Source organism: Escherichia sp. WS3063, assembly GCF_046486595.1.
In the GTDB taxonomy this organism is placed as follows: Bacteria; Pseudomonadota; Gammaproteobacteria; order Enterobacterales; family Enterobacteriaceae; genus Escherichia; species Escherichia coli.
On record NZ_JBJQKY010000015.1, the window covers coordinates 57048 to 114718 of the forward strand.

The 57671-nt window shown below is 51.1% G+C and carries 53 protein-coding genes, 1 other RNA gene and 1 pseudogene (1 of these 55 only partly in view); 27 read left to right on the plus strand and 28 right to left on the minus strand.

The genetic code is table 11. The annotated features are described in order from the left end of the window. Positions 1–101: 101 nt before the first annotated feature. Both mscK and acrR read right to left on the minus strand, forming a co-directional pair. Positions 102–3464 carry a mechanosensitive channel MscK gene (gene mscK / locus ACJHYW_RS15415; protein WP_000177750.1) on the minus strand — a complete coding sequence of 1121 codons (3363 nt, stop codon included), beginning with the start codon at positions 3462–3464 and terminating at the stop codon, positions 102–104. A gap of 127 nt (positions 3465–3591) precedes the next feature. Further along, positions 3592–4239: a multidrug efflux transporter transcriptional repressor AcrR gene (gene acrR, locus ACJHYW_RS15420; protein WP_000101737.1), complete on the minus strand. Its 648-nt coding sequence runs from the start codon at positions 4237–4239 to the stop codon at positions 3592–3594. Positions 4240–4380: 141 nt separating this feature from the next. On the opposite strand from acrR, the gene acrA reads away from it, so the two are divergent. The 7 genes from acrA to pdeB all read left to right on the plus strand — a co-directional run bounded on the left by acrA (position 4381) and on the right by pdeB (position 12933). Beyond that, positions 4381–5574, plus strand: a complete 1194-nt coding sequence (gene acrA, locus ACJHYW_RS15425) for a multidrug efflux RND transporter periplasmic adaptor subunit AcrA (protein ID WP_001295833.1) — start codon at positions 4381–4383, stop codon at positions 5572–5574. Positions 5575–5596: 22 nt separating this feature from the next. Further along, positions 5597–8746 carry an efflux RND transporter permease AcrB gene (gene acrB / locus ACJHYW_RS15430; protein ID WP_001132469.1) on the plus strand — a complete coding sequence of 1050 codons (3150 nt, stop codon included), beginning with the start codon at positions 5597–5599 and terminating at the stop codon, positions 8744–8746. A 545-nt stretch (positions 8747–9291) separates the two neighbouring features. Continuing rightward, positions 9292–9666 carry an Hha toxicity modulator TomB gene (gene tomB / locus ACJHYW_RS15435; RefSeq protein WP_000344800.1) on the plus strand — a complete coding sequence of 125 codons (375 nt, stop codon included), beginning with the start codon at positions 9292–9294 and terminating at the stop codon, positions 9664–9666. A 25-nt stretch (positions 9667–9691) separates the two neighbouring features. Next, positions 9692–9910: an HHA domain-containing protein gene (locus ACJHYW_RS15440; protein WP_001291435.1), complete on the plus strand. Its 219-nt coding sequence runs from the start codon at positions 9692–9694 to the stop codon at positions 9908–9910. 171 nt (positions 9911–10081) lie between these two features. Next, the gene (maa, locus tag ACJHYW_RS15445; protein ID WP_000102574.1) at positions 10082–10633 is read left to right on the plus strand and encodes a maltose O-acetyltransferase; all 552 of its coding nucleotides are present in this window, start codon (positions 10082–10084) and stop codon (positions 10631–10633) included. 115 nt (positions 10634–10748) lie between these two features. Further along, complete coding sequence (locus ACJHYW_RS15450) at positions 10749–11219, plus strand: YlaC family protein (protein ID WP_000136192.1); 471 nt, start codon at positions 10749–10751, stop codon at positions 11217–11219. Between the two features lie 163 nt (positions 11220–11382). Continuing rightward, positions 11383–12933 (plus strand): cyclic-guanylate-specific phosphodiesterase PdeB, encoded by a 1551-nt coding sequence (gene pdeB / locus ACJHYW_RS15455; RefSeq protein ID WP_001361689.1) that lies wholly within the window; start codon positions 11383–11385, stop codon positions 12931–12933. Positions 12934–12974: 41 nt separating this feature from the next. Here the strand turns inward: pdeB and ACJHYW_RS15460 are convergent, their stop codons facing one another. Together ACJHYW_RS15460 and ffs are read right to left on the minus strand one after the other, a co-directional pair. Then, complete coding sequence (locus ACJHYW_RS15460) at positions 12975–13328, minus strand: DUF1428 domain-containing protein (RefSeq protein ID WP_000878140.1); 354 nt, start codon at positions 13326–13328, stop codon at positions 12975–12977. Positions 13329–13447: 119 nt separating this feature from the next. Next, an RNA gene (gene ffs, locus ACJHYW_RS15465) (signal recognition particle sRNA small type) lies at positions 13448–13544 on the minus strand. A 162-nt stretch (positions 13545–13706) separates the two neighbouring features. Between ffs and ACJHYW_RS15470 the strand changes: the two genes are divergently transcribed. Then, positions 13707–14018 (plus strand): MGMT family protein, encoded by a 312-nt coding sequence (locus ACJHYW_RS15470; protein WP_000409911.1) that lies wholly within the window; start codon positions 13707–13709, stop codon positions 14016–14018. A 30-nt stretch (positions 14019–14048) separates the two neighbouring features. On the opposite strand, the gene ACJHYW_RS15475 is transcribed toward ACJHYW_RS15470, so the two are convergent. Next, positions 14049–14621 carry a YbaY family lipoprotein gene (locus ACJHYW_RS15475; RefSeq protein ID WP_000779831.1) on the minus strand — a complete coding sequence of 191 codons (573 nt, stop codon included), beginning with the start codon at positions 14619–14621 and terminating at the stop codon, positions 14049–14051. Positions 14622–14838: 217 nt separating this feature from the next. Here ACJHYW_RS15475 and tesB point away from each other — a divergent pair, with 217 nt between their 5' ends. Beyond that, positions 14839–15699 carry an acyl-CoA thioesterase II gene (gene tesB, locus ACJHYW_RS15480; RefSeq protein ID WP_000075876.1) on the plus strand — a complete coding sequence of 287 codons (861 nt, stop codon included), beginning with the start codon at positions 14839–14841 and terminating at the stop codon, positions 15697–15699. Positions 15700–15747: 48 nt separating this feature from the next. On the opposite strand, the gene amtB is transcribed toward tesB, so the two are convergent. The 6 genes from amtB to cof form a co-directional block, all read right to left on the minus strand. Then, on the minus strand, positions 15748–17034 hold the full coding sequence (gene amtB / locus ACJHYW_RS15485; RefSeq protein WP_000685029.1) for an ammonium transporter AmtB: 1287 nt from the start codon (positions 17032–17034) through the stop codon (positions 15748–15750). A 29-nt stretch (positions 17035–17063) separates the two neighbouring features. After that, positions 17064–17402: a P-II family nitrogen regulator gene (gene glnK, locus ACJHYW_RS15490; RefSeq protein ID WP_000780338.1), complete on the minus strand. Its 339-nt coding sequence runs from the start codon at positions 17400–17402 to the stop codon at positions 17064–17066. Between the two features lie 180 nt (positions 17403–17582). Then, a complete protein-coding gene (locus ACJHYW_RS15495; protein ID WP_001256219.1) occupies positions 17583–19364 on the minus strand; it encodes a SmdB family multidrug efflux ABC transporter permease/ATP-binding protein in 1782 nt (593 codons plus the stop codon). Next, entirely contained in the window at positions 19357–21129 is a 1773-nt protein-coding gene (locus ACJHYW_RS15500) for a SmdA family multidrug ABC transporter permease/ATP-binding protein (RefSeq protein ID WP_061092783.1), read from the minus strand. Before ACJHYW_RS15500 ends, ACJHYW_RS15495 begins: the two co-directional genes overlap by 8 nt. A gap of 29 nt (positions 21130–21158) precedes the next feature. Beyond that, on the minus strand, positions 21159–21617 hold the full coding sequence (decR, locus tag ACJHYW_RS15505; RefSeq protein WP_000884589.1) for a DNA-binding transcriptional regulator DecR: 459 nt from the start codon (positions 21615–21617) through the stop codon (positions 21159–21161). Between the two features lie 152 nt (positions 21618–21769). Next, positions 21770–22588, minus strand: coding sequence for an HMP-PP phosphatase (cof, locus tag ACJHYW_RS15510; RefSeq protein WP_000113027.1), 819 nt, complete (start codon positions 22586–22588; stop codon positions 21770–21772). Positions 22589–22687: 99 nt separating this feature from the next. On the opposite strand from cof, the gene ACJHYW_RS15515 reads away from it, so the two are divergent. Then, a complete protein-coding gene (locus ACJHYW_RS15515; RefSeq protein ID WP_001238237.1) occupies positions 22688–24388 on the plus strand; it encodes an SgrR family transcriptional regulator in 1701 nt (566 codons plus the stop codon). A gap of 64 nt (positions 24389–24452) precedes the next feature. Beyond that, complete coding sequence (gene queC / locus ACJHYW_RS15520) at positions 24453–25148, plus strand: 7-cyano-7-deazaguanine synthase QueC (protein ID WP_000817228.1); 696 nt, start codon at positions 24453–24455, stop codon at positions 25146–25148. Between the two features lie 51 nt (positions 25149–25199). Here the strand turns inward: queC and fadM are convergent, their stop codons facing one another. The 9 genes from fadM to bolA all read right to left on the minus strand — a co-directional run bounded on the left by fadM (position 25200) and on the right by bolA (position 35540). Continuing rightward, entirely contained in the window at positions 25200–25598 is a 399-nt protein-coding gene (gene fadM / locus ACJHYW_RS15525) for a long-chain acyl-CoA thioesterase FadM (RefSeq protein WP_001194534.1), read from the minus strand. A gap of 105 nt (positions 25599–25703) precedes the next feature. Next, positions 25704–26075 (minus strand): helix-hairpin-helix domain-containing protein, encoded by a 372-nt coding sequence (locus ACJHYW_RS15530; RefSeq protein ID WP_000680294.1) that lies wholly within the window; start codon positions 26073–26075, stop codon positions 25704–25706. Between the two features lie 150 nt (positions 26076–26225). Continuing rightward, positions 26226–28097 carry a peptidylprolyl isomerase gene (ppiD, locus tag ACJHYW_RS15535; RefSeq protein WP_000969382.1) on the minus strand — a complete coding sequence of 624 codons (1872 nt, stop codon included), beginning with the start codon at positions 28095–28097 and terminating at the stop codon, positions 26226–26228. 191 nt (positions 28098–28288) lie between these two features. Continuing rightward, entirely contained in the window at positions 28289–28579 is a 291-nt protein-coding gene (gene hupB / locus ACJHYW_RS15540) for a nucleoid-associated protein HU-beta (protein WP_254892905.1), read from the minus strand. Positions 28580–28769: 190 nt separating this feature from the next. After that, entirely contained in the window at positions 28770–31124 is a 2355-nt protein-coding gene (lon, locus tag ACJHYW_RS15545; RefSeq protein WP_001295325.1) for an endopeptidase La, read from the minus strand. A 187-nt stretch (positions 31125–31311) separates the two neighbouring features. Next, positions 31312–32586 (minus strand): ATP-dependent protease ATP-binding subunit ClpX, encoded by a 1275-nt coding sequence (clpX, locus tag ACJHYW_RS15550; protein ID WP_000130305.1) that lies wholly within the window; start codon positions 32584–32586, stop codon positions 31312–31314. 125 nt (positions 32587–32711) lie between these two features. Beyond that, positions 32712–33335 (minus strand): ATP-dependent Clp endopeptidase proteolytic subunit ClpP, encoded by a 624-nt coding sequence (clpP, locus tag ACJHYW_RS15555; protein ID WP_000122253.1) that lies wholly within the window; start codon positions 33333–33335, stop codon positions 32712–32714. 245 nt (positions 33336–33580) lie between these two features. Next, entirely contained in the window at positions 33581–34879 is a 1299-nt protein-coding gene (gene tig / locus ACJHYW_RS15560) for a trigger factor (protein WP_001198386.1), read from the minus strand. A gap of 343 nt (positions 34880–35222) precedes the next feature. Continuing rightward, positions 35223–35540, minus strand: a complete 318-nt coding sequence (bolA, locus tag ACJHYW_RS15565) for a transcriptional regulator BolA (protein ID WP_000973448.1) — start codon at positions 35538–35540, stop codon at positions 35223–35225. A 304-nt stretch (positions 35541–35844) separates the two neighbouring features. Between bolA and ACJHYW_RS15570 the strand changes: the two genes are divergently transcribed. The 9 genes from ACJHYW_RS15570 to ACJHYW_RS15610 all read left to right on the plus strand — a co-directional run bounded on the left by ACJHYW_RS15570 (position 35845) and on the right by ACJHYW_RS15610 (position 44219). Further along, positions 35845–36423: a lipoprotein gene (locus ACJHYW_RS15570; RefSeq protein WP_001295326.1), complete on the plus strand. Its 579-nt coding sequence runs from the start codon at positions 35845–35847 to the stop codon at positions 36421–36423. Positions 36424–36466: 43 nt separating this feature from the next. Beyond that, the gene (gene ampG, locus ACJHYW_RS15575) at positions 36467–37942 is read left to right on the plus strand and encodes a muropeptide MFS transporter AmpG (protein ID WP_000098423.1); all 1476 of its coding nucleotides are present in this window, start codon (positions 36467–36469) and stop codon (positions 37940–37942) included. Between the two features lie 459 nt (positions 37943–38401). Then, complete coding sequence (gene cyoA, locus ACJHYW_RS15580; RefSeq protein WP_001239437.1) at positions 38402–39349, plus strand: cytochrome o ubiquinol oxidase subunit II; 948 nt, start codon at positions 38402–38404, stop codon at positions 39347–39349. Between the two features lie 21 nt (positions 39350–39370). Further along, a complete protein-coding gene (cyoB, locus tag ACJHYW_RS15585; protein ID WP_000467180.1) occupies positions 39371–41362 on the plus strand; it encodes a cytochrome o ubiquinol oxidase subunit I in 1992 nt (663 codons plus the stop codon). Next, positions 41352–41966, plus strand: a complete 615-nt coding sequence (locus tag ACJHYW_RS15590; protein ID WP_000179819.1) for a cytochrome o ubiquinol oxidase subunit III — start codon at positions 41352–41354, stop codon at positions 41964–41966. The genes cyoB and ACJHYW_RS15590 overlap by 11 nt, the downstream gene beginning before the upstream one ends. Next, on the plus strand, positions 41966–42295 hold the full coding sequence (locus ACJHYW_RS15595; RefSeq protein ID WP_000019869.1) for a cytochrome o ubiquinol oxidase subunit IV: 330 nt from the start codon (positions 41966–41968) through the stop codon (positions 42293–42295). The genes ACJHYW_RS15590 and ACJHYW_RS15595 overlap by 1 nt, the downstream gene beginning before the upstream one ends. Positions 42296–42306: 11 nt before the next feature. After that, on the plus strand, positions 42307–43197 hold the full coding sequence (gene cyoE / locus ACJHYW_RS15600; RefSeq protein ID WP_000971327.1) for a heme o synthase: 891 nt from the start codon (positions 42307–42309) through the stop codon (positions 43195–43197). A gap of 184 nt (positions 43198–43381) precedes the next feature. Further along, on the plus strand, positions 43382–43693 hold the full coding sequence (locus ACJHYW_RS15605; protein ID WP_001353405.1) for a DUF1778 domain-containing protein: 312 nt from the start codon (positions 43382–43384) through the stop codon (positions 43691–43693). Continuing rightward, entirely contained in the window at positions 43677–44219 is a 543-nt protein-coding gene (locus tag ACJHYW_RS15610) for a GNAT family N-acetyltransferase (RefSeq protein ID WP_000227782.1), read from the plus strand. Before ACJHYW_RS15605 ends, ACJHYW_RS15610 begins: the two co-directional genes overlap by 17 nt. Before the next feature lie 55 nt (positions 44220–44274). On the opposite strand, the pseudogene ACJHYW_RS15615 reads toward ACJHYW_RS15610, so the two are convergent. Beyond that, positions 44275–45119: pseudogene (locus ACJHYW_RS15615) on the minus strand (tetratricopeptide repeat protein). A 406-nt stretch (positions 45120–45525) separates the two neighbouring features. Here ACJHYW_RS15615 and ACJHYW_RS15620 point away from each other — a divergent pair. After that, on the plus strand, positions 45526–46890 hold the full coding sequence (locus ACJHYW_RS15620) for an MFS transporter (protein ID WP_001000978.1): 1365 nt from the start codon (positions 45526–45528) through the stop codon (positions 46888–46890). Between the two features lie 127 nt (positions 46891–47017). Here the strand turns inward: ACJHYW_RS15620 and yajQ are convergent, their stop codons facing one another. Next, positions 47018–47509, minus strand: coding sequence for a nucleotide binding protein YajQ (gene yajQ, locus ACJHYW_RS15625; RefSeq protein WP_001138904.1), 492 nt, complete (start codon positions 47507–47509; stop codon positions 47018–47020). 167 nt (positions 47510–47676) lie between these two features. On the opposite strand from yajQ, the gene panE reads away from it, so the two are divergent. Together panE and yajL are read left to right on the plus strand one after the other, a co-directional pair. Continuing rightward, entirely contained in the window at positions 47677–48588 is a 912-nt protein-coding gene (gene panE / locus ACJHYW_RS15630; protein WP_000705841.1) for a 2-dehydropantoate 2-reductase, read from the plus strand. Next, the gene (gene yajL, locus ACJHYW_RS15635; protein WP_001276320.1) at positions 48551–49141 is read left to right on the plus strand and encodes a protein deglycase YajL; all 591 of its coding nucleotides are present in this window, start codon (positions 48551–48553) and stop codon (positions 49139–49141) included. Before panE ends, yajL begins: the two co-directional genes overlap by 38 nt. A gap of 53 nt (positions 49142–49194) precedes the next feature. On the opposite strand, the gene thiI is transcribed toward yajL, so the two are convergent. Beyond that, positions 49195–50643, minus strand: a complete 1449-nt coding sequence (gene thiI, locus ACJHYW_RS15640) for a tRNA uracil 4-sulfurtransferase ThiI (protein WP_000668665.1) — start codon at positions 50641–50643, stop codon at positions 49195–49197. 205 nt (positions 50644–50848) lie between these two features. Here thiI and xseB point away from each other — a divergent pair, with 205 nt between their 5' ends. The 4 genes from xseB to yajO are packed head-to-tail and all read left to right on the plus strand — an operon-like array spanning position 50849 to position 54906. Further along, positions 50849–51091 (plus strand): exodeoxyribonuclease VII small subunit, encoded by a 243-nt coding sequence (gene xseB, locus ACJHYW_RS15645; RefSeq protein ID WP_001124935.1) that lies wholly within the window; start codon positions 50849–50851, stop codon positions 51089–51091. Beyond that, positions 51091–51990, plus strand: a complete 900-nt coding sequence (gene ispA, locus ACJHYW_RS15650) for a (2E,6E)-farnesyl diphosphate synthase (RefSeq protein ID WP_000347223.1) — start codon at positions 51091–51093, stop codon at positions 51988–51990. The genes xseB and ispA overlap by 1 nt, the downstream gene beginning before the upstream one ends. 24 nt (positions 51991–52014) lie before the next feature. After that, positions 52015–53877, plus strand: a complete 1863-nt coding sequence (dxs, locus tag ACJHYW_RS15655; RefSeq protein WP_000006810.1) for a 1-deoxy-D-xylulose-5-phosphate synthase — start codon at positions 52015–52017, stop codon at positions 53875–53877. Between the two features lie 54 nt (positions 53878–53931). Further along, positions 53932–54906 (plus strand): 1-deoxyxylulose-5-phosphate synthase YajO, encoded by a 975-nt coding sequence (gene yajO / locus ACJHYW_RS15660; RefSeq protein WP_001199804.1) that lies wholly within the window; start codon positions 53932–53934, stop codon positions 54904–54906. A 53-nt stretch (positions 54907–54959) separates the two neighbouring features. Here yajO and pgpA read toward each other — a convergent pair whose 3' ends face one another. The 5 genes from pgpA to ribD form a co-directional block, all read right to left on the minus strand. Continuing rightward, on the minus strand, positions 54960–55478 hold the full coding sequence (gene pgpA / locus ACJHYW_RS15665; protein ID WP_000154044.1) for a phosphatidylglycerophosphatase A: 519 nt from the start codon (positions 55476–55478) through the stop codon (positions 54960–54962). Beyond that, positions 55456–56433, minus strand: coding sequence for a thiamine-phosphate kinase (gene thiL / locus ACJHYW_RS15670; protein WP_000742096.1), 978 nt, complete (start codon positions 56431–56433; stop codon positions 55456–55458). Before thiL ends, pgpA begins: the two co-directional genes overlap by 23 nt. 77 nt (positions 56434–56510) lie before the next feature. Continuing rightward, positions 56511–56930 carry a transcription antitermination factor NusB gene (gene nusB / locus ACJHYW_RS15675; protein ID WP_000801125.1) on the minus strand — a complete coding sequence of 140 codons (420 nt, stop codon included), beginning with the start codon at positions 56928–56930 and terminating at the stop codon, positions 56511–56513. Between the two features lie 19 nt (positions 56931–56949). Continuing rightward, positions 56950–57420 carry a 6,7-dimethyl-8-ribityllumazine synthase gene (ribE, locus tag ACJHYW_RS15680; RefSeq protein ID WP_001021161.1) on the minus strand — a complete coding sequence of 157 codons (471 nt, stop codon included), beginning with the start codon at positions 57418–57420 and terminating at the stop codon, positions 56950–56952. Between the two features lie 88 nt (positions 57421–57508). Then, positions 57509–57671, minus strand: partial view of a bifunctional diaminohydroxyphosphoribosylaminopyrimidine deaminase/5-amino-6-(5-phosphoribosylamino)uracil reductase RibD gene (gene ribD / locus ACJHYW_RS15685; RefSeq protein WP_001150488.1) — the 3' end only. It continues 941 nt past the right edge of the window; the window shows 163 of its 1104 coding nt (coding positions 942–1104); the start codon falls outside the window, past its right edge; it ends in the stop codon at positions 57509–57511.

Consider the following 57671-nt stretch of genomic DNA (forward strand, 5'->3'; position numbering starts at 1 on the left):
CGGTTTCGTAGGCCGGATAAGGCGGTCACGCCGCATCCGGCATGAACAACGCGCACTTTGTCAGTAATCTCGGGGCAACTAAATGTCGCCCCCTTTGGTTATTACCCTACCGCTGGCGTCGGGTCATCGCCTTTGTAGTCGCGTTTGACTTCCGTCACCTCATCGCCCTTCTCGTTGTGCAGATGCACTTCAAGCTGGTTAAAGGCAATGTTGATGTCGTTTTCACGGCACAGCTGATCGATAGTACGGTTCAGCTCATCGACAGTACGACTACGGTCACGCAGTTCACGCACATACAGACGCAGCTCATGATCCAACGTGCTGGCACCAAATGCCGTAAAGAAGACTTCCGGCATTGGTTCGTGCATCACCCTTGGGTGCTCAGTCGCCGCCTTCAGTAACACTTTACGCACTTTTTCCAGATCGGAGCCATAGGCCACGCCGAGACGGATCACCAGACGCGTAGTAGTGTCAGTCAACGACCAGTTGATCAGACGCTCGGTAACAAACGCTTTGTTCGGGATGATCACTTCTTTGCGATCGAAATCGGTAATCGTTGTCGCACGAATACGGATCTTACTTACCGTCCCCGAGAAGCTACCAATGGTTACCGTATCACCAATACGCACCGGACGTTCGAACAGGATGATCAAACCAGAGACAAAGTTACCGAAGATCTCCTGTAAGCCAAAACCAAGACCTACGGATAATGCTGCCGCCAGCCACTGGAGTTTATCCCACGAGACGCCCAGCGATCCGAACACCGTCATCGCACCAACGGCAATAATGATGTAGTTAAGGATGGTAGTAATGGCATACGACGCGCCCTGACGCATATTCAGTCGCGAGAGCACCAGCACTTCCAGTAAACCAGGCAGGTTGCGAATCAACGCCCAGGCCACCATTGAGGCGATAATCGCAAACAACAGACTGCCCATGGTGACGTTTTTCACCACCGCAGCGCCAGCTTCAGTGCCGTTGTAATGCCAGAGCGTGATGCTGTCGAGATAGCTGAACACGGTGATCAAATCGGACCAAATTGCCCAGAACATGACACCGAACAGCGCAAACATCAGCAACATGGTAATACGCAGCGTCTGCTGGTTAACCTGTTCCAGTGCAATGGTGGGTTCTTCCGGCGGTTCGGCACCTTCTGCGCCCTCTTTCACCAGATTCTGCCGACGCGCCAGCGCACGACGCCAGGCGATACGCCGCGCCGCTACGCTTAAGCCGCGCAATACCGTCTGGTACAGCAGGTTCCAGATGATCACCAAATAAACGGTTTCAATCCAACGCCCGGAGAGGCGCAGCGTGGTGTAGAAATAACCCGTGGCGGTCAGCACCATCAACGCAATCGGGATAATCGACAGTACGGTAATGGTGACCAGTCGCATGGTGTGCGACTCTTTATCACGCCAGCTTTCGCGGCACATCGGCCACACCAGGAAGGCAATCAGCAGCAAGTTGAAGAAAATCATCGCCTGCCCCAGCACATCATCCATCAGATGCAGCGGGGAAAGTTCTGCCACCACAGACCAGAAATGGATAGGCAGCAACGCGAGACTGATGCGGACAATTTGCCGACGCCAGTGGCTGGTCTGCTGTTCCGGCATGCCGAAGTGACGCACGGCAACGCCGTTTTTCTCCAGTACCTTCCAGCACAGGCCAAACACCAGCCAGAAAATCGCCAGTTTTTTGCTGAACGACCATAGCAGTTCGCTGATGTTGAGCTGCATGGTCAACAGAATCAGGCCAACCGCGAGAATAATCAGGCACACCGGCAGCGCACGGATCAGGTCGATAAGGATCGCTTTTGGTGTGTTGAGCTGGCTGTCGTTACGCAGGGAACCCACAGCGGAAGCCAGTTTTTGTTGATACGCTTTCAGCCAGCCCAGACGCCAGTGGATCAGCCCGGCAATCAACAGCAGCGGCAAACCAGCGAGGAAAGCGATAAAAACGGCAGGCCAGGCTTTTTCCCAGTTCACCGTGATTTTCATCGACTTAAATTCATCTCTCAGGCTTTGCGGGAACGCTTTGATCCAGTCCCAGTCCATTGGACGGTTACTGTTCACCCAAAAGATTTGCTGAGTCAGGATGGATTTCAGGTTTTTCGACACACTCATTAACTGCTGCTGGTTGATTTGCAGGTTAATGGCCATCATCAATTGGTTACCCAACTGTTTGTTAAGCTGATCCAGCAATTCGCGACGCATATCAACTACTTGCAATAACGCATCGTGAACTTCGCTGTTAACTTCGTTGGCATGACCTTCCTCCAGCTTGTTAACGAATGCATCGCTCTGGAAGAGTGCGTCACGCTGCTGGTTGACTTCAAACTGTTCGAGACGCAAATCCGCGATACGGTTGGTCATGTTTTCCAGTTCATCCGCCGAGGGCAGCGTTTGTTGTTGCTGGTAAAGGATACGAGACAACAGCAGGCTGCCTTTCAGGACAGAAATCTGCTCTTTGATATTACGTTCCGATTGCAGCGCCCGCTCAAGCCAGTTTTTAACTTTGATGTTTTGCTGCATCAGCTGATTACCGTTTTCGGTAGCGGTAATCAAACGCTGACTCAACTGCTGGTTTATTTCCAGCTCCTGCTTCACCAGCGGATTAGCCTGAATACGCGCGGCTTCATCCGGGGAGACGGCTTCCTGCGCCGTTTTTTCGGTTAAAGTCAGACGCTTGCTGTTTACTGCTTCTTGCAACAGCTGCAACTGGTGCTCCAGACGGGCGCTGTTCGCCGTCACGTAATCCCGTTGCTTTTGCAAGGTATCCTGCAAGACGGTGTTCCCTTCCAGGCTTTTACGCTGCTGGTCAATCTCGGCATTCAGCAAAGCCTGCTGAGCCTGCATTAACACTTTCTGGCTGGGACGTAAGGCAGTCTCGCCGACATCAGTCCCGTCCAGACGACTGCGAATTTGTTGCAGCTGCTGCGAAGCGTTATACATCGCATTTTGCACACGTTCGGGCTGCGTCTGTAACGAAACCAGCTGGCTGTTATAAGACGCCAGATCGTTTTGTGCGTTTTGCAAATCGTCCAGCGCCTGGGCAACGCGAGTTTCCAGCTGGCGCAACGAAAGCGTGCTCAGAATTTTGCGCGTTTCTTCGTCGTTATCGACATCGCTAAGTGCTGTTAACGCCGCGGTCGCCTGGCGCATTTTTTCCGGCGCTTCAGCGACTTTTTGCCGTAGCTGAACTGTCTCTTCTTTTACGCGATCGATTTTATCGAGGGTGGCTAATGTATCTGTCAGATCCTGCTGCACCAGTTTGTCCTGAGCAGAAAGATCTTTTTGTTTATTCAGTGAGTCAAGTTGTGCCTGCAGGTCCGCTTTTGTCGGCAGATCACCATTCGATGACGCCCGCGCAAACGCCGTGTTCTGGCATAACAAGACAAAAACAAAAGCAATAAATGCTGAAAAAACAAAATGCCGTGATCGTTTGTAATACTGGAACATAGTCATGATGAATGAAGGTTTCTGAACCTGAAGAACGACCTGAAAAAGTCAAACCGCAAGAATATCACGACGCAGTGAACCAGAATAGCAACGACGAAAATGTCCAGGAAAAATCCTGGAGTTAGATTCAGGGTTATTCGTTAGTGGCAGGATTACGAAGCGTGGGGCACAGGAGATACATCTCCAGTAAGATGGCGACGTAATCGCGGGCTTCTTTTTTAAGATCAAAAGATTGCGGGGCAAAGAGCCAGTTTTCCATCAGGCCGGAAATATAGCCGCGCATAATAATTGCTGCGCGACGCGTCATTAAATCCGCAGGCAACATTTTCGCTTCAATACAATGTTTTAACGTTTGTTCTATACGGTCATAACTTTCCAGACAGAGATTACGTTGTGCCTGTTGCACAACAGCCATTTCTCCGACAAATTCGCATTTGTGGAATATAATCTCCATCAATAATCGACGCCGTTCTTCTGTCACCGTGGATTCAAGAACATGAATTAATATCTCTCTTAATACTGAGAGTGGATCGCCAGGGAATTTTGCCTGATACTCAAGCTCTAGTTCACCAATATTGGATTCTGACAGTTCCCAGATCTCACTGAACAAATCCGACTTGTCTTTAAAATGCCAGTAGATTGCACCGCGCGTAACGCCAGCTGCTTTTGCAATCTCACCCAGCGAGGTGGATGATACCCCCTGCTGTGAGAAAAGACGTAGAGCCACATCGAGGATGTGTTGGCGCGTTTCTTGCGCTTCTTGTTTGGTTTTTCGTGCCATATGTTCGTGAATTTACAGGCGTTAGATTTACATACATTTGTGAATGTATGTACCATAGCACGACGATAATATAAACGCAGCAATGGGTTTATTAACTTTTGACCATTGACCAATTTGAAATCGGACACTCGAGGTTTACATATGAACAAAAACAGAGGGTTTACGCCTCTGGCGGTCGTTCTGATGCTCTCAGGCAGCTTAGCCCTAACAGGATGTGACGACAAACAGGCCCAACAAGGTGGCCAGCAGATGCCCGCCGTTGGCGTAGTAACAGTCAAAACTGAACCTCTGCAGATCACAACCGAGCTTCCGGGTCGCACCAGTGCCTACCGGATCGCAGAAGTTCGTCCTCAAGTTAGCGGGATTATCCTGAAGCGTAATTTCAAAGAAGGTAGCGACATCGAAGCAGGTGTCTCTCTCTATCAGATTGATCCTGCGACCTATCAGGCGGCATACGACAGTGCGAAAGGTGATCTGGCGAAAGCCCAGGCTGCAGCCAATATCGCGCAATTGACGGTGAATCGTTATCAGAAATTGCTCGGTACTCAGTACATCAGTAAGCAAGAGTACGATCAGGCTCTGGCTGATGCGCAACAGGCGAATGCTGCGGTCACTGCGGCGAAAGCTGCCGTTGAAACTGCGCGGATCAATCTGGCTTACACCAAAGTCACCTCTCCGATTAGCGGTCGCATTGGTAAGTCGAACGTGACAGAAGGCGCATTGGTACAGAACGGTCAGGCGACTGCGCTGGCAACCGTGCAGCAACTTGATCCGATCTACGTTGATGTGACCCAGTCCAGCAACGACTTCCTGCGCCTGAAACAGGAACTGGCAAATGGCACGCTGAAACAAGAGAACGGCAAAGCCAAAGTGTCGCTGATCACCAGTGACGGCATTAAGTTCCCGCAGGACGGTACGCTGGAATTCTCTGACGTTACCGTTGATCAGACCACCGGGTCTATCACCCTACGCGCTATCTTCCCGAACCCGGATCACACTCTGCTGCCGGGTATGTTCGTACGTGCACGTCTGGAAGAAGGGCTTAATCCAAACGCTATTTTAGTCCCGCAACAGGGCGTAACCCGTACGCCGCGTGGCGATGCCACCGTACTGGTGGTTGGCGCGGATGACAAAGTGGAAACCCGTCCGATCGTTGCAAGCCAGGCTATCGGCGATAAGTGGCTGGTGACAGAAGGTCTGAAAGCAGGCGATCGCGTAGTAATAAGTGGGCTGCAGAAAGTGCGTCCTGGTGTCCAGGTAAAAGCACAAGAAGTTACCGCTGATAATAACCAGCAAGCCGCAAGCGGTGCTCAGCCTGAACAGTCCAAGTCTTAACTTAAACAGGAGCCGTTAAGACATGCCTAATTTCTTTATCGATCGCCCGATTTTTGCGTGGGTGATCGCCATTATCATCATGTTGGCAGGGGGGCTGGCGATCCTCAAACTGCCGGTGGCGCAATATCCTACGATTGCACCGCCGGCAGTAACGATCTCCGCCTCCTACCCTGGCGCTGATGCGAAAACAGTGCAGGACACGGTGACACAGGTTATCGAACAGAATATGAACGGTATCGATAACCTGATGTACATGTCCTCTAACAGTGACTCCACGGGTACCGTGCAGATCACCCTGACCTTTGAGTCTGGTACTGATGCGGATATCGCGCAGGTTCAGGTGCAGAACAAACTGCAGCTGGCGATGCCGTTGCTGCCGCAAGAAGTTCAGCAGCAAGGGGTGAGCGTTGAGAAATCATCCAGCAGCTTCCTGATGGTTGTCGGCGTTATCAACACCGATGGCACCATGACGCAGGAGGATATCTCCGACTACGTGGCGGCGAATATGAAAGATGCCATCAGCCGTACGTCGGGCGTGGGTGACGTTCAGTTGTTCGGTTCACAGTACGCGATGCGTATCTGGATGAACCCGAATGAACTGAACAAATTCCAGCTAACGCCGGTTGATGTCATTACCGCCATCAAAGCACAGAACGCCCAGGTTGCAGCTGGTCAGCTCGGTGGTACGCCGCCGGTGAAAGGCCAACAGCTTAACGCCTCTATTATTGCTCAGACGCGTCTGACCTCTACTGAAGAGTTCGGCAAAATCCTGCTGAAAGTGAATCAGGATGGTTCCCGCGTGCTGCTGCGTGATGTGGCGAAAATTGAGCTGGGTGGTGAGAACTACGACATCATCGCAGAGTTTAACGGCCAACCGGCTTCCGGTCTGGGGATCAAGCTGGCGACCGGTGCAAACGCGCTGGATACCGCTGCGGCAATCCGTGCTGAACTGGCGAAGATGGAACCGTTCTTCCCGTCGGGTCTGAAAATTGTTTACCCGTACGACACCACGCCGTTCGTGAAAATCTCTATTCACGAAGTGGTTAAAACGCTGGTCGAAGCGATCATCCTCGTGTTCCTGGTTATGTATCTGTTCCTGCAGAACTTCCGCGCGACGTTGATTCCGACCATTGCCGTACCGGTGGTATTGCTGGGGACCTTTGCCGTCCTTGCCGCCTTTGGCTTCTCGATAAACACGCTAACAATGTTCGGGATGGTGCTCGCCATCGGCCTGTTGGTGGATGACGCCATCGTTGTGGTAGAAAACGTTGAGCGTGTTATGGCGGAAGAAGGTTTGCCGCCAAAAGAAGCTACCCGTAAGTCGATGGGGCAGATTCAGGGCGCTCTGGTCGGTATCGCGATGGTACTGTCGGCGGTATTCGTACCGATGGCCTTCTTTGGCGGTTCTACCGGTGCTATTTATCGTCAGTTCTCTATTACCATTGTTTCAGCAATGGCGCTGTCAGTACTGGTGGCGTTGATCCTGACTCCGGCTCTTTGTGCCACCATGCTGAAACCGATTGCCAAAGGCGATCACGGGGAAGGTAAAAAAGGCTTCTTCGGCTGGTTTAACCGCATGTTCGAAAAGAGCACGCACCACTACACCGACAGCGTAGGCGGTATTCTGCGCAGTACAGGGCGTTACCTGGTGCTGTATCTGATCATCGTGGTCGGCATGGCCTATCTGTTCGTGCGTCTGCCAAGCTCCTTCTTGCCAGATGAAGACCAGGGCGTATTTATGACCATGGTTCAGCTGCCAGCAGGTGCAACGCAGGAACGTACGCAGAAAGTGCTCAATGAGGTAACGCATTACTATCTGACCAAAGAAAAGAACAACGTTGAGTCGGTGTTCGCCGTTAACGGCTTCGGCTTTGCGGGACGTGGTCAGAATACCGGTATTGCGTTCGTTTCCTTGAAGGACTGGGCCGATCGTCCGGGCGAAGAAAACAAAGTTGAAGCGATTACCATGCGTGCAACACGTGCTTTCTCGCAAATCAAAGATGCGATGGTTTTCGCCTTTAACCTGCCCGCAATCGTGGAACTGGGTACCGCAACCGGCTTTGACTTTGAGCTGATTGACCAGGCTGGCCTTGGTCACGAAAAACTGACTCAGGCGCGTAACCAGCTGCTTGCAGAAGCAGCGAAGCACCCTGATATGTTGACCAGCGTACGTCCAAACGGTCTGGAAGATACCCCGCAGTTTAAGATTGATATCGACCAGGAAAAAGCGCAGGCGCTGGGTGTTTCTATCAACGACATTAACACCACTCTGGGCGCTGCATGGGGCGGTAGCTATGTGAACGACTTTATCGACCGCGGTCGTGTGAAGAAAGTTTACGTCATGTCAGAAGCGAAATACCGTATGCTGCCGGATGATATCGGCGACTGGTATGTTCGTGCTGCTGATGGTCAGATGGTGCCGTTCTCGGCGTTCTCCTCTTCTCGTTGGGAGTACGGTTCGCCGCGTCTGGAACGTTACAACGGCCTGCCATCCATGGAAATCTTAGGCCAGGCGGCACCGGGTAAAAGTACCGGTGAAGCAATGGAGCTGATGGAACAACTGGCGAGCAAACTGCCTACCGGTGTTGGCTATGACTGGACGGGGATGTCCTATCAGGAACGTCTCTCCGGCAACCAGGCACCTTCACTGTACGCGATTTCGTTGATTGTCGTGTTCCTGTGTCTGGCGGCGCTGTACGAGAGCTGGTCGATTCCGTTCTCCGTTATGCTGGTCGTTCCGCTGGGGGTTATCGGTGCGTTGCTGGCTGCCACCTTCCGTGGCCTGACCAATGACGTTTACTTCCAGGTAGGCCTGCTCACAACCATTGGGTTGTCGGCGAAGAACGCGATACTTATCGTCGAATTCGCCAAAGACTTGATGGATAAAGAAGGTAAAGGTCTGATTGAAGCGACGCTTGATGCGGTGCGGATGCGTTTACGCCCAATCCTGATGACCTCGCTGGCGTTTATCCTCGGCGTTATGCCGCTGGTTATCAGTACTGGTGCTGGTTCCGGCGCGCAGAACGCAGTAGGTACCGGTGTAATGGGCGGGATGGTGACCGCAACGGTACTGGCAATCTTCTTCGTTCCGGTATTCTTTGTGGTGGTTCGCCGCCGCTTTAGCCGCAAGAATGAAGATATCGAGCACAGCCATACTGTCGATCATCATTGATACAACGTGTAATCACTAAGGCCGCGCAAGCGGCCTTTTTTATGCATAACCTACGAACATTAAGGAGTCATTGAACCACCAACTCAGGATCTCATACGAAAACCAGTATTAAACACGTATAAAATTCATAAAAAATACTGATTGTTAGTTAATTTATATTAAGTAGCGCTAATAGATTTAATAATCCATAATCATTTAGAGGCTATTCTTAATTATTTGCGGTAATTCTTTATTCATTCCTCGGTTATTACGTCATATTCAGAGCAATCCTGGTATTAGTGTTACCAATTTCATCTGGCGATAATCCTGAAATGTTATGAACAGTTCGAGCAAACTGCTTTTACCTGCTGCGGGTTAGTGCTAGTATGAAAAAGTAAGTCCTGTCCCGCTTCCTTCCTAATTGTAATTTTTCGTAATAATGCGATGAAAACCTGCAAAGAGTGGCTTATAGTTAAGCTAACAAACGAGAGGGCAAGTCCAGGTCAGTAAGTTTTTTCCATCCCGAAAGGTGTCCGTTAGTTCAACCGCTAAGAAGGGGACGCGTTATGGATGAATACTCACCCAAAAGACATGATATCGCACAGCTTAAGTTTCTCTGTGAAACCCTGTATCATGACTGTCTTGCAAACCTTGAAGAAAGCAATCATGGCTGGGTTAACGACCCAACCTCGGCGATCAACCTCCAGTTGAATGAACTGATTGAGCATATTGCGACCTTCGCACTTAATTACAAAATTAAGTATAATGAAGACAATAAGCTCATTGAGCAGATCGACGAATATCTGGATGACACCTTTATGTTGTTCAGCAGTTATGGTATTAATATGCAGGATCTTCAGAAATGGCGGAAGTCAGGTAATCGACTATTCCGTTGTTTTGTCAATGCGACGAAAGAGAATCCTGCGAGTTTATCTTGTTAGAATTATTACAACCATGGGTAGAAGTATGTCCGAAAAACCTTTAACGAAAACCGATTATTTAATGCGTTTACGTCGTTGCCAGACAATTGACACGCTGGAGCGTGTTATCGAGAAAAATAAATACGAATTATCAGATAATGAACTGGCGGTATTTTACTCAGCCGCAGATCACCGCCTCGCCGAATTGACTATGAATAAACTGTACGACAAGATCCCTTCCTCAGTATGGAAATTTATTCGCTAATAAATAATTCGCTTTCGGAGCTATAACCAGCTGTTTATTAAGAATTTTATACTTTATCGCCATGAAGGCATACCCTATGTGATCTTCATCACACAGACGTAATGGGAACGTTCTCTTCACTGACTTTTCGTCTTACTGTGTTGCCGCATTTTCAGCAACCGGAGGTCAGTAATGAGCACAGAAAAAGAAAAGATGATTGCTGGTGAGTTGTATCGCTCGGCAGATGAGACGTTATCTCGCGATCGCCTGCGCGCTCGTCAGCTTATTCACCGATACAATCATTCCCTGGCGGAAGAGCACACATTACGCCAGCAAATTCTCGCTGAATTATTCGGTCAGGTGACAGAGGCTTATATTGAGCCAACGTTTCGCTGTGACTATGGCTATAACATTTTTCTCGGCAATAATTTTTTCGCCAACTTCGATTGCGTGATGCTTGATGTCTGCCCTATTCGCATCGGTGATAACTGTATGTTGGCACCAGGCGTTCATATCTACACGGCAACACATCCCATCGACCCTGTAGCACGTAATAGCGGTGCTGAACTGGGGAAACCCGTCACCATCGGTAATAACGTCTGGATTGGCGGACGCGCGATCATTAACCCTGGTGTGACCATTGGTGATAACGTCGTGGTAGCCTCAGGTGCAGTTGTCACAAAAGATGTCCCGGACAACGTTGTCGTGGGCGGTAATCCAGCCAGAATCATTAAAAAATTGTAACCTGTTTTTCGCAACTGTTATGCAAAATCGTGGCAAATCTGTTACTTTCCCTCTACTATTCCCACGTTAAAATAGGGTGTTCCCTGGAAAGTTGCAGATACCACGAAGGCAAACGATGACCGAAATACAACGCCTGCTGACCGAAACGATTGAGTCTCTGAATACCCGCGAAAAACGCGACAACAAACCCCGCTTTAGTATCAGTTTTATCCGTAAACATCCGGGGCTGTTTATCGGTATGTATGTTGCTTTTTTTGCCACCCTGGCGGTGATGTTGCAGTCCGAAACGCTTTCAGGCTCTGTCTGGCTACTGGTTGTATTATTTATCCTGCTTAATGGTTTCTTCTTTTTCGATGTCTACCCACGCTACCGCTATGAAGATATCGACGTGCTGGATTTCCGCGTTTGCTATAACGGCGAATGGTACAACACGCGCTTTGTACCTGCCGCGCTGGTTGAAGCCATCTTGAACTCTCCGCGTGTCGCGGATGTTCATAAAGAACAACTGCAAAAAATGATCGTCCGTAAAGGTGAACTGTCTTTTTACGATATTTTTACCCTCGCTCGCGCCGAATCAACATCTTAAGTTAGGGTTACATACCAGGCGTAAAGCTCTGCGCCTGGTCAAATGACAACGTTCGTTTCCACCCATCCCTTCATGAAATCCCGGCTCTACCTCCTTATCTCCTGCCAGCCTTTTTCCACAATCAGATATACTTTCCCTACACTGTGTTAATAAGGATATGCTGGTGAGAACACGACATCTGGTCGGCCTTATTTCGGGAGTACTGATTCTTTCAGTATTGCTGCCTGTCGGCTTAAGCATCTGGCTGGCCCATCAGCAGGTAGAAACATCATTTATTGAAGAGCTGAATACCTATTCCTCCCGCGTCGCTATTCGGGCCAATAAGGTGGCGACACAAGGGAAAGATGCGCTGCAAGAGCTGGAAAGATGGCAAGGCGCTGCCTGTAGCGAAGCCCATCTCATGGAAATGCGTCGGGTATCTTACAGTTATCGCTATATTCAGGAAGTGGTTTATATCGATAACAACGTTCCCCTGTGTTCGTCTCTGGAGCATGAAAGCCCACCCGATGCCTTCCCCGAGCCAGGTAAAATTTCGAAAGATGGTTATCGTGTCTGGTTAACATCGCATAACGATTTAGGCATTATCCGTTACATGGTCGCCATGGGAACGGCACATTATGTCGTCATGATCGACCCCGCTTCCTTTATTGATGTCATTCCCTATAGCTCATGGCAAATTGATGCCGCCATTATTGGCAATGCCCATAACGTTGTGATAACCAGCAGCGATGAAATTGCTCAGGGAATTATTACCAGACTACAAAAAACACCCGGTGAGCATATCGAAAATAATGGAATCATTTACGATATCCTGCCCTTACCGGAGATGAATATTTCGATCATCACCTGGGCTTCAACGAAAATGTTGCAGAAAGGCTGGCATCGGCAAGTCTTTATTTGGTTACCGCTCGGGTTGGTGATTGGCCTGCTGGCAGCGATGTTTGTGCTGCGTATTTTGCGCCGTATCCAGTCACCGCATCATCGGCTGCAGGATGCTATCGAAAATCGTGATATTTGCGTGCACTATCAGCCGATTGTCTCCTTAGCCAATGGCAAAATTGTCGGTGCTGAGGCACTGGCGCGCTGGCCGCAGACAGACGGTAGTTGGTTGTCACCAGATAGTTTTATTCCGCTGGCACAGCAAACGGGCCTTTCTGAGCCATTGACGCTACTGATTATAAGAAGCGTCTTTGAAGATATGGGCGACTGGCTGCGTCAGCATCCTCAGCAGCATATTTCGATCAATCTTGAATCCACCGTGCTCACCTCGGAAAAAATCCCGCAATTGCTGCGTGAAATGATCAATCACTATCAGGTTAATCCCAGACAGATCGCGCTTGAACTCACTGAACGCGAGTTTGCCGATCCGAAAACCAGCGCCCCGATAATTTCTCGCTACCGGGAGGCGGGCCATGAAATTTATCTCGATGATTTTGGTACGGGGTATTCAAGTTTAAGCTATTTACAGGATCTGGATGTCGACATTCTGAAGATCGATAAATCTTTCGTTGATGCGCTGGAATATAAAAATGTCACGCCACATATCATCGAAATGGCAAAAACACTGAAACTGAAAATGGTAGCGGAGGGAATCGAAACCAGTAAACAAGAAGAGTGGCTACGCCAGCATGGCGTGCACTACGGCCAGGGCTGGCTCTACAGCAAGGCATTACCGAAAGAGGATTTCTTACGCTGGGCCGAGCAACATTTGTGAATTTTTGGGCTGACGGCACGCCGCACAGCCCGTCACGCTACCTATTCGTCGATGATTGACTCGAATCCGCCATAGATCATTCGCTTACCATCAAACGGCATGGACTCGCCGAACTCTTTCATCCGTGGGTCCGACATCATCTTTTGATTAGCAGCGTCGCGGACCTCTTTTGAAGGGTATTCAATCCAGCTAAAGACAACCTCTTCATTCTCTTCAGCTTTTACCGCCATACGAAAATCGGTCACTTTGCCATCCGGTACATCGCTGGCCCAGCATTCGACAATACGAAGCGCGCCAAACTCTTTAAACAATGGCGCGGCCTTAGCGGCCATTTCCCGATAGGCATCCTTTTTATCGGCAGGAACGGCAACCACAAAACCATCAACATACTTCATCAGACATACCTCCGAAGCGTACTGCGCAGCCAGACAATTCTTGCGACGTCAGTTGTGGTTAAAGTTTAGCCATGTTGGGATTTTTTGACGAAACGGTGGGAGGTAGAAATGGGTGGGGGCCCTGCCAGCTACATCCCGGCACACGCGTCATCTGCCTTGGCTGCTTCCTTCCGGACCTGACCTGGTAAACAGAGTAGCGTTGCGGGAGAACCAACAGAGCCCCCATTGAGAGCGTTGAGAACCAACGCGCAGGCGCATTATCACTGCTGCCCCGGCTAATTGCAACCCATTGCGTGCCGGATGCTGGTTTCTTGCGCAATGCGACTTCACTCGGGCGTTTTTCCAGATTATGCTGAAAAATTACCTCAGGAAGAAAAGATGGAAAAAGAAGATTCATTTCCCCAACGCGTCTGGCAAATCGTCGCCGCTATTCCCGAAGGCTATGTCACCACTTACGGTGATGTGGCGAAACTGGCAGGATCGCCCCGCGCCGCGCGCCAGGTGGGCGGTGTGTTAAAGCGTCTCCCTGAAGGCAGCACCTTGCCCTGGCACCGGGTGGTTAATCGCCACGGCACAATTTCGCTAACCGGACCGGATTTACAGCGTCAACGACAGGCATTACTGGCAGAAGGTGTGATGGTATCGGGAAGCGGGCAAATCGACTTGCAGCGTTATCGCTGGAACTACTAACCCTCTCCGGGCGGAGAGGGTTAACTGCGCTTAATATTGCGTAGGAGCTGGAACTGCCGAAGACGGATTCACCTGAGTTGGTGAAGTCGAAGGTACGGTAGTCGTTGCGCCACCGCTGGCCTGAACCGGCACGGCGGTTTGCTGCACCGGCACCAATGTCAGGTCGGCTTTAGTTCCGCCCTGGTTGATCACCGGCTGAACGGTATCGGTAATAAATACCAGTTTGTCATTCACGGTAATCGCCGCACTCAACAGAATACGCGCATTCGGCTGAACATCTGCCGGGTTAAATGGCAGAACAAAGCTGAATGGTGACTGTTTACCTTCGGTACGCACCGCTTTCTGCGCCAGCACTTTCGACGGCGCATCGGCTAAAGACGCGTCAGAAAGTGTCACGGTCAGCACGGCATCAGGCGGCAGTGCGACTTTCTGACGGATCCAAACGGTACCGGAGACATTCGGTTGCTGGATAGCAGGTTGTTGTGTTGCTGAAATAGACGTATTTGCAGCCGGTGCTGGCGTCTGAATATCCGCGCTTTTATCTGCGCAAGCCGCCAACGCAATCGCAACCGCTAAACCACTGGCCATGTGCACGAGTTTCATTCACTTCTCCTTATTATCAATGCACCAGCGGGCTAACTTTCCTCGCCGGAAGAGTGGTTAACAAAATAGTAACGTCAACAAGTGTGGCACACATCACGCATTTCTGCCTGTAATTAGCCCGTAATTCAGACTATTGCACCCATCGGACCAGTGGCAAATTTGCGTTATACTCAACTCACTTTGGCTTGCTGCGGCAGCTTTGTTACTGGAGAGTTATATGAGTCAGGCGCTAAAAAATTTACTGACATTGTTAAATCTGGAAAAAATTGAGGAAGGACTCTTTCGCGGCCAGAGTGAAGATTTAGGTTTACGCCAGGTGTTTGGCGGCCAGGTCGTGGGTCAGGCCTTGTATGCTGCAAAAGAGACCGTCCCTGAAGAGCGGCTGGTACATTCGTTTCACAGCTACTTTCTTCGCCCAGGTGATAGTAAGAAGCCGATTATTTATGATGTCGAAACGCTGCGTGACGGTAACAGCTTCAGCGCCCGCCGGGTTGCTGCTATTCAAAACGGCAAACCGATTTTTTATATGACTGCCTCTTTCCAGGCACCAGAAGCGGGTTTCGAACATCAAAAAACAATGCCGTCCGCGCCAGCGCCTGATGGCCTGCCTTCGGAAACGCAAATCGCCCAATCGCTGGCGCACCTGCTGCCGCCAGTGCTGAAAGATAAATTCATCTGCGATCGTCCGCTTGAAGTCCGTCCGGTGGAGTTTCATAACCCACTGAAAGGGCACGTCGCAGAACCGCATCGTCAGGTGTGGATCCGCGCAAATGGTAGCGTGCCGGATGATCTGCGCGTTCATCAGTATCTGCTCGGTTACGCTTCTGATCTTAACTTCCTGCCGGTAGCTCTACAGCCGCACGGCATCGGTTTTCTCGAACCAGGAATTCAGATAGCGACCATCGACCATTCCATGTGGTTCCATCGCCCGTTTAATTTGAATGAATGGCTGCTGTATAGCGTGGAGAGCACCTCGGCGTCCAGCGCACGCGGCTTTGTGCGCGGTGAGTTTTATACTCAGGACGGCGTGCTGGTTGCCTCGACCGTTCAGGAAGGGGTAATGCGTAATCACAATTAAAAAAATAGCCGGAGGTGAAAACCGTCCGGCTGTTTTTTGCAGTGCTTGTTACGCGTTATAGGCATTCTCGCCGTGGCTGTTGACGTCCAGCCCTTCTCGCTCCTGTTCTTCCGGTACACGCAGACCAACCGTCAGATCCGCCAGTTTGTAGCCAATAAACGCCACCACACCGGACCAGACGATCGTAATGGCGATGCTTTCCAGCTGTACCAGCAACTGATGGCCCATCGTCACACCTTCAGCGAAGCCCACGCCGCCCAGCGAGCTGGCGGCAAAAATCCCGGTCATGATACAGCCGACAATGCCACAAACGCCGTGCACACCGAAAACATCGCAGGGATCATCCACCCGCAGCAAACGTTTGAGCATGGTAACGCCCCACAAGCCCGCCAGACCAGCTACCACGCCGATAATCAACGCGCCGCCAACCCCAATGTAGCCACAGGCTGGCGTCACGCCGACCAGACCGGCAATCGCGCCAGAACACGCTCCCAGCAGTGAAGGCTTACCGCGCAGCGCCCATTCACCGAAGATCCAGCCAAGAATTGCTGCCGCCGTTGCGACCACAGTATTCACAAATGCCAGTGCTGCGATTTCATTCGCCGTGCCCGCTGACCCGGCGTTAAAGCCAAACCAACCGATATAGAGAATGGCAGTCCCGGTGAAGACCATCGGCAGGTTGTGCGGTTTAAACGCCTCTTTGCCGAAGCCCACGCGTTTGCCTATCAGATACGCGCCCACCAGACCGGCGATTGCGGCGTTAATGTGCACCACCGTGCCACCCGCGAAATCCAGTGCACCGTGAGAAGCCAGCAAACCGCCGCCCCAGACCATATGCGCAATCGGAATGTAGGAGAGCGTCAGCCATACCACCACGAAAATCAACACAGCTGAGAAGCGGATTCGTTCCGCCAGTGCTCCAACTATCAAGCCTACGGTAATGCAGGCAAACGATCCCTGAAACGCTACGTGGATATACTGATAAATGCTGCCCATCACCGCCGTCAGTTCGATGTTTTTCAGCATCAACCAGTTAATGTTGCCGAAGAAGTTGTTTCCCTCACCAAACGCCAGCGAGTAACCGTAAACCACCCAGAGAATACAGACCAGTGCAAACGTCACCGTCACCTGCGTCAGCATCGACAGCACGTTTTTGCCGCGAATCAACCCACCGTAAAACAGGGCAATCCCCGGAATAGTCATAAACAGCACCAGCGCAGTACAAATCATCATAAACGCATTGTCGGCTTTATCGGCCACCGCAGGTGCAGCCATTACCAGTCCCGGCAGCATCGCCAGTGAAGCAAGCCCAGTTTTTATCGTCGCTATCTTCATTTTTCGTTCCTGTTGCTGTGTGCCAGAGATTACAGCGCCGCTTCGTCGGCTTCGCCGGTACGAATACGAATGACGCGTTGCAATTCAGCGACGAAGATTTTGCCGTCGCCAATTTTTCCGGTGTAAGCCGCCTTACTGACGATATCAATCACTTCATCGAGTTGGTCATCAGCAATCGCCACATCAATTTTTACTTTTGGCAGGAAGTTGACGCTGTATTCCGCCCCCCGGTACAGCTCGGCATGCCCTTTCTGACGCCCGAAACCTTTCACTTCGGTGACGGTCAGGCCCTGAATACCAATGGAAGATAACGCTTCACGAACGTCTTCCAGCTTGAATGGTTTGATTATCACGGTCACCAGCTTCATAGATCCCCTCCGGTCAGAATTCGGTAATGGTTCTGCTACACGAAGAAGGTATTGCAAGCGGTGTGCCAGAAATGAAAAACGAGAAAGAGAGCAGGAAGTTAAGAAGATTGAAAATGAAAACGCACTATGACAGTGCACAGTGCGTTACATTTTTGCACCAACGATCAAATATTGCGCTATTCAGGCGCTCAATGATTCCTCTTCACGCACGCTGGCTGCCAGCTCTTCGCCCGCAAGTTGCAGTTGATACATCTGCCAGTAGCGTCCCTGGGCCGCCAGCAGTTGCTGGTGAGTGCCCTGCTCCACAGCTTGCCCACGATGAAGCACCAGAATGGTGTCGGCATCAACAATAGTTGATAAGCGGTGAGCAATCACCACCAGCGTGGTATGTTCACGCACCGCCGCCAGAGCATGTTGAATCGCCTGTTCAGTACCGGAGTCAATGCTGGCTGTTGCCTCATCAAGGATCAGGATTTGCGGCGTCTCCACCAACACGCGTGCCAGTGCCAGCAGTTGCTTTTGCCCGACTGAGAGATTATTCCCCTGCTCGCCAAGCGGCGTGTAAATACCGTCGCTCATGCTACGCGCCAGCTCCGCCAGTTGCACGGTTTCCAGCGCCTGCCAGACGCGTTCTTCGGAGATATCACGCCCCAGCGTCACGTTGGCGAGGAAGGTATCCGCCAGCACCACCGGATCTTGCTGCACCATTGCCACGCCCTGGCGCAGCGCGCTGTGACTTAGCGAACTTAATGGACGACCATCAAGGCGAATCTCACCTTCCGTTAGCGGGTAATAGCCCATCAATAAACTGGCGAGGGTACTTTTACCACTGCCGGTATGCCCGACCAGCGCCACAAAATTGCGCGAAGGCACAGAGAGATTAATGTTCTTTAGCACCATATTGTCATCGCGATAAGCAAATGACACGTTATCGACTTCAATGGTGCCGCTCTGCAACGGGCGATCATCATTGCCATATTGCTGGCGCGGTCCGTCCATCAGCTCAAACACGCGCTCACCAGCAACAACAGCCTGTTGCAGCATCGCCTGTTGCGTGGTCAGTTCGATTAAGGGTTCGTTAAGCCGCCCAAGATAGCTGATAAACGCATACAGTACGCCCACTTCAATGGTGCCGCTGACAGAGAAGCCAAACAGCATCAACAATCCACAAAGAATGAGCGATGAAAACAGACTCAGCAGCGGACGCAGCAGAAAACCGTCGAGGCGCAGGGTTTGCATCCTCGCCATATAGTGTGAACGACTGGCCTCACCCATACGTTCGCCAAATCGCGCCTGCTGACGGAACTGCTGGATAACGCTCATGCCATTGATGATTTCGTTAAAGCCGTCGTTGATATCCGCCAGATAGGCGCGCACACGACGGACAATCGGCGTGCTGTAACGCTGGTATATCACCATTACCACCAGCACCACCGGGAAAATCATTATCGCCACCAGCGCCATTCGCCAGTCGAGGCTGAACATCGCCACCAGCATCGCGCCCACCAGTGCGGCGCTACGCAGGACAGTTGCCACCACGGTAACGTAGAGATCGCGGATCACTTCAGTGTCATTGGTGACGCGGGAAATCACCTGCCCGACGGGTTGGGTATCAAACTCGCTTAATGGCTGGCGTAACGCAGCATCCATCACGTCGGTACGCAACTGTTGCACTACGCCTACTGCCGCCCGATTAAACAGCAGCGACTGCGCGTAATGTAGCCCGGCGGCAAACAGTTGCAGCCCAACATACGCCGCAGCCAGCCCTGCAACCACTTTCAACGGCAGGTTATTTTTCGCTACCATATTGTCGATAAAATAGCTGATAAGCAGCGGCCCACTGACTTCTGCCGCAGCCGCAACCCACATCATCAGGACCGCAATCCCCAACGGTTTACGCCACGGCGAACCGTACGCTAACAGACGCTTGAGAGTCGGCCACAGTTGGCTAAAACTACGCATCGACGGCCTCCTCGCGATTTTCCGGAGCGTCGTCGAGCGCCGCCTCCAGTTGTTGATAGCGATACATATCGCGATACCAGCCGCTTTGTTGTGCCAGCACATCATGATTGCCACGCTGGGCGATATGTCCGTGCTGCATCACAATAATTTCACTGGCTTCCGTCAGTGCAGAAAGGCGATGGGCACTGATGATTACCGTTCTTCCCTGCCCCCACTGACGCAGGTTATGCAGGATCTGGTGCTCTGTGCGTCCGTCTACTGCCGAAAGCGCATCATCAAGGATGAGGATTTCCGCGTTGACTAATAACGCACGAGCAATGGAGATACGCTGTTTTTGCCCACCGGAAAGCATCACGCCGCGCTCGCCCACTTCTGTATCGTAACCTTGCGGTAAACGCAAAATATCGTCATGCACGCTGGCTAACCGCGCGACATGCTCAATCTCTTGCTGGGTGGCATTCGGGCAACCCAACGCGATGTTGTTCGCTACGGTGTCGGAAAAAAGGAACGGTGTCTGGCTAACTACCGCCAGGCGGCTACGCCAGCTATCGAGTTGTAACTTCGTCAGAGGAATATCATGAAAGCGGATATCCCCCTCGCTGACGTCGAAATGACGCTGAATGAGCGACAACAGGGTACTTTTGCCGGAACCAGTCGGCCCGCAAATACCTACCATCTGACCGGGTTTCAGGGCGAAATTGACGTTTTCCAGCGCAGGATGGTCAGTCTGCGGATACGTAAACTGGCGAATATTCACATCCAGTTCACCACGACCTTCTGGCACCTTATCACTACCATCAATAACGACTGGCGCTTCGGCCAGCATGGTACGAATTCGGCTATACGCCGCGCTGCCACGTTCCACAATGTTAAACATCCATGCCAGCGCCAGCATTGGCCAAATCATCAGACCTAAATACATCATAAAACTGGTGAGCTGGCCCAGCGTTAAACTGCCCTGTACCACCATCCAACTACCGCCGCCAATCGCCAGCAAGTTCGCCGTGCCGATGGCGATGTAAATCGTCGGATCAAAACGGGCATCAATACGTGCCACCCGCATGTTTTTCTTGCCGGTATCTTCGGCATCCGCGGCAAATAACGCCGACTGGCGATCTTCCAGACCAAAAGCTTTGATCATGCGGATACTGGTGAGGCTTTCCTGGGTGCGGTCATTAAGACTGGAAAACGCCGCCTGTGCCAGCTTAAAGCGTTCATGCAAGGCATCGCCGTTGCGCTTGATCATGATCGCCATCACTGGCATCGGCAACAGGGCAAATAAGGTCAACTGCCAGCTAATTTGCGTAGACATCATAATCAACACAGCGCAGCCCATTACCAGTGAATCCACCAGCGTCAGCACCCCTTCTCCGGCGGCAAACACGACGCGATCGACGTCATTGGTCGCACGAGCCATGAGGTCACCCGTGCGATGACGCAGGTAAAACTCAGGATGCTGCCGGCTTAGCTGGCGGTAATAATCTTCACGCAGTTCAACAGCCAGTTGATAAGACGCACCAAACAGCAATACGCGCCAGACGTAACGCAGGAGATAAACCACAACGGCAATCAGCACCATGGTGGCGATCCACATCAGGATCTGCCCGGTAGTAAAGTGTTGTTCTGTCACGCCATCAACAACAATACCAACCACTTTTGGCGGAACCAGTTGCAGCATCGCGATAATGACAAGCAAGGCGACAGCCCCGAGATAGCGACGCCATTCCCGACGGAAATACCAGCTTAATTGAGCAAATAATCGCACGCGTTGTGTCCTGACCTGATTCTGGATATTTATTCGATGGGTAAAGAAGTGGTGTATTTAATCTGTTCCATCGCGAAGCTGGAAGTGACGTCCGACAGCCCCGGCACGCTGTTTACCAGACGCTTATAAAACTCGTCGTAGCGTTTCATGTCGGCAACCTGGACGCGCATCAGATAATCGTATTCACCGGCCATGCGCCAGAACCCCAGCACTTCTGGCATTTCGGTAACCACCGTGACAAAGCGGCAATACCATTCGCTGCTGTGATGTTGCGTTTTTATCAGCACAAAGGCGGTCAGGCCGAGGCCTATTTTTTCCGGATCCAGCAGGGCGACTTTGCCGATAAGGATACCGTCGTCCTCCAGCCGTTTCAGACGCTTCCAGCAGGGGGTGGTTGTCAGATTAACGGCTTCAGCCAGTGCCTGCAAAGAGAGGGTGCAATCCTGCTGTAGCAAGGCCAGCAGCTTACGGTCAATTTTATCTAACATAGCCCTTCCACAGAGAATTTTTTTCTCTTTTAATTCTATTTTAAAGGTGAAATCGCGACAATTTATTCTGTGCGGTTTAAGCACCACGGCACAAAATGACAAATTCAACGCAAAAAAAACCGGGCAATTGCCCGGTGCTGGAAGGGATCTCGTTATTCGGGGGAATAAGGTAGATGTGGATAGTCCAGCCAGTGCGTCAAATAGTGAGAGACAGCCTGATTTCGGCAATGTCCAATCACCGGTAAATGCGGGAGCTCCGCGCGCAGTTGCGGCATCGCATTGCCCATAATAAATCCGCTACCGACACTGCCTAACATTTCGCGATCGTTCATCGCATCACCAAAGGCCATGCAATCGCGTAACGATAAACCTAAATGTTGGGTCAGCACCGTCAATGCAGCGCCTTTATTGCAGCCCACCGGCAGCACTTCGAGGCAATCCGTGGCGGAAAAACATAAATGTGCACGCTCGCCTAATGCTTCGTATAGCTGGATCTGCAAGCGTGTAAGATCGTCGTGATCGCCACAGAAGCAGATCTTGGTGACGCTGCCGAGTGGCATTTTTTTGACATCGATTATCTGATAACGAAAACCGCTATAGACAAATGCCTGCAACAACGCAGGGATCTCTTTCCCGGTAAACCAACCGTCGTCATTGAAGATATGCATGCTGGCTCGGGTATCCCATTGCTGATACAGCACCAGCTCCGCGACATCCGCAGGTAAATCATCACGATGTAAAAGTTCACCTTCCAGAGAATGCACGCGCGTTCCGTTGCCAGTAATCAAATATGCATCCAGCGATAGCGCCCCGAGAATATGCTGCATCTCCAGCGCATGACGCCCCGTGGCAAAAGTGAGGGTAATGTCGCGTTCACGCAGTCGCGCCAAAGTAGAGAGGGTTTTCTCACCTAAATGATGGTCAGGCATCAATAAAGTGCCATCCATATCAAATGCTGCCAGACGAGCCATTTCTTTCTCCACTCTGTGACACGGTTAATGGTGATTGAGTATCACCTGATATATACGGAAGTAATAGTGAATAGTTAAATAATATTGTTCCGGGTTTATATGCGACTGCTCAACCGTCTTAACCAGTATCAACGTCTGTGGCAACCTTCCGCCGGAAAGCCGCAAACCGTCACAGTCAGCGAACTGGCCGAACGCTGTTTTTGCAGCGAACGCCATGTTCGTACGCTGTTACGCCAGGCACAGGAGGCGGGATGGCTGGAGTGGCAGGCGCAGTCAGGACGCGGAAAGCGCGGTCAACTACGCTTTCTGGTCACGCCAGAATCGCTACGAAATGCGATGATGGAACAGGCGCTGGAAACCGGAAAGCAGCAAGATGTGCTGGAGCTGGCGCAACTGGCCCCAGGTGAGCTGCGCACTCTGTTACAGCCGTTTATGGGCGGACAATGGCAAAATGATACGCCCACGTTGCGTATTCCCTACTATCGCCCGCTCGAACCGCTACAACCGGGCTTTTTGCCCGGTCGTGCCGAGCAGCATCTCGCCGGACAGATATTTTCCGGCCTGACCCGCTTCGATAATAATACCCAGCGCCCGATTGGCGATTTAGCGCATCACTGGGAAACCTCTACTGACGGGTTACGCTGGGATTTTTATCTTCGCTCAACCTTACACTGGCATAACGGCGATGCAGTAAAAGCCTCCCACTTACACCAGCGGTTATTGATGCTGTTACAACTGCCAGCACTGGATCAATTATTTATTAGCGTGAAGCGTATTGAAGTCACCCATCCGCAGTGTCTGACCTTCTTTTTACATCGCCCCGATTACTGGCTTGCGCACCGGCTGGCGAGCTATTGCAGCCATCTGGCGCATCCGCAATTCCCCCTGATCGGCACAGGTCCTTTTCGCTTAACACAATTCACAGCGGAACTGGTGCGCCTGGAGAGCCATGATTATTACCATTTACGTCATCCGCTGCTTAAAGCGGTTGAGTACTGGATAACTCCGCCGCTTTTCGAAAAAGATTTGGGAACCAGTTGTCGGCATCCCGTGCAAATCACCATCGGCAAACCGGAGGAGCTGCAACGGGTCAGCCAGGTCAGTAGTGGCATCAGTTTAGGTTTTTGCTATTTAACGTTGCGCAAAAGTCCCCGACTGTCCCTCTGGCAGGCGCGAAAAGTGATCTCCATTATTCATCAATCCGGTTTATTACAAACGTTAGAAGTCGGAGAAAACCTGATCACCGCCAGTCATGCATTACTGCCAGGCTGGACTATTCCGCAATGGCAAGTACCGGATGAGGTCAAACTACCGAAAACCTTGACGCTGGTTTATCACCTACCGATAGAACTTCATACCATGGCAGAACGTCTACAGGCGACACTGGCAGCGGAAGGCTGTGAACTCACAATTATTTTTCATAACGCAAAAAACTGGGACGACACGACCCTACTGGCACACGCAGACCTCATGATGGGCGACAGATTAATTGGCGAAGCACCGGAATATACCCTGGAGCAATGGCTGCGTTGCGATCCACTGTGGCCACATGTTTTCGACGCTCCAGCATATGCACATTTGCAATCGACACTGGACGCGGTGCAAGTAATGCCTGATGAGGAAAACCGATTTAATGCCCTGAAAGCGGTTTTTAGCCAGTTAATGGCAGACGCGACGCTGACGCCGCTATTCAACTATCACTATCGCATTAGTGCCCCTCCCGGCGTGAACGGTGTGCGACTGACACCGCGCGGCTGGTTTGAATTTACCGAAGCCTGGCTTCCCGCGCCGTCGCAATGAATAGCTGGTCCGGGTTAATCGCAGGCGTTACCATAACGCTTTTATTGTTCAAGCAGGATTATCTATGAAACGTGCTGTCGTTGTGTTCAGTGGAGGCCAGGATTCCACCACCTGTCTGGTGCAGGCATTACAACAATATGATGAAGTCCATTGCGTGACGTTCGATTACGGTCAGCGACATCGCGCAGAAATCGACGTGGCACGCGAACTGGCGCTGAAACTGGGGGCACGCGCGCATAAGGTTCTTGATGTAACGCTGCTCAACGAGCTGGCGGTCAGCAGCCTGACGCGTGACAGCATTCCAGTGCCTGATTATGAACCTGAAGCTGATGGCATCCCGAATACGTTTGTCCCTGGGCGTAATATTTTGTTCCTGACACTGGCGGCAATATATGCGTATCAGGTAAAAGCAGAAGCGGTGATTACCGGCGTCTGCGAAACGGATTTCTCCGGCTACCCGGATTGCCGCGATGAGTTTGTGAAAGCACTAAACCATGCCGTCAGTTTAGGCATGGCGAAAGATATTCGTTTTGAAACGCCGCTGATGTGGATTGATAAAGCGGAAACCTGGGCGCTGGCAGATTATTACGGCAAGCTGGATTTAGTCCGTAACGAAACGCTGACCTGCTATAACGGCATTAAAGGCGACGGTTGCGGTCATTGTGCGGCATGTAATTTACGCGCCAACGGTTTGAATCATTATCTGGCCGATAAACCGACGGTGATGGCAGCGATGAAGCAGAAAACCGGGTTGAATTAATTATTCCGGGTGTCGCCGGATGCGGCTTGAGCATCCGGCACCACAAAACGTTTACTTAACCATCTGCTCCAGCTTTTCGCGCAATTCCCCTTCCAGAGCTAATGCTTTCTGCGTTTTAAGATCAATACAAACAAACGTAATAAGCGCATCCGCTACTACCTGCCCTTCCGGCTCCAGTGTAATGACCTGGCTTAAGATGCCACTTTTACCGTTTAATTGCTGCAACTGACTGGTAATAGTTAACAGGTCGCTTAATACCGCCGGGCGACGATAGTTAATATTGATATTGACCACGACGAAGGCGATGTTATGGGCCGTCATCCACTGAAAACTGTCGCTATTTTCCAACCCATCCCAGCGGGCTTCTTCGAGAAATTCAAGGTAGCGGGCGTTGTTTACGTGCTGGTAAACGTCGAGATGATATCCACGAACTTTGATTTGTGTTTGCATAGCGCAATAACCTTACGTTGTTTTTATAAAAACTGTTATAAGTACAGAGGTCATAACTGGTATGACCTCTTCAGTCTGGCAAAAAATTGCCACTATGCAAATTAATTACAGGGTTAATACCGCCAGATTACGTTCCACCAGCGAATTGCCCATCCCCGGCACCTGCTTGAGATCCTCCACCGTTTTAAACGGACCGTACTCTTCGCGATAACTGACAATCGCCTGCGCTTTCTTCAGGCCAACGCCATTCATCGCGCGGGCTAACTCTTCCGCGCTGGCATTATTAATGCTGACCCGGGTGCCTTCTTCGTCACTGGCTTTCGCCGGAACTGCTGCTTTACTTTGTGCTGCAGGAGCCTCCGCTTTGGTTTCTACCGTTGTCGGTTTCGCCGCAGGAGCTGCCGCCAGAGCACTATGAGACATTCCGGCACAGGCCAGGGACAGGGTAATGAGCAGTGCTTTAATTCCGTGTTTCATACTGTTTTCTCCTTGTTTGTTAACAGTGGAATCACCTTAACGGCAGTGAAAACAGTAAACAAATGGCAATGTTCAGAAATGGAAAAGGCCGCGAAAGCGACCTTTTCTTGTTACAGCTGCAAAGCATTTTTTTGCGAGGCGGCTTCAGGATTATTGCTGTTCCAGCGCATCGCCAATTTTGATTTTCGCCTCTTTACGCAGGTTACTCATCAGCGCTTCAAAGACGATTTGTGCGTTGTTCTGGGTGATACCCTGCACCATCGCTTTTTTCTGATCTTCCGGCATTGAACCTTGTTTCACTTCGTCCAGCGCCAGCAGAACCACATTACCTTGCATATCGGTCGCCATACCGTAGCTCGGTTTGTCTTTCGCTGGCAGTGGCAGTGCAAACGCCGCCTGGCTAATCGGGTCACGACCGGAACGGCTTAAGGTTTTCGGCTCGCCAAATTTCAGACCGGCAGCCTGCATAGCTTCCGCACCTTTGCCGGCTTTCAAATCAACCAGCAGTTTCTCAGCATCCACTTTCGCCTGTTGTTCAGCTTTGTTGTGCTGAACCAGTGCCTTAACTTGTTCCTGAACATCTGCCAACGGTTTCACCGCTTCCGGTTTGTGCTCGCTGATGCGCAGCACGAATGCGCGGTCGCCGTCTACGGTGATGATGTCAGAGTTGATGCCCGGCGCACCGTTTTCACCTACCAGACCGCCGTTGAAGATAGCGTCAGCAACCGGCTTGAAGTTCAACTCTTCCGGCAGGTTATCTTTGCTGAACCAACCCGTCTGAGTGGCTTTAACGCCGGCAGCTTGCTCTGCACCGGCCAGAGACTCGGTATCATTGCTTGCTGCATCGCTCACTTTCTGCTGCAGTGCGTAGTACGCATCGAGGGCTTTTTCGTGTTTCACTTTCGCCGCGACATCGTCACGCACTTCGTCTAACGACTTCACTTTCGCTGGCTGAATGTCGTCCAGACGTACAATCAGGAAACCGACCGAAGATTTGATGACACCAGAGAGTTGGCCTTTTTCTTTCAGACCAGCATTTTTCAGTTCGTCCGGGATAGTGGCATCTTCTAACCAACCCATATCGCCGCCGTTACGGGCAGAGATAATATCGGCAGATTTTTCTTTGGCTAACGCAGCAAAATCACCGCCTTTATTCAGCTCATCAAGTACCGCTTTCGCTTCATCTTCAGTTTTGGTCTGGATGATGCTGTAGCGGGTACGCTGCGGCTGGGTGAATTGATCCTGATGCTGATCGTAGTAGCTCTGGATATCCGCATCGCTAACCGGTTGCTGCATCGTTGCGGCATCCAGCTTGATGTAACTCACGCGGAATTGTTCCGGCGTCATGAAATTGTTTTTGTTTTGTTCGTAGTAGCTGGCAATTTCCTGTTCGGTCACAGGCTGCTTCGCCGCCAGCGCGTTAACATCGATAGTCGCTTCACGTACCACGCGTTGTTGAGCTACCAGTGCCGCCAGCTCGTCGGTTTCACCTTTCAGCATAAAATCGGTACCGGCAACGCCGTTAATCAGCTGTTGGGTAGTGAGCTGGTTACGTAGCGCCTGGGCGTACTGATCGGCGGTCATCCCCATCTGGTTGAGGATACCGTTATAGCGGCTGTTATCAAATTTGCCGTCAACCTGGAAGGCTGGGGTCGCGAAAATCGCCTGTTTAACCTGCTCATCACTGATACCCAGTTTCAGCTCACGAGCGTACTGATCCAGAAGCGCCTCGTCGATCAGACGATTCAGCACCTGTTGACGCAGGGTTTTCATATAGCCTTCGTTCGCTGCAAGCTCAGAGTATTGATCGCCCAGCTGTTGCTGCATGCGATTACGCTCGCTGTTGAAGGCATTCTCGAACTGCCCACGGCTGATTTCCTGGTCATTCACTTTTGCGGCGTAGTTATTGCCTCCGCCAATCAGGTAACCACTCACGCCGGTCAATATGAACGACACGATAATGATACCGAAAATAATCTTGAGCACGAGACTGTTTGCAGCCGTGCGTAAGCTGTCCATCATGGTGTAACAACACTCCGCTGTAGATGACTGTGTACCTCACGCAACGTATCGATGCGCGCAAAGGCCTATTGTGACAAGAAACGGGGGCAATTGTCAGCCCACAAGACGCAGAAAGTCACCGATTACAAATAAAAAAGGCACATCAGTAGATGCGCCCTTGAACTTCGTCACATCCCCACTGGGGACAACGCTTAGTTTACCGCGTCTTTCAGTGCTTTACCTGCACGGAAGCTCGGTACTTTAGCGGCAGCGATGGTGATCTCTTTACCGGTCTGCGGGTTGCGGCCAGTACGGGCAGCACGCTCTTTAACGGCAAAAGTACCAAAACCTACCAGTGCTACATCATCCCCTTCTTTCAGAGATTCAGTTACGGAAGCAATAATAGCATCTAACGCACGGCCAGCCGCAGCTTTAGAGATATCAGCCCCTGCAGCAATCTTGTCGATCAATTGAGATTTATTCACTCTTCTCTTCCTCTTTATAATTTATATCGCACTTGAATCCTTCAAGGTACGAACGCGCAGCAGTTATATCAGGCCAGCCATCCCCTTACAACACCCCTTAATAAGGGCAAGCCCAATCCGCCATCTAACTTAGCGAGACAAAAAAAGGCTGGCAAGTCCGAATTAGCCTGCCAGCCCAGTTTTTATTAGTGCATTTTGCGCGAGGTCACTATTTTGCAGTCACAACCTGCATGCCAGACGGTTCATTTTGCAGCGCCAGAGTCAGAACTTCCTCAATGCGTTTCACAGGATGAATATCCAGATCGGCAATTACGTTGTCAGGAATCTCTTCCAGATCGCGTTTATTTTCGAACGGAATTAACACTGTTTTAATCCCGCCGCGATGCGCTGCCAGTAGTTTTTCTTTCAAACCACCGATAGGCAGTACCTGACCACGCAGAGTGATCTCACCGGTCATTGCCACATCGGCACGAACCGGGTTACCGGTCAGGCAAGAAACCAGCGCGGTGCACATAGCAATACCGGCACTCGGACCATCTTTCGGCGTCGCACCTTCCGGTACGTGGACGTGGATGTCGCGTTTTTCATAAAAATCAGGGTTGATCCCCAGTTTTTCCGCACGCGCACGAACCACCGTTAACGCCGCCTGAATGGACTCCTGCATCACTTCGCCAAGCGATCCGGTATAGGTCAGTTTGCCTTTACCCGGAACGCACGCGGTTTCAATGGTCAGCAAGTCACCGCCCACTTCCGTCCACGCCAGACCAGTTACCTGACCGACACGGTTTTCGTTATCCGCGCGACCATAGTCGAAACGCTGAACACCGAGATAGTCATGCAGGTTATCGCCGTTAATTTCGATATGTTTTAATGACTTATCGAGCAGTAACTGCTTAACCGCTTTGCGACACAGTTTGGAGATTTCACGCTCCAGACCACGCACGCCCGCCTCACGGGTGTAGTAACGAATAATGCCGATAATGGCGCTATCGTCGACGGTCAGCTCACCTTTTTTCAGTGCATTACGTTCAATCTGCTTCGGCAGCAGGTGACGTTTGGCGATGTTCAGTTTTTCATCTTCGGTATAACCGGAGAGGCGAATCACTTCCATACGATCCAGCAGCGGTGCCGGAATGTTCATGGAGTTCGACGTCGCGACAAACATCACGTCGCTAAGGTCGTAATCCACTTCCAGGTAGTGGTCGCTGAACGCTACGTTCTGCTCTGGATCCAGCACTTCAAGCAGTGCGGAAGCCGGATCGCCTCGCATGTCAGAAGACATTTTGTCGATCTCATCGAGCAGGAACAGCGGGTTTTTCACGCCCACTTTCGCCATTTTCTGGATCAGTTTACCCGGCATAGAACCGATGTAAGTACGGCGGTGACCACGGATTTCCGCTTCATCACGCACGCCGCCCAGCGCCATACGGACATATTTACGCCCGGTGGCTTTGGCGATGGACTGCCCCAGGGACGTTTTACCTACCCCCGGTGGCCCTACCAGGCAGAGGATCGGTCCCTTGATTTTGTTGACACGGCTTTGAACCGCAAGATACTCAAGGATGCGATCTTTCACGCGCTCCAGACCATAATGGTCGGTATCAAGGATTTCCTGCGCCTGACGCAGGTCTTTTTTGACCTTGCTACGCGCATTCCACGGTACCTGTACCATCCAGTCGATATAACCACGCACTACGGTCGCTTCTGCCGACATCGGAGACATCATTTTCAGCTTCTGCAACTCTGCTTCCGCTTTCTCTTTTGCCTCTTTCGGCATTTTCGCCGCGTCGATTTTGCGCTTCAGGGCTTCGTTTTCGTCCGGCGCGTCGTCCATTTCACCGAGTTCTTTCTGAATAGCTTTCATTTGCTCGTTCAGATAGTACTCACGCTGGGATTTCTCCATCTGCTTTTTAACACGGTTGCGAATGCGTTTCTCAACCTGCAGCAGATCGATTTCCGATTCCATCATTGCCATCAGATATTCCAGACGTTCGTTAACGTCGGACATCTCCAGAACGGACTGTTTGTCAGCCAGTTTCAGCGGCATATGTGCAGCAATGGTATCCGCCAGACGCGCCGGATCGTCGATGCTATTCAGCGACGTCAGCACTTCTGGTGGAATTTTTTTGTTCAGCTTGATGTAGCCTTCGAACTGGCTGATTGCAGTACGCACCAGCACTTCCTGTTCCCGCTCATCAATGGTCGGCGACTCCAGATACTCCGCCTTCGCAGAAAAGTGTTCGCCATTGTCAGAGAGCGCAGAAATACGCGCGCGCTGTAACCCCTCGACCAGCACTTTGACGGTGCCGTCAGGCAGTTTCAGCATCTGCAATATAGAGGCCACGGTCCCGACGGTGAAAAGATCGTTTACACCCGGCTCATCCGTTGAAGCTTCTTTCTGCGCGACCAGCATAATTTTTTTATCATGGTCCATCGCCGCTTCCAGACAACGGATAGATTTTTCCCGCCCGACAAATAAGGGGATGACCATGTGCGGATAAACCACCACATCGCGCAGCGGCAATACGGGGATTTCAATGCGTTCAGAACGCTCAGGATTCATAGAGCTCTCTCTTAGTTTAATTTCCGCCAGGTAATCAGATGACACGACTGTGCTTCACGCCATCTATTAACATGTACGTCAGTATATGGGGATGTTTCCCCCACATTCAACGCCGAGAATAGAGGAAAAATTAAAGGGGAGATAAAATCCCCCCTTTTTGGTTAACTAATTGTATGGGAATGGTTAATTATTCACCAGATGCCTGTTGCGCTTCCGGCTTGCCATAAATCAGCAACGGCTTGCTTTGACCATCAATTACCGATTCGTCGATAACCACTTTTTCGACGTCTTCCATGGACGGCAGATCGTACATGGTATCGAGCAGTGCGGCTTCTACGATGGAACGCAGGCCACGGGCACCGGTTTTACGCGCCATCGCTTTCTTAGCGATAGCATCCAGCGCCTCGTCACGGAATTCCAGATCCACGCCTTCCAGATTAAACAGCGCCTGATACTGCTTGGTCAGGGCGTTTTTCGGCTCTTTGAGGATCTGAATCAGAGCTTCTTCGCTCAGTTCATTCAACGTTGCGACAACCGGCAGACGACCAATGAACTCAGGGATCAGACCAAACTTGATCAGATCTTCCGGTTCAACCTGCGCCAGCAGTTCACCTTCGCTTGCTTTGTCGGACTTCGCTTTTACCGTCGCGCCAAAACCAATGCCGGAACCGGTTTCTACACGATGGGAAATCACTTTATCCAGACCGGCAAACGCACCGCCACAGATAAACAGGATCTTAGAGGTATCAACCTGCAAGAATTCCTGCTGCGGATGTTTACGCCCACCTTGCGGCGGAACAGCAGCTACCGTACCTTCGATCAGTTTTAACAGTGCCTGCTGTACGCCTTCACCGGAAACGTCTCGGGTAATGGACGGGTTGTCTGACTTACGAGAAATCTTGTCAATTTCATCGATGTAGACAATCCCGCGCTGCGCTTTCTGTACGTCGTAATCGCACTTCTGCAACAGCTTCTGAATGATGTTTTCAACGTCTTCGCCCACATAACCGGCTTCGGTCAGCGTGGTTGCGTCAGCCATGGTGAACGGAACGTCCAGCAGGCGCGCCAGCGTTTCGGCCAGCAGCGTTTTACCGGAACCGGTCGGACCGATCAGCAGAATGTTACTTTTGCCCAACTCGACGCCATTGCTGGTATCTCCGTTGCGCAGACGTTTGTAGTGGTTGTATACCGCGACCGCCAGCACTTTTTTCGCCTGTTCCTGACCGATAACGTAATCGTCCAGGTGGTTGCGAATTTCATGCGGCGTCGGTAGCGCACTGCGTTCACGATGCGGTGCAACTTCTTTAATCTCTTCGCGAATGATGTCGTTACATAAATCAACACATTCGTCGCAGATATACACGGATGGACCGGCAATCAGCTTGCGCACTTCATGCTGGCTTTTGCCGCAAAAAGAGCAATACAGCAATTTGCCTGAGCCATCTTTGCGTTTATCTGTCATGGGTCAAAACCTCTTCTTTGTTCTTTGTGCCGCACACGACGACGCAAATGCCATTCTCAGGCGCAAGCCGCTTACAGCGTTGTGCCGCCCTGGATAAGTATAGCGGCACAGTTGCGCCTCTGGCATCAATTACGATGGGTCAGAATCGAATCGACCAGACCGTATTCCACCGCTTCAGGGGCGGAAAGGAAGCGATCGCGCTCGGTATCACGTTCAATCTGTTCTAATGATTGACCCGTATGAAGCGCCATAAGTTCATTCATGCGCCCTTTAACTTTCAGAATTTCACGGGCATGAATTTCGATATCGGTCGCCTGGCCCTGGTAGCCGCCCAACGGCTGGTGAATCATCACGCGCGAATTCGGCAGGCAGAAACGTTTACCTTTTGCCCCTGCAGTCAGCAAGAAAGCGCCCATCGAGGCCGCCTGGCCCATACAGATGGTGCTGACATCAGGCTTGATAAACTGCATGGTGTCATAGATAGACATCCCGGCAGTAATCACCCCGCCTGGAGAGTTAATGTACAGATAGATATCTTTTTCTGGGTTTTCTGCTTCCAGGAACAGCATCTGCGCCACAATCAGGTTAGCCATGTGGTCTTCAACCTGGCCAGTCAGAAAAATGACGCGTTCCTTAAGTAGACGAGAATAGATATCAAAAGAGCGCTCACCTCGTGAGGTCTGTTCAATGACCATCGGCACCAGCGCCATATGGGGTGCAAAGTTATCTCGTTCGCCGCTGTATGACATTTCCGTCTCCTGGATAAAATTGAAAAAACCTGCTGTACCGATTGTAACCTTATGGACGGATTATCAGCTAGTCCCTGTGTTATGGGTACGGCATCACCATATTTCAAGCATAACAATCTTTTGTTGTTACGCTAACACCGAAAGAGGCTTTTCGCACGGTTCCATGCAAAATTCATGACAAAAAAAAGCCCACCACCTGGCGGTGACGGGCCTTTGTGCGAATTTAGCGCGTTATGCTGCGTAAATTACGCCTGCTGGTTCATCAGCTCGTTGAAAGTGGTTTCTTTTTCAGTCACTTTCGCTTTCGCCAGTACAGCTTCAACAGCCTGTTCTTCCAGAGCAACATTGCGCATGTTGTCCATCAGTTCTTTGTTTTTGCTGTAGAACTCGATAACTTCTTTCGGATCTTCGTACGCAGAAGCCATCTCTTCGATCAGGCCTTTCACGCGCTCTTCGTCAGCTTTCAGCTCGTTGGTGCGGATAACTTCGCCCAGCAGCAGGCCAACAACTACGCGACGTTTAGCCTGTTCTTCGAACAGTTCACGCGGCAGTTCCAGAGCTTGTTTTTCGTTGCCACCGAAACGCTGTGCAGCCTGGCGACGCAGAACGTCGATTTCGCTGTCGATCAGCGCAGCCGGTACGTCGATGTCGTTAGCTTTTACCAGACCTTCGATCGCCTGAGACTTAACGCGGTTACGGATGGCGCTCTTCAGCTCGCGCTCCATGTTTTTACGCACTTCAGCGCGCAGACCTTCTACGGAACCATCTTCAACGCCGAAACGTTTGATGAATTCTGCAGTCAGTTCCGGCAGTTCACGCTCTTCAACTTTCTTCAGGTTGATAGCGAATTTCGCTGCTTTACCTTTCAGGTTTTCTGCGTGGTACTCTTCCGGGAAGGTCACGTCGATGGTGAACTCTTCGCCAGCTTTGTGGCCTTTGATACCGTCTTCAAAGCCTGGGATCATACGACCCTGGCCCATCGCCAGTACGAAATCAGACGCTTTACCGCCTTCGAACTCTTCACCGTCTACAGAACCGGTGAAGTCGATGGTTACGCGGTCTTCTGCTTCAACAGCGCCGTCTTTTTCTTTCCAGGTCGCCTGCTGTTTACGCAGAGTATCCAGCATGCCGTCAACGTCAGCGTCGGTCACTTCAACGATCGGTTTTTCAACTTCGATCGCTTCCAGACCCTGCAGTTCAACTTCCGGATAAACTTCAAACTCTACAGAGTAGGTGAAGTCTTCACCCAGCTTGTATTCGCCCGGAACATAAGTCGGTGCGCCAGCCGGATTGATTTTTTCTTTAATGATGGCGTCAATGAAGTTACGGCTCATCAGGTCACCCAGAACGTCCTGGCGTACAGACGCGCCATAACGCTGAGCAACGATATTCATTGGCACTTTGCCTTTGCGGAAGCCGTCAATACGTACTTTTTTCGCAACGTTGACCAGCTCGCTTTTAACAGCGGTCTCGATGCTGTCAGCAGCGATAGTAATCGTTACACGGCGGCCAAGGCCTTGAGTGGTTTCAACTGAAACTTGCATCTTGTTACCTCAAAAAATCACAGTGCTCGGTCAACTCTTACCCCGCAAGCACAGGTTGTTGGCTTCGCGGAACCGGGATGTTCTTATAATCAATCACATTCCCTGTTACCAGAATCATCCCGAAAGCATTCAAATAGGACGCGGCATTATAGCGGCATCACTTTTATGAGTCGAGAACGGTTATTGCGCGCTGTCGCGTATTTTTTCACAATTCCCGGGCAATTTTCGTCTGAATGCTGGGCAAAAAGCGCAAAATCCAGACAAAACAAAACGGCCCGCAGGCCGTTTTTCATAAAATCTTTAGCAACATACTGGAAAAGCGCCGACAGTTGCAAATGCGTTTTTACGCGATGCTTCCTGCTCCACGACAGGGAGGAGAGGCAAAGACGGTATCCTGCAACCCTTCCCACTCCTTAATAGTGTAAGTATGCAGAGCCAGCGCATGAACGGTAGTAGAGAGTTCCTCCGCTAAAGTACTGTAAATCATTCGATGACGATTCAGAAAACGTTCACCCGTAAAACGATCGCTGACCAGCACAACTTTAAAATGGCTTTCAGAGCCGGCTGGGACATTGTGACGATAGCTTTCATCCACTACTTCGAGGAATACGGGTTGGAACGCCGCCCTTAATTTTTCTTCTATCCGCTCACGTATCATCATGAAATATCTCCTCCGACAACGCTGAGATGTCATCCATCCCTTTAAATACTAGCCGCTTTTACCGTTTCCATTGCAGCTTAACAACAAATATTTAGGTTTCGTCCTGGTTTTTCCGTCAAGCGTATGAAGTTTACTGATTTAAAGATTGAAACACAGGCCTCGCATCAGCGTTTCTTTTACCAGGGGCGATTATTTCGTCAACATGATGAATTTACATGCCTTACCCACTTCCCCTCGCCGTTGGCAATGTTATGATGGCGGGAATTTTTACCAAACACGCTTAAGAGTCTCTGAGAGCCCGAACATGTTCAAAAAAATCCTCTTCCCGTTAGTTGCTCTGTTTATGCTTGCAGGATGCGCAAAACCGCCAACAACTATTGAAGTTTCACCGACGATAACACTGCCACAGCAGGATCCAAGCCTGATGGGCGTCACCGTAAGCATTAATGGTGCCGATCAGCGTACCGATCAGGCGCTGGCAAAAGTCACCCGCGATAATCAAATCGTTACCCTGACCGCCTCCCGCGATCTGCGTTTCCTGCTGCAAGAAGTGCTGGAAAAACAGATGACCGCGCGTGGTTACATGGTTGGTCCGAATGGCCCGGTTAATCTGCAAATCATCGTTAGCCAACTGTATGCTGACGTGTCCCAGGGCAACGTGCGCTATAACATCGCCACCAAAGCGGATATCGCTATCATCGCTACCGCGCAGAATGGCAACAAAATGACCAAAAACTATCGTGCCAGCTACAACGTTGAAGGTGCGTTCCAGGCCTCCAACAAAAATATCGCCGATGCGGTTAACAGTGTGCTGACCGATACCATCGCTGATATGTCTCAGGACACCAGCATCCACGAATTCATCAAGCAGAACGCGCGTTAATTTCTGCCCTCTGGCCCGGTGCAAGCCGGGCCTGTAGACGCCCATGTCCAGTCAATATTTACGTATTTTTCAACAGCCGCGTTCAGCCATATTGCTGATCCTGGGTTTTGCTTCCGGGCTACCGCTCGCCCTGACGTCCGGCACCTTACAGGCCTGGATGACGGTCGAGAATATCGATCTCAAAACCATTGGTTTCTTCTCTCTGGTAGGCCAGGCTTACGTTTTTAAATTCCTCTGGTCACCACTGATGGACCGCTACACGCCCCCATTTTTCGGGCGGCGGCGCGGTTGGCTGCTCGCCACGCAAATTCTGTTATTAGTCGCCATTGCGGCGATGGGTTTTCTCGAACCAGGCACCCAGCTCCGCTGGATGGCGGCACTGGCGGTGGTGATCGCTTTTTGCTCTGCCTCCCAGGATATTGTCTTCGATGCGTGGAAAACCGATGTGCTCCCGGCAGAAGAACGTGGTGCGGGCGCGGCAATCAGCGTGCTGGGTTACCGTTTAGGGATGCTGGTTTCCGGCGGCTTAGCCCTGTGGCTGGCAGATAAATGGCTGGGCTGGCAGGGCATGTACTGGTTGATGGCGGCGCTGTTGATCCCCTGTATTATCGCGACGTTACTTGCACCAGAACCCACCGACACCATTCCTGTGCCCAAAACGCTGGAACAAGCGGTTGTTGCACCTCTGCGCGATTTCTTTGGTCGCAATAATGCCTGGCTTATTTTGCTTCTTATCGTGCTGTATAAGCTGGGCGACGCATTCGCTATGAGCCTGACAACCACGTTTTTGATTCGTGGCGTCGGGTTTGATGCGGGTGAAGTAGGCGTGGTTAACAAAACGCTTGGCTTACTGGCGACCATTGTTGGCGCATTGTACGGTGGGATTTTGATGCAGCGCCTGTCGCTGTTCCGTGCACTGCTGATTTTCGGCATTTTACAAGGTGCATCTAACGCCGGTTACTGGCTGCTGTCGATTACTGATAAGCATCTCTACAGCATGGGTGCAGCCGTCTTTTTCGAAAACCTCTGTGGCGGGATGGGTACATCAGCCTTTGTCGCGCTGTTAATGACGCTGTGTAATAAGTCATTTTCCGCTACTCAATTTGCCCTGCTCTCAGCGCTTTCTGCTGTAGGGCGAGTTTATGTCGGCCCCGTGGCGGGTTGGTTTGTTGAAGCACACGGCTGGTCGACATTCTATCTGTTCTCCGTCGCCGCTGCCGTACCAGGGCTTATTTTACTGCTGATTTGTCGCCAGACGCTTGAATATACACGAGTAAATGACAACTTTATCTCCCGTACCGAATATCCGGCAGGTTATGCCTTTGCCATGTGGACACTGGCGGCGGGCGTCAGCCTGTTGGCCGTGTGGTTACTGCTGTTGACGATGGACGCGCTGGATTTGACGCACTTCTCTTTCCTGCCTGCTCTGCTGGAAGTCGGGGTTTTAGTCGCCCTTTCTGGCGTCGTGCTTGGTGGTTTACTGGATTATCTGGCGCTACGAAAAACGCATCTGACGTAATCTGTAAATATTATTTAGCTGTAGTAATCACTCGCCGTAATTATTACGGCTAAATAAACATCAGCATCGCTTATTAATATTTGTTCTTTTGTGCGGCTTAGCGTCTGGAAATTATTGACGCTATTTATGAATTCTATTTTTCTTACACGATTCAGCTAATGAGTCTTTATTTTCTCACTACCAAGTTGTCACCTTAATGATAATTATTTGTTAAATAATTGTTTTATTTCGCATTGGTTATACCAATTGCCAGCCCAGACTCCTTCTGCACTCCCCTTTTGTTATAACGCCCTTTTGCAACAGCTTCTTAAAATCAATCCGATATGTTTTGCAACATATGTGACCTGGAAGCCAAATCCAAGTAACAGGAATTTAATCATGTTTACAGTAATGTAACCTTCCCGTAAAATGCCCACACACTTTAAACGCCACCAGATCCCGTGGAATTGAGGTCGTTAAATGAGACTCAGGAAATACAATAAAAGTTTGGGATGGTTGTCATTATTTGCAGGCACTGTATTGCTCAGTGGCTGTAATTCTGCGCTGTTAGATCCCAAAGGACAGATTGGTCTGGAGCAACGTTCACTGATACTGACGGCATTTGGCCTGATGTTGATTGTCGTTATTCCCGCAATCTTGATGGCTGTTGGTTTCGCCTGGAAGTACCGTGCGAGCAATAAAGATGCTAAGTACAGCCCGAACTGGTCACACTCCAATAAAGTGGAAGCTGTGGTCTGGACGGTACCTATCTTAATCATCATCTTCCTTGCGGTACTGACCTGGAAAACCACTCACGCTCTTGAGCCTAGCAAGCCGCTGGCACACGACGAGAAGCCCATTACCATCGAAGTGGTTTCCATGGACTGGAAATGGTTCTTCATCTACCCGGAACAGGGCATTGCAACCGTGAATGAAATCGCTTTCCCGGCGAACACTCCGGTGTACTTCAAAGTGACCTCCAACTCCGTGATGAACTCCTTCTTCATTCCGCGTCTGGGTAGCCAGATTTATGCCATGGCCGGTATGCAGACTCGCCTGCATCTGATCGCCAACGAACCCGGTACTTATGACGGTATCTCCGCCAGCTACAGCGGCCCGGGCTTCTCAGGCATGAAGTTCAAAGCTATTGCAACACCGGATCGCGCCGCATTCGACCAATGGGTCGCAAAAGCGAAACAGTCGCCGAACACCATGTCTGACATGGCAGCGTTCGAAAAACTGGCCGCGCCTAGCGAATACAACCAGGTGGAATATTTCTCCAACGTGAAACCAGACTTGTTTGCTGATGTGATTAACAAGTTTATGGCTCACGGTAAGAGCATGGACATGACCCGGCCAGAAGGTGAGCACAGTGCACACGAAGGTATGGAAGGCATGGACATGAGCCACGCGGAATCCGCCCATTAAAGGGGTTGAGGAAGAATAAAGATGTTCGGAAAATTATCACTTGATGCAGTCCCGTTCCATGAACCTATCGTCATGGTTACGATCGCTGGCATTATTTTGGGAGGTCTGGCGCTCGTTGGCCTGATCACTTACTTCGGTAAGTGGACCTACCTGTGGAAAGAGTGGCTGACCTCCGTCGACCATAAACGCCTAGGTATCATGTATATCATCGTGGCGATTGTGATGTTGCTGCGTGGTTTTGCTGACGCCATTATGATGCGTAGCCAGCAGGCCCTTGCCTCGGCGGGCGAAGCGGGCTTCCTGCCTCCTCACCACTACGATCAGATCTTCACCGCGCACGGCGTGATTATGATCTTCTTCGTGGCGATGCCTTTCGTTATCGGTCTGATGAACCTGGTGGTTCCGCTGCAGATCGGCGCGCGTGACGTTGCGTTCCCGTTCCTCAACAACTTAAGCTTCTGGTTTACCGTTGTTGGTGTGATTCTGGTTAACGTTTCTCTCGGCGTGGGCGAATTTGCGCAGACCGGCTGGCTGGCCTATCCACCGCTATCGGGAATAGAGTACAGTCCGGGAGTCGGTGTCGATTACTGGATATGGAGTCTCCAGCTATCCGGTATAGGTACGACGCTTACCGGTATCAACTTCTTCGTTACCATTCTGAAGATGCGCGCACCGGGCATGACCATGTTCAAGATGCCAGTATTTACCTGGGCATCACTGTGCGCGAACGTACTGATTATTGCTTCCTTCCCAATTCTGACGGTTACCGTCGCGTTGTTGACCCTGGATCGCTATCTGGGCACCCATTTCTTTACCAACGATATGGGTGGCAACATGATGATGTACATCAACCTGATTTGGGCCTGGGGCCACCCGGAAGTTTACATCCTGATCCTGCCTGTTTTCGGTGTGTTCTCCGAAATTGCGGCAACCTTCTCGCGTAAACGTCTGTTTGGTTATACCTCGCTGGTATGGGCAACCGTCTGTATCACCGTGCTGTCGTTCATCGTCTGGCTGCACCACTTCTTTACGATGGGTGCGGGCGCGAACGTAAACGCCTTCTTTGGTATCACCACCATGATTATCGCCATCCCGACCGGGGTGAAGATCTTCAACTGGCTGTTCACCATGTATCAGGGCCGCATCGTGTTCCATTCTGCGATGCTGTGGACCATCGGTTTTATTGTCACCTTCTCGGTAGGCGGTATGACTGGTGTACTGCTGGCAGTACCGGGCGCGGACTTCGTTCTGCATAACAGCCTGTTCCTGATTGCGCACTTCCATAACGTGATCATCGGCGGCGTGGTCTTCGGCTGCTTCGCAGGGATGACCTACTGGTGGCCTAAAGCGTTCGGTTTCAAACTGAACGAAACCTGGGGTAAACGCGCGTTCTGGTTCTGGATCATCGGCTTCTTCGTTGCCTTTATGCCACTGTATGCGCTGGGCTTCATGGGCATGACCCGTCGTTTGAGCCAGCAGATTGACCCGCAGTTCCACACCATGCTGATGATTGCAGCCAGCGGTGCAGTACTGATTGCGCTGGGTATTCTCTGCCTCGTTATTCAGATGTACGTTTCTATTCGCGACCGCGACCAGAACCGTGACCTGACTGGCGACCCGTGGGGTGGCCGTACGCTGGAGTGGGCAACCTCTTCCCCGCCTCCGTTCTATAACTTTGCCGTTGTGCCGCACGTTCACGAGCGTGATGCATTCTGGGAAATGAAAGAGAAAGGCGAAGCGTACAAAAAGCCTGACCACTATGAAGAAATTCATATGCCGAAAAACAGCGGTGCCGGTATCGTCATTGCGGCTTTCTCCACCATCTTCGGTTTCGCCATGATCTGGCATATCTGGTGGCTGGCGATTGTTGGCTTCGCAGGCATGATCATCACCTGGATCGTGAAAAGCTTCGACGAGGACGTGGATTACTACGTGCCGGTGGCAGAAATCGAAAAACTGGAAAACCAGCATTTCGATGAGATTACTAAGGCAGGGCTGAAAAATGGCAACTGATACTTTGACGCACGCGACTGCCCACGCGCACGAACACGGGCACCACGATGCAGGCGGAACCAAAATCTTCGGATTTTGGATCTACCTGATGAGCGACTGCATTCTGTTCTCTATCTTGTTTGCTACCTATGCCGTTCTGGTGAACGGCACCGCAGGCGGCCCGACAGGTAAGGACATTTTCGAACTGCCGTTTGTTCTGGTTGAAACTTTCTTGCTGTTGTTCAGCTCCATCACCTACGGCATGGCGGCTATCGCCATGTACAAAAACAACAAAAGCCAGGTTATCTCCTGGCTGGCGTTGACCTGGTTGTTTGGTGCCGGATTTATCGGGATGGAAATCTATGAATTCCATCACCTGATTGTTAACGGCATGGGTCCGGATCGCAGCGGCTTCCTGTCAGCGTTCTTTGCGCTGGTCGGCACGCACGGTCTGCACGTCACTTCCGGTCTTATCTGGATGGCGGTGCTGATGGTGCAAATCGCCCGTCGCGGCCTGACCAGCACTAACCGTACCCGCATCATGTGTCTGAGTTTGTTCTGGCACTTCCTGGATGTGGTTTGGATCTGTGTGTTCACTGTTGTTTATCTGATGGGGGCGATGTAATGAGTCATTCTACCGATCACAGCGGCGCGTCCCATGGCAGCGTAAAAACCTACATGACAGGCTTTATCCTGTCGATCATTCTGACGGTGATTCCGTTCTGGATGGTGATGACAGGAGCTGCCTCTCCGGCCGTAATTCTGGGAACAATCCTGGCAATGGCAGTGGTACAGGTTCTGGTGCATCTGGTGTGCTTCCTGCACATGAATACCAAATCAGATGAAGGCTGGAACATGACGGCGTTTGTCTTCACCGTGCTAATCATCGCTATCCTGGTTGTAGGCTCCATCTGGATTATGTGGAACCTCAACTACAACATGATGATGCACTAAGAGCGGCGGTTATGATGTTTAAGCAATACCTGCAAGTAACGAAACCAGGCATCATCTTTGGCAACCTGATCTCGGTGATTGGGGGATTCCTGTTGGCCTCAAAGGGCAGCATTGATTATCCCCTGTTTATCTACACGCTGGTTGGGGTGTCACTGGTTGTGGCGTCGGGTTGTGTGTTTAACAACTACATCGACAGGGATATCGACAGAAAGATGGAAAGGACGAAGAATCGGGTGCTGGTTAAAGGCCTGATCTCTCCTGCTGTCTCGCTGGTGTACGCCACCTTGCTAGGCTTTGCTGGCTTTATGCTGCTGTGGTTTGGCGCGAATCCGCTGGCCTGCTGGCTGGGGGTGATGGGCTTTGTGGTTTATGTCGGCGTTTATAGCCTGTACATGAAACGTCATTCTGTCTACGGCACATTGATTGGTTCGCTCTCCGGCGCTGCGCCTCCGGTGATCGGTTACTGTGCGGTAACCGGCGAGTTCGATAGCGGCGCAGCGATCCTGCTGGCTATCTTCAGCCTGTGGCAGATGCCTCACTCCTATGCCATCGCCATTTTCCGCTTTAAGGATTACCAGGCGGCAAACATTCCGGTATTGCCAGTGGTAAAAGGCATTTCGGTGGCGAAGAATCACATCACGCTGTATATCATCGCCTTTGCCGTTGCCACGCTGATGCTCTCTCTTGGCGGCTACGCTGGGTATAAATATCTGGTGGTCGCCGCTGCGGTGAGCGTCTGGTGGTTAGGCATGGCTCTGCGCGGCTATAAAGTTGCTGATGATCGAATCTGGGCGCGCAAGCTGTTCGGCTTTTCTATCATCGCCATCACTGCCCTCTCGGTAATGATGTCCGTTGATTTTATGGTGCCGGACTCGCATACGCTGCTGGCTGCTGTGTGGTAACACAACCTCTCTATAAAAAAGGTGCTACGGCACCTTTTTTATTGTCTGAGATCAGAGATACGGCTAATAACCGTATCTCTTGACAGAGTGAGCATATGCACATAAATTAATCACACGGTTGATAGCCGTATTATGCATGAGATCGACTCCCTACGATTTCATTCAGTTAATCAAAGAGGTCATAATGCCTGGAAAAACAGTCGCTCTACCCGATATCGATAAAACGCTGAAAAATGCGCGGGTTGAACTCAAAACCAGTCCCGACGCCAAAAACAAACTTCGTGAAGCTGCGCAAGCCGTTGGGGTAGATTTAAGCGCTTTTATTTTGAGCGCAGCTATGGAACGCGCCGAAAGTGTGCTTGATAACCAACGTCGCCGTGAGCTTTCGAATCAAAGCTGGGAACTGATGAACCAACTCATCGCTGAACCTGCTCAACCGACGCTCGCCCTCAAGGCGTTAATGAAAAGGAAAAACAGCGATGGTCGACAAGCATGAAGAGATTACTCTGCCCATAGTCCTCTCCTGTAATTATCAGTCTGATATTATTTATCCTGGGCAAAAACAGTTTGATTGCGGTAACCCTGTTATCGATAAATTTGTACGCGCATCGCTAAAGAAAAGTGTGCGTAATAGCGACTGTGCTGCTAAAGCTCTTATTGACAGACAAAGTGGTGAACTGATTGGCATCTGTACTTTTACGGCATATTCGCTGGAAAAACAACGCGTTTCTGGCGTCCTTCAGGGTTCACAACCTTCAGAGATTGGTGTTGTCAGATTAGTCATGTTAGGGGTAGCGCGGAAATATCAAAAGCGGGGCTTTGGTCAGGACCTACTATGTAATTTTTTTGAACATGTAAAAATAATTCACCGGGCATTACCAATTAAAGGGGTTTATCTTGATGCTGACCCTGCCGCCATTAACTTTTATACTCGCCTCGGCTTTGTTCAGCTTTCAGCGAGGCCCAATGTTTTCGGTGCTGTACCGATGTTTTTAGCGATTCAGCATATTCTCGCGGCTTAGATTATTATCGCCTCCGGCCAGGGCTAGTTTTGCCTCAGCCGGGGACTGAGCAGCGTTACCACTTTTGTTCAATTGCCCCCGCTTTCAGCAACTCCACATCCTTGCCGTTAATGGTTGCCGTTGCGGCAACGATTGTGGTCCTTACAGTTGCACAAGATTTTCGCTCAAATTCCGGTTTATAAAGAATTAGAGACGAATTACTGGTAAATGAATCAAATATGTAATCAGTAAAGCTAATATTCAGCCGGTTTAAACCGAAAGGCGCGAAGCCAACCGTTTGGTTAATCTCCTTACCGGATGGGCTACGAATGCTGAATGTCACGCGAAGATTGGCCACTTCGCCTAATTTATTGGTGGTCCGGAAGACTTTCTGTCAATCATGTCTTTTCGACATGTAGCCAGAAAGTCTTCCGGACCACCATAAATGTGGACACCTTTATCAAGATATTCCTTCGCTTTCTTACAATCTACCTCAACATACTGACCATTGGCGTACATCATGCCCAACCTGGACCATGCTAAATTCACACCGTATTGCGCGGCCTGATTAAATAGTGCATACGCTTTGGCATAATCCACCCGCACCAGCTCACCGTCGTAGTAGATACTCCCCAGCGCTAACGGAGCTTCTCTATCACCGTGTTTAACGGCTAACTCAAACCATTTAATCGCTTCCTGAACATCAGGTTTGGTATCAAAGCGAGGCTGATAATATTCCCAGCCTAACAGGCTCTGCGCGTCGACATCTCCCAATTCAGCCATTTTATGCAGTCTATTTATAACATCGGGCGCAGGTTGACCACCGTATATGCTGTCATACAATTCATGCGCTTTCTCGCTTGCCACCACGCATGGTGAAACTATTAGCATTAAAGAAAATAATATTCTTTTAGTTAACATGTATACCTTTATGTTCTCTCTGTCATATATTTCCATAATAATTAACCACCAAACATCCATTTAATGAATAAATACAGTGCCATAAAGGCCCAAGTAATAAGCACACATTTAACCTGAAACATTATCATCGATGTCACCAAATCGTTTATTTAGTGAGATAAAAATAGCATGTTCGCAAGATAAAAAATGCACATAGCAATCAAGAAATAATATTATTACTTTTGATGTAAAACTATTTAGCTTTAAGAATAATTTTTTCAACATATAGAGCATTCATTTTATGAATGCAAAATAAACATACCTGACACACAAACTATTCTCCTCTGTAATATTTTCTCATTAACACTCTGTTTACCCAACATGCGCTCCGCACTACACTATGTGGGCATTTTTTTAAGAGGTGGTAATGAACGATTATAAAATGACGCCAGGTGAGCGGCGCGCGACCTGGGGTTTAGGCACCGTTTTCTCGTTGCGCATGCTGGGCATGTTCATGGTTCTGCCGGTTCTGACCACGTACGGCATGGCTCTGCAAGGTGCCAGCGAAGCATTAATCGGTATTGCCATTGGTATTTATGGTCTGACTCAGGCCGTTTTTCAGATTCCGTTTGGCCTGCTTTCAGACCGCATTGGTCGCAAACCATTAATTGTCGGTGGGCTGGCGGTGTTTGCCGCCGGTAGCGTTATTGCTGCGCTCTCCGACTCCATCTGGGGAATTATTCTGGGCCGGGCGTTACAAGGTTCTGGAGCGATTGCCGCTGCCGTTATGGCACTACTTTCTGATCTCACGCGCGAACAAAACCGCACCAAAGCGATGGCGTTTATCGGCGTGAGCTTTGGCATTACCTTTGCCATTGCGATGGTGCTTGGCCCGATCATCACTCACAAACTTGGACTGCACGCGCTGTTCTGGATGATCGCTATTCTGGCAACAACCGGCATTGCGTTGACCATTTGGGTTGTGCCCAACAGTAGCACTCACGTACTTAATCGTGAGTCCGGAATGGTGAAAGGCAGTTTCAGTAAAGTGCTGGCGGAACCGCGGTTGCTGAAACTCAACTTTGGCATTATGTGTCTACACATGCTTCTGATGTCTACGTTTGTTGCCCTGCCCGGACAGCTGGCTGATGCGGGGTTCCCGGCGGCTGAACACTGGAAGGTCTATCTGGCGACGATGCTAATCGCCTTTGGCTCGGTCGTGCCTTTCATTATCTACGCTGAAGTTAAGCGCAAAATGAAGCAAGTCTTTGTCTTCTGCGTCGGATTGATCGTGGTTGCGGAAATTGTGTTGTGGAACGCACAAACGCAGTTCTGGCAACTGGTGGTCGGCGTGCAGCTTTTCTTTGTAGCGTTTAATTTGATGGAAGCCCTTCTGCCTTCACTTATCAGTAAAGAGTCGCCTGCAGGTTACAAAGGTACGGCGATGGGTGTTTACTCCACCAGCCAGTTTCTTGGCGTGGCGATTGGCGGTTCGCTGGGCGGCTGGATTGACGGCATGTTTGACGGTCAGGGCGTATTTCTCGCTGGCGCAATGCTGGCCGCAGTGTGGCTGGCAGTCGCCAGTACCATGAAAGAACCGCCGTATGTCAGCAGCTTGCGCATTGAAATCCCGGCGGACATTGCCGCAAACGAAGCGTTAAAAGTACGTTTGCTGGAAACTGAAGGCGTCAAAGAAGTGTTGATTGCAGAAGAAGAACATTCAGCGTATGTGAAAATCGACAGCAAAGTGACGAATCGCTTTGAGGTTGAACAGGCAATTCGCCAGGCATAAAAGCGAGGCGAAATTGCCTGCTGCGCTACGCTTACCAGGCCTACAAAGTTCCTGAGTTACAAACCTTTGTAGGCCGAATCAGGCGTTCATGCCGCATCTGACATGAACAAAACGCACATTGTCGCGATTAATCGCGGAAGTTTTTGAACTGGAACGGCTGACCGAGATCGCCACCACGTACCATCGCCATGACAGCCTGCAAATCATCACGAGATTTACCCGTTACGCGGATCTCATCGCCCTGAATTTGCGCCTGCACTTTCAGTTTGCTGTCTTTGATCATTTTGACGATTTTCTTCTGAGTCGCGCTTTCAATGCCCTGTTTCAGTTTCGCTTCCACAAACCAGGTTTTACCGCTATGAACGATATTTTCCGGTACATCCAGTGAACTGCCTTCAATGCCGCGCTTCAGCAACTTGGCACGCAGAATATCCAGCAACTGATTGACCTGGAAGTCGGACTCGCTCAACACTTTGATAGTTTTGCTGGCGTCATTCAGCTCAAATGAGGCTTCAACGTTACGGAAGTCAAAACGGGACTCCACTTCGCGGCTCGCGTTATCGACCGCGTTACGTGCTTCCTGAAGATCAACTTCAGAGACAATATCGAAAGATGGCATCTTTTCCTCTCCCTTCATTTTTGATGCGAAGCATAATACCTGCAAAGTTAAATAACCAACAGTCCTGCACCAGGACGTATCCCTTAATTGTGCATAGTCGCAACAGCATGCACAATTAAGGGATAGCCTTATTGAACACCCGGAGTGGTTGCGGGTGAGGAGGAACAATGAAAATTACCGTATTGGGATGCGGTGCCTTAGGGCAATTATGGCTTACAGCACTTTGCAAACAGGGTCACGACGTTCAGGGCTGGCTGCGCGTACCGCAACCTTATTGTAGTGTGAATCTGGTTGAGACAGATGGTTCGATATTTAACGAATCGCTGACCGCCAACGATCCCGATTTTCTCGCCACCAGCGATCTGCTCCTGGTGACGCTGAAAGCATGGCAGGTTTCCGATGCCGTCAAAAGCCTCGCGTCCACACTGCCTGTAACCACGCCAATACTGTTAATTCACAACGGCATGGGCACCATCGAAGAGTTGCAAAACATTCAGCAGCCATTACTGATGGGCACCACCACCCATGCCGCCCGCCGCGACGGCAATGTCATTATTCATGTGGCAAACGGTATCACGCATATTGGTCCGGCACGGCAACAGGACGGCGATTACAGTTATCTGGCGGATATTTTGCAAACCGTATTGCCTGACGTCGCGTGGCATAACAATATTCGCGCCGAGCTGTGGCGCAAGCTGGCAGTCAACTGTGTGATTAATCCACTGACCGCCACCTGGAATTGCCCGAATGGTGAATTACGTCATCATCCGCAAGAAATTATGCAGATATGCGAAGAAGTCGCGGCAGTGATCGAACGCGAAGGGCATCATACTTCAGCAGAAGATTTGCGTGATTACGTGATGCAGGTGATTGATGCCACAGCGGAAAATATCTCGTCGATGTTGCAGGATATCCGCGCGCTGCGCCACACCGAAATCGACTATATCAATGGTTTTCTCTTACGCCGCGCCCGCGCGCATGGGATTGCCGTACCGGAAAACACCCGCCTGTTTGAAATGGTAAAAAGAAAGGAGAGTGAATATGAGCGCATCGGCACTGGTTTGCCTCGCCCCTGGTAGTGAAGAGACTGAAGCCGTCACCACTATCGACCTCTTGGTTCGCGGCGGTATCAAAGTCACCACTGCCAGCGTCGCCAGCGATGGTAACCTGGCAATTACCTGCTCGCGCGGCGTAAAGATGCTGGCGGATGCGCCGCTGGTCGAAGTGGCTGATGGCGAATATGACGTGATTGTGCTGCCTGGTGGCATCAAAGGCGCAGAGTGTTTTCGCGATAGCACCCTGCTTGTTGAAACCGTTAAACAGTTCCACCGTTCCGGGCGTATCGTCGCGGCTATTTGCGCCGTGCCAGCCACCGTGCTGGTCCCGCACGATATCTTCCCGATTGGCAATATGACCGGCTTCCCGACGCTGAAAGACAAAATTCCCGCCGAACAATGGCAGGACAAGCGCGTCGTCTGGGATGCACGAGTAAAATTGCTGACCAGCCAGGGGCCGGGTACAGCTATCGACTTTGGTCTGAAAATTATCGACCTGCTGGTTGGCCGTGAAAAAGCCCATGAAGTGGCATCACAACTGGTGATGGCGGCAGGGATTTATAATTATTACGAGTAGTGTCGGATGCGGTAAACGTCGCATCCGACCAGATGCGACGTTACAACCACATATTACGGGCGATACACCTTCACATTGTTAAAGCCCTGCTCGCGCAGATAGAGCGCCTGCAGGCGGCTCATCACCCCGCGCTCACACCACAACAGCCAGGTTTTGCTCTGGTCGAGATCGCCAAATTTGGTGCTCAGTTTATAGAACGGCAGAGAAACCACATCAATCCCTTCGACTTTCAGTGGCTTATCTTCCTGTTCATCGATAGAACGGATATCGAGGATCACGTCGTTCGGGCCGAAGCCATTGACGGTTTCCACTTCCACCACTTCCTGCTCGGTCTGCTGGGCGATTTCGCGGATATCAACGTTATTCGCTTCCTCAACCACTTTATCGAGAATGCTGAAGTCAAACTTCTCTTCTTCCGCTTCAATCTTCGATTTAACCGCTTTCACCGTCGGGCTTTTGGAAATCACGCCGCAATATTCCGGCATCGTGCGGGCAAAGTCTTCGGTGCCAATCTGGCGAGCCAGGTTGATGATGTGCTCTTTGTCGTAAGAGATCAGCGGACGCAGGATCAGCGTGTCGGAGACGTTATCAATCAGGCGCAGGTTGGTCAGCGTCTGGCTGGACACCTGGCCGAGCGCTTCACCGGTAACCAGCGCCTGAACGCCGTAACGTTCTGCCACTTTGGACGCGGCACGCACCATCATACGTTTGAGGATAACGCCCATCTGACCGTCGTCGATTTTCTCGAGAATTTCCCCGACGACCGGTTCGAAATTAATAGCGACAAAACGCACGCGGTGGGAGCTGCCAAAGCGGTTCCACAGATAATGCGCTACCTGACGCACGCCAATTTCATGCGCCGCGCCGCCAAGGTTAAAGAAGCAGTAATGCACACGACATCCGCGACGCATCAACATATAACTGGAAACGCCGGAGTCGAAACCACCAGAAATGAGCGACAGCACATCTTCCTGGGTACCAATCGGGAAACCGCCAATACCTTCGTAGCGGCCTTTAATCAGCAGAAGACGATCGTCTTCCACTTCCAGATGGACAGTCACATCCGGATTGGTCAACTTCACGCGCGCGGATTCAATATGCTGATTTAAACCGCCGCCGACGTAACGCTCCACATCAATCGAGCTAAAATCATGTTTGCCACGGCGCTTCACGCGCACGCAGAAGGTTTTGCCTTCCAGCTGATCGCGATACTGAACCAACGCTTTCTCGAAAATATCGTGCATGTCGGTAAACGGCACGTCTTCGACTTCGAGAATATGGTGGATACCCGGAATACGGGTCAGGGCGTCGCGAATAGCCAGACGCTGGTTTTCATCTTTTGCGCGAACTTCGATGTTATCCCAGTGGCGGACGACAGCGAGCGTCTCATCATAGTGCTTTAAAACGTTACGAATGTTCCCGGTAAGGATTTTTATAAAGCGCAAGCGCACAGATTGGCTTTTGATGGTGATTTCCGGGAACAATTTAATGATAAACTTCATGGCGGCAATGGTTCGTTGGCAAGCCTTAAGCGACTTGTATAGGGAAAAATACAGCAGCCCACACCTGCGGCTGCATCCAGGCGCGGAAGTATACCACTAACATCGCTTTGCTGCGCACATCACCTTACCATTGCGCGTTATTTGCTATTTGCCCTGAGTCCGTTACCATGACGGGGCGAAAAATATTGAGAGTCAGACATTCATTATGCCGAAGAAAAATGAGGCGCCCGCCAGCTTTGAAAAGGCGCTGAGCGAGCTGGAACAGATTGTAACCCGTCTGGAAAGTGGCGACCTGCCGCTGGAAGAGGCGCTGAACGAGTTCGAACGCGGCGTGCAGCTGGCACGTCAGGGGCAGGCCAAATTACAACAAGCCGAACAGCGCGTACAAATTCTGCTGTCTGACAACGAAGACGCCTCTCTAACCCCTTTTACACCGGACAATGAGTAATGGACTTTCCGCAGCAACTCGAAGCCTGCGTTAAGCAGGCCAACCAGGCGCTGAGCCGTTTTATCGCCCCACTGCCCTTTCAGAACACTCCCGTGGTCGAAACCATGCAGTATGGCGCATTATTAGGTGGTAAGCGCCTGCGACCTTTCCTGGTTTATGCCACCGGTCATATGTTCGGCGTTAGCACAAACACGCTGGACGCACCCGCTGCCGCCGTTGAGTGTATCCACGCTTACTCATTAATTCATGATGATTTACCGGCGATGGATGATGACGATCTGCGTCGCGGTTTGCCGACCTGCCATGTGAAGTTTGGCGAAGCGAACGCGATTCTCGCTGGCGATGCTTTACAAACGCTGGCGTTCTCGATTTTAAGCGATGCTGATATGCCGGAAGTGTCGGATCGCGACAGAATTTCGATGATTTCTGAACTGGCGAGCGCCAGCGGTATTGCCGGAATGTGCGGTGGTCAGGCATTAGATTTAGACGCGGAAGGCAAACACGTACCTCTGGAGGCGCTTGAGCGTATTCATCGTCATAAAACCGGCGCATTGATTCGCGCCGCCGTTCGCCTTGGTGCATTAAGCGCCGGAGATAAAGGACGTCGTGCTCTGCCAGTACTCGACAAGTACGCAGAGAGCATCGGCCTTGCCTTCCAGGTTCAGGATGACATCCTGGATGTGGTGGGAGATACTGCAACGTTGGGAAAACGCCAGGGTGCCGACCAGCAACTTGGTAAAAGTACCTACCCTGCACTTCTGGGTCTTGAGCAAGCCCGGAAGAAAGCCCGGGATCTGATCGACGATGCCCGTCAGTCGCTGAAACAACTGGCTGAACAGTCACTCGATACCTCGGCACTGGAAGCGCTAGCGGACTACATCATCCAGCGTAATAAATAAACAATAAGTATTAATAGGCCCCTGATGAGTTTTGATATTGCCAAATACCCGACCCTGGCACTGGTCGACTCCACCCAGGAGTTACGACTGTTGCCGAAAGAGAGTTTACCGAAACTCTGCGACGAACTGCGCCGCTATTTACTCGACAGCGTGAGCCGTTCCAGCGGGCACTTCGCCTCCGGGCTGGGCACGGTCGAACTGACCGTGGCGCTGCACTATGTCTACAACACCCCGTTTGACCAATTGATTTGGGATGTGGGGCATCAGGCTTATCCGCATAAAATTTTGACCGGACGCCGCGACAAAATCGGCACCATCCGTCAGAAAGGCGGCCTGCACCCGTTCCCGTGGCGCGGCGAAAGCGAATATGACGTATTAAGCGTCGGGCATTCATCAACCTCCATCAGTGCCGGAATTGGTATTGCGGTTGCTGCCGAGAAAGAAGGCAAAAATCGCCGTACCGTCTGTGTCATTGGCGATGGCGCTATTACCGCGGGCATGGCGTTTGAAGCGATGAATCACGCGGGCGATATCCGTCCTGATATGCTGGTGGTTCTCAACGACAATGAAATGTCGATTTCCGAAAATGTTGGCGCGCTCAACAACCATCTGGCGCAACTGCTTTCCGGTAAGCTTTACTCTTCACTGCGCGAAGGCGGGAAAAAAGTTTTCTCTGGCGTGCCCCCCATTAAAGAGCTGCTCAAACGTACCGAAGAACATATTAAAGGCATGGTAGTGCCTGGCACGTTGTTTGAAGAGCTGGGCTTTAACTACATCGGCCCGGTGGACGGTCACGATGTGCTGGGGCTTATCACCACGCTGAAGAACATGCGCGACCTGAAAGGCCCGCAGTTCCTGCATATCATGACCAAAAAAGGTCGTGGTTATGAACCGGCAGAAAAAGATCCAATCACCTTCCACGCCGTACCTAAATTTGACCCCTCCAGCGGTTGCCTGCCGAAAAGCAGCGGCGGCCTGCCAAGCTATTCAAAAATTTTTGGCGACTGGTTGTGCGAAACCGCAGCAAAAGACAACAAGCTGATGGCGATTACCCCGGCGATGCGCGAAGGTTCTGGCATGGTCGAGTTTTCACGTAAATTCCCGGATCGCTACTTCGACGTGGCAATCGCCGAGCAACACGCAGTGACCTTTGCTGCGGGTCTGGCGATTGGTGGCTACAAACCCATTGTCGCGATCTACTCCACTTTCCTGCAACGCGCCTATGATCAGGTGCTGCATGACGTGGCGATACAAAAACTCCCGGTTCTGTTCGCCATTGACCGCGCGGGCATTGTTGGTGCTGACGGTCAAACCCACCAGGGCGCTTTTGATCTCTCTTACCTGCGCTGCATACCGGAAATGGTCATTATGACCCCGAGCGATGAAAACGAATGTCGCCAGATGCTCTATACCGGCTATCACTATAACGATGGCCCGTCAGCGGTACGCTACCCGCGTGGCAACGCGGTTGGCGTGGAACTGACGCCGCTGGAAAAACTGCCAATTGGCAAAGGCATTGTGAAGCGTCGTGGCGAGAAACTGGCGATCCTTAACTTTGGTACGCTGATGCCAGAAGCGGCGAAAGTCGCTGAATCGCTGAACGCTACGCTGGTCGATATGCGTTTTGTGAAACCGCTTGATGAAGCGTTAATTCTGGAAATAGCCGCCAGCCATGAAGCGCTGGTCACCGTAGAAGAAAACGCCATTATGGGCGGCGCAGGCAGCGGAGTGAACGAAGTGCTGATGGCCCATCGTAAACCAGTACCCGTGCTGAACATTGGCCTGCCTGACTTCTTTATTCCACAAGGAACACAGGAAGAAATGCGCGCCGAACTCGGCCTCGATGCCGCCGGTATGGAAGCCAAAATCAAGGCCTGGCTGGCATAATCCCTACTCCACTCCTGCTATGCTTAAGAAATTATTCATGGCAGGAGTGGCAGCATGCAATACAACCCCTTAGGAAAAACCGACCTTCGCGTTTCCCGACTTTGCCTCGGCTGTATGACCTTTGGCGAGCCAGATCGCGGTAATCACGCATGGACACTGCCGGAAGAAAGCAGCCGTCCCATCATTAAACGCGCGCTGGAAGGCGGCATAAATTTCTTTGATACCGCCAATAGCTATTCCGATGGCAGCAGCGAAGAGATCGTCGGTCGCGCACTGCGGGATTTCGCCCGTCGTGAAGACGTGGTCGTTGCGACCAAAGTGTTCCATCGCGTTGGTGATTTACCGGAAGGATTATCCCGTGCACAAATTTTGCGCTCTATCGACGACAGCCTGCGCCGTCTCGGCATGGATTATGTCGATATCCTGCAAATTCATCGCTGGGATTACAACACGCCGATCGAAGAGACGCTGGAAGCCCTCAACGACGTGGTAAAAGCCGGGAAAGCGCGTTATATCGGCGCGTCATCCATGCACGCTTCGCAGTTTGCTCAAGCACTGGAACTACAAAAACAGCACGGCTGGGCGCAGTTTGTCAGTATGCAGGATCACTACAATCTGATTTATCGTGAAGAAGAGCGCGAGATGCTGCCGCTGTGTTATCAGGAAGGCGTGGCGGTGATTCCATGGAGCCCGCTGGCGCGGGGCCGTCTGACGCGTCCTTGGGGAGAAACCACCGCACGGCTGGTGTCGGATGAAGTGGGGAAAAATCTCTACCAAGAAAGCGATGAAAATGACGCACAAATTGCAGAACGCTTAACGGGCGTCAGTGAAGAACTTGGTGCAACACGAGCACAAGTTGCGCTGGCCTGGTTGTTGAGTAAACCGGGCATTGCCGCACCGATTATCGGAACTTCGCGGGAAGAACAGCTTGATGAGCTGCTGAACGCGGTGGATATCACTTTAAAGCCGGAACAGATTGCTGAACTGGAAACGCCGTATAAACCGCATCCGGTAGTAGGATTTAAATAGGTATGCAGGCCTGATGAGACGTGACAAGCGTCACATCAGGCATCGGTGCACAACTACGACAGAATACCCAGCGGCCAGTGATGTCCAATAAAGTACAGGATGCCTGCGGAAATCACCCCGGCGACAATATCGTCAATCATGATCCCCATGCCGCCATGTACATTGCGATCAAACCAACGGATCGGCCACGGCTTCCACATATCCAGAATACGGAAAATCACAAACCCGGCGGCAACCCACTGCCAGTCATTGGTCGGCAGCGCCATGAGCGTGATCCACATACCGATAAATTCGTCCCAGACAATGCTGCCGTGATCGTGCACACCCATGTCTTTCGCCGTTTGATGACAAAGATACACGCCGATACAGATCCCCAGCATCACCACCAGCGAATAGAGCTGCCAGGGCAAAAAAGTCATCAGATACCAGAACGGAATCGCTGCCAGCGATCCCATCGTGCCAGGAACGATTGGGCTTAATCCACTTCCGAATCCGACAGCAAGCAGATGCCACGGATTACTCATCTTCAGGCGACTTTTCGCGACATCTTTATGGCGTGGCAAAATGGTCATATCCTTTCCAGTCTAACGTGACAGGTTCGCCGTCACGAATAAAACAAAGCCCTTCGATATCGGCGGTCATTTGCCCGATACAGGTAAACGGTACGCCCAGGTGTCCGAGAGCCACATCCAGCGCGCCACGGTTCAGTTCCGGCACAGTGAAACACAACTCGTAATCTTCACCGCCAGAGAGCGCCCAGCGCAACGCCTGTTCAGGTTCAACATGGCGAGAAAGCGCATCAGAAAACGGCAGCAATGCCAGGTCAATACGTGCGCCGCAGTCGCTGGCTTTCACGATATGCCCGAGATCGGAAATCAGACCGTCAGAGAGATCGATAGCTGAATTTGCCAGATCGCGCAGTGCCTGCCCCTGTAAAATACGCGGCGATGGACGGAGATGACGTTTGATCAAGTAGTCCGCATCTTTAGCATCGGCAACCTGCAAACGGTTTTGCAAAATCGCCAGCCCGGCGGCGCTATCGCCCGGTGTACCGGTCACATAGATCCAGTCACCCGGTTTCGCCCCAGCGCGCGTTAAGGCTCGTCCCATCGGAACAAAGCCGTGGATACCCAGCGTCATTGATAATGGCCCACGCGTGGTATCGCCGCCAATGAGTTGCATATCGTAATAATTGAGAAGATCAAACAAACTGTCGCTGAAGGACTCAAGCCACGCTTCGTCGACGTCCGGTAAGGTTAATGCCAGCGTCAGCCAGGCTGGATCGGCCCCCATCGCTGCCAGATCGCTTAGGTTCACCGCCAGTGCTTTATACGCCAGATCAGCAGGATCGATATCAGGGAGGAAGTGGTTGCCCGCCACCAGCGTATCAGTGCTGATCGCCAGGGTCTGCTTCTCGGGGATATTGAGAAGTGCGCAATCGTCGCCGATGCCCAGTTCGACATCAAGACGAGAACTTCTTACACGGTCAAAATAACGGGCAATCAGGGAGAACTCGCCACATGCCATACGTTATGCCTCAGCAGGTAAAAAAGAAAAGGCCGGCGATCGCGGAACGGTCTTCCGTGAATCTACCGGCCTGGATATCACTTTTTGTTAGGGCGAATCACAGGTGCTGCTTTATCGAGTACGCCGTTGACGAACTTATGGCTGTCTTCTGCGCCGAACGATTTCGCCAGTTCGATCGCTTCGTTAATGGCCACTTTGTATGGCACATCGCTACGTTTAGACAGCTCGTACAGCGCAATGCGCAGTACTGCTTTTTCTACCTGGCCCAGTTCTTCCAGCAGGCGGGACAGGTATGGCTTCATCAGTCCGTCGAGGTATGCGGTGTTAGTCGCCACCCCGGCCAGCAGCTCACGGAAGTACAGGACGTCAACGTCTTTTACATCCTGTTCAGCCAGGAACTGGTATTCAACATCAGCGATGTCGTTCTGGGACAACTGCCAGGAGTAGAGCGCCTGGACGGCACACTCACGAGCGCGGCGACGAGCAGCAGGTTTCACGGATTTCCCCTTACTAATTTCAGGCCTTGATGGCTTTCAATACATTAATCATTTCAAGCGCGGTCAGTGCAGCTTCTGCACCTTTGTTGCCAGCTTTGGTGCCAGCACGTTCGATCGCTTGTTCAATGCTTTCAGTGGTCAGAACACCAAAAGCAACCGGAATTTCGCTGTCCTGGGCAACATGCGCCAGGCCGTTGCTTGCACCACCAGCGACATATTCAAAGTGGGCAGTGCCACCACGAATAACCGTACCCAGCGCAATCACCGCGTCGTATTTACCGGTTTTAGCCAGTGCACCCGCCGCCAGCGGCAGCTCATAGGCACCAGGCACCCAAACAACGGTAATGTTTTCATCTTTTACCTGACCGATACGTTTCAGTGCGTCAATTGCACCTTCCAGCAGGCTGTCATTGATAAAGTTGTTGAAACGCGCGATGGTGATGGCGACGCGAGCGTCCGGGGTAGCAACGTTAGCTTCAATAATGTTCATTTTCTTCCTTCGGGTTCGAGTATGGCCCCGCAGGGGGGCGGATTTTAGCATAATATTTCGTGCTCTGCTTCCCTTTCGAGCCGGGAGATCATGCACCCACTAAATGCAGGCAAACATCCGGGCCTACATGACGTATCTCTTTGAATTTAAATTGGGGGGCGTCGGCTAATTTCTCAAGCCCTGGCAGCGAGCATAATCCACGGGCGTCGCTGCCTAATAGTTTAGGTGCGATATAGACAATCAGCTCATCG

What these genes read in the sequence shown, in the direction of transcription:
- amtB (WP_000685029.1), bottom strand. Translation starts at nt 17,034, where the DNA reads ATGAAGATAGCGACGATAAAAACTGGGCTTGCTTCACTGGCGATGCTG.
- ACJHYW_RS15530 (WP_000680294.1), bottom strand. Translation starts at nt 26,075, where the DNA reads ATGAAACACGGAATTAAAGCACTGCTCATTACCCTGTCCCTGGCCTGT.
- ACJHYW_RS15460 (WP_000878140.1), bottom strand. Translation starts at nt 13,328, where the DNA reads ATGAAGTATGTTGATGGTTTTGTGGTTGCCGTTCCTGCCGATAAAAAG.
- clpX (WP_000130305.1), bottom strand. Translation starts at nt 32,586, where the DNA reads ATGACAGATAAACGCAAAGATGGCTCAGGCAAATTGCTGTATTGCTCT.
- yajQ (WP_001138904.1), bottom strand. Translation starts at nt 47,509, where the DNA reads ATGCCATCTTTCGATATTGTCTCTGAAGTTGATCTTCAGGAAGCACGT.
- tesB (WP_000075876.1), top strand. Translation starts at nt 14,839, where the DNA reads ATGAGTCAGGCGCTAAAAAATTTACTGACATTGTTAAATCTGGAAAAA.
- cyoE (WP_000971327.1), top strand. Translation starts at nt 42,307, where the DNA reads ATGATGTTTAAGCAATACCTGCAAGTAACGAAACCAGGCATCATCTTT.
- acrA (WP_001295833.1), top strand. Translation starts at nt 4,381, where the DNA reads ATGAACAAAAACAGAGGGTTTACGCCTCTGGCGGTCGTTCTGATGCTC.
- acrR (WP_000101737.1), bottom strand. Translation starts at nt 4,239, where the DNA reads ATGGCACGAAAAACCAAACAAGAAGCGCAAGAAACGCGCCAACACATC.
- panE (WP_000705841.1), top strand. Translation starts at nt 47,677, where the DNA reads ATGAAAATTACCGTATTGGGATGCGGTGCCTTAGGGCAATTATGGCTT.
- cyoA (WP_001239437.1), top strand. Translation starts at nt 38,402, where the DNA reads ATGAGACTCAGGAAATACAATAAAAGTTTGGGATGGTTGTCATTATTT.
- ribE (WP_001021161.1), bottom strand. Translation starts at nt 57,420, where the DNA reads ATGAACATTATTGAAGCTAACGTTGCTACCCCGGACGCTCGCGTCGCC.
- thiL (WP_000742096.1), bottom strand. Translation starts at nt 56,433, where the DNA reads ATGGCATGTGGCGAGTTCTCCCTGATTGCCCGTTATTTTGACCGTGTA.
- glnK (WP_000780338.1), bottom strand. Translation starts at nt 17,402, where the DNA reads ATGAAGCTGGTGACCGTGATAATCAAACCATTCAAGCTGGAAGACGTT.
- clpP (WP_000122253.1), bottom strand. Translation starts at nt 33,335, where the DNA reads ATGTCATACAGCGGCGAACGAGATAACTTTGCACCCCATATGGCGCTG.
- acrB (WP_001132469.1), top strand. Translation starts at nt 5,597, where the DNA reads ATGCCTAATTTCTTTATCGATCGCCCGATTTTTGCGTGGGTGATCGCC.
- ispA (WP_000347223.1), top strand. Translation starts at nt 51,091, where the DNA reads ATGGACTTTCCGCAGCAACTCGAAGCCTGCGTTAAGCAGGCCAACCAG.
- ACJHYW_RS15440 (WP_001291435.1), top strand. Translation starts at nt 9,692, where the DNA reads ATGTCCGAAAAACCTTTAACGAAAACCGATTATTTAATGCGTTTACGT.
- ACJHYW_RS15620 (WP_001000978.1), top strand. Translation starts at nt 45,526, where the DNA reads ATGAACGATTATAAAATGACGCCAGGTGAGCGGCGCGCGACCTGGGGT.
- yajL (WP_001276320.1), top strand. Translation starts at nt 48,551, where the DNA reads ATGAGCGCATCGGCACTGGTTTGCCTCGCCCCTGGTAGTGAAGAGACT.
- ACJHYW_RS15515 (WP_001238237.1), top strand. Translation starts at nt 22,688, where the DNA reads ATGCGACTGCTCAACCGTCTTAACCAGTATCAACGTCTGTGGCAACCT.
- ACJHYW_RS15595 (WP_000019869.1), top strand. Translation starts at nt 41,966, where the DNA reads ATGAGTCATTCTACCGATCACAGCGGCGCGTCCCATGGCAGCGTAAAA.
- pgpA (WP_000154044.1), bottom strand. Translation starts at nt 55,478, where the DNA reads ATGACCATTTTGCCACGCCATAAAGATGTCGCGAAAAGTCGCCTGAAG.
- queC (WP_000817228.1), top strand. Translation starts at nt 24,453, where the DNA reads ATGAAACGTGCTGTCGTTGTGTTCAGTGGAGGCCAGGATTCCACCACC.
- maa (WP_000102574.1), top strand. Translation starts at nt 10,082, where the DNA reads ATGAGCACAGAAAAAGAAAAGATGATTGCTGGTGAGTTGTATCGCTCG.
- ppiD (WP_000969382.1), bottom strand. Translation starts at nt 28,097, where the DNA reads ATGATGGACAGCTTACGCACGGCTGCAAACAGTCTCGTGCTCAAGATT.
- xseB (WP_001124935.1), top strand. Translation starts at nt 50,849, where the DNA reads ATGCCGAAGAAAAATGAGGCGCCCGCCAGCTTTGAAAAGGCGCTGAGC.
- tig (WP_001198386.1), bottom strand. Translation starts at nt 34,879, where the DNA reads ATGCAAGTTTCAGTTGAAACCACTCAAGGCCTTGGCCGCCGTGTAACG.
- lon (WP_001295325.1), bottom strand. Translation starts at nt 31,124, where the DNA reads ATGAATCCTGAGCGTTCTGAACGCATTGAAATCCCCGTATTGCCGCTG.
- ACJHYW_RS15475 (WP_000779831.1), bottom strand. Translation starts at nt 14,621, where the DNA reads ATGAAACTCGTGCACATGGCCAGTGGTTTAGCGGTTGCGATTGCGTTG.
- cof (WP_000113027.1), bottom strand. Translation starts at nt 22,588, where the DNA reads ATGGCTCGTCTGGCAGCATTTGATATGGATGGCACTTTATTGATGCCT.
- tomB (WP_000344800.1), top strand. Translation starts at nt 9,292, where the DNA reads ATGGATGAATACTCACCCAAAAGACATGATATCGCACAGCTTAAGTTT.
- ACJHYW_RS15610 (WP_000227782.1), top strand. Translation starts at nt 43,677, where the DNA reads ATGGTCGACAAGCATGAAGAGATTACTCTGCCCATAGTCCTCTCCTGT.
- cyoB (WP_000467180.1), top strand. Translation starts at nt 39,371, where the DNA reads ATGTTCGGAAAATTATCACTTGATGCAGTCCCGTTCCATGAACCTATC.
- ACJHYW_RS15495 (WP_001256219.1), bottom strand. Translation starts at nt 19,364, where the DNA reads ATGCGTAGTTTTAGCCAACTGTGGCCGACTCTCAAGCGTCTGTTAGCG.
- dxs (WP_000006810.1), top strand. Translation starts at nt 52,015, where the DNA reads ATGAGTTTTGATATTGCCAAATACCCGACCCTGGCACTGGTCGACTCC.
- ACJHYW_RS15570 (WP_001295326.1), top strand. Translation starts at nt 35,845, where the DNA reads ATGTTCAAAAAAATCCTCTTCCCGTTAGTTGCTCTGTTTATGCTTGCA.
- ACJHYW_RS15605 (WP_001353405.1), top strand. Translation starts at nt 43,382, where the DNA reads ATGCCTGGAAAAACAGTCGCTCTACCCGATATCGATAAAACGCTGAAA.
- thiI (WP_000668665.1), bottom strand. Translation starts at nt 50,643, where the DNA reads ATGAAGTTTATCATTAAATTGTTCCCGGAAATCACCATCAAAAGCCAA.
- decR (WP_000884589.1), bottom strand. Translation starts at nt 21,617, where the DNA reads ATGTTAGATAAAATTGACCGTAAGCTGCTGGCCTTGCTACAGCAGGAT.
- fadM (WP_001194534.1), bottom strand. Translation starts at nt 25,598, where the DNA reads ATGCAAACACAAATCAAAGTTCGTGGATATCATCTCGACGTTTACCAG.
- ACJHYW_RS15590 (WP_000179819.1), top strand. Translation starts at nt 41,352, where the DNA reads ATGGCAACTGATACTTTGACGCACGCGACTGCCCACGCGCACGAACAC.
- ACJHYW_RS15470 (WP_000409911.1), top strand. Translation starts at nt 13,707, where the DNA reads ATGGAAAAAGAAGATTCATTTCCCCAACGCGTCTGGCAAATCGTCGCC.
- ACJHYW_RS15450 (WP_000136192.1), top strand. Translation starts at nt 10,749, where the DNA reads ATGACCGAAATACAACGCCTGCTGACCGAAACGATTGAGTCTCTGAAT.
- bolA (WP_000973448.1), bottom strand. Translation starts at nt 35,540, where the DNA reads ATGATGATACGTGAGCGGATAGAAGAAAAATTAAGGGCGGCGTTCCAA.
- yajO (WP_001199804.1), top strand. Translation starts at nt 53,932, where the DNA reads ATGCAATACAACCCCTTAGGAAAAACCGACCTTCGCGTTTCCCGACTT.
- mscK (WP_000177750.1), bottom strand. Translation starts at nt 3,464, where the DNA reads ATGACTATGTTCCAGTATTACAAACGATCACGGCATTTTGTTTTTTCA.
- ampG (WP_000098423.1), top strand. Translation starts at nt 36,467, where the DNA reads ATGTCCAGTCAATATTTACGTATTTTTCAACAGCCGCGTTCAGCCATA.